This is a genomic window from Filifactor villosus, from assembly GCF_042652965.1.
Lineage (GTDB): Bacteria > Bacillota > Clostridia > Peptostreptococcales > Filifactoraceae > Filifactor > Filifactor villosus.
In genome coordinates this window covers 1-57,671 of the sequence record NZ_JBHSHL010000052.1, presented here as the reverse complement: position 1 = coordinate 57,671, position 57,671 = coordinate 1, and the positions used below count along the sequence as shown (strand labels likewise).

Sequence of the window (57,671 nt, the reverse complement as noted above, 5' to 3'; positions counted from 1 at the left end):
AGGTTATTGAGCTCGTTGAGGACCATAAACTCGCTGTACAGGAGGGAGTCTTTTGGAAGAACGTCCTCGTCGATAAGATAGGTACATTTGTTGGTCATCCTGCGAATAAATGTTTCGGCGCTCTGTTGGATATCGATCTTTTCTTCGAAGTTCCACGGATAAATCCTTCCTTGCACCTTACGTTCTACCCATACATTTGCACCGGAATTTTTGTGAGCCTCGTTCAAAGGTCCTACATAGTAAGGAATCCGGAAGGTCATAATCTGAAGGATTTTTTCTGAGTTGGTAAGACCGTTTTCGTCCTTTGCAGACAAGAAGGGAAGGTAGACTTCCGCCTTGGAGAGAATTTTCTTGAGTTCATACAGATGGATCTGATAGGGAACTACCGAATTGCTCTTTTCTCTTTGTTTCGGCAGGAAGGCATTGTTCTCCAGTTTGGAACCTATCTTTTGATAGTCCTTCTCCGCTTTTTTGTCCTTTAGTTTATTGAGGAGGAATTTGCAGAAATCCTCCTGACTTGCTTTGGAGTATTTGTCAGTAGAAACATAGGTTCCTTTGCTTAGTTTTCTTCCTTTTCCGAAGATATAGGCGTGGTAATTGGAATCGATGTAGTCGTATTTGAAGATCTCGTCATATACTTCCTTTTCGAAGTCCCGTTTTATCAATTGTTTAAGTTCTGCAAGATCCTCCTGATGCTCCATGTATTGATGAACCTTCGCTATGGAAATACTTTCTTCTCCGCCAAGGATCTCTTCTAAGGTCGCCCAGTCATGGAGCGCCTTTGCAGGATGGAGGATAGAGATGTATTCGGGGAGTACAATCTCGAGTTGATCGAGTTTTTCTTCAAAGGAGGAGTCCGAAAACGAAAAGTCTATCTTCTTGTCATCGTCAACATCGCTACCTAAAAAAGCCTTGGTATTCACCTTGGAACCTACTATGGCTTCTAACAAGGACTTTAGAACGGGAAAGTTCTTGGAAGTTTTTGACAGTTCAAAGAGTGCTACAATCTCTTTTTTCTTCTCCGTCTTATTTTTGGATTTGTCGAGAAGAAGGTTCTTGAGATTTTCGAGGGACGAAGCTTCGAAGGTGTAGGGAATTTCGTCATCTTCTTCGTTGTAAGAAAAATAGTCATTTACACCGAAGATAAAGTCGTTGTAGGCATTCTCGAAGGAGGTCGCCTTCTCAAGGCTCTGTCCCTCGAAGATAAAATGTCCCCTGTGTTTCAAGGTGTTGGCGATTGCGAGATAAACCAGCCTTACATCAAAGGCCTCATCCGACTTCATCAGCTCGACCTTAAGGTGGTTGATGGTGGGAAACCTCTTGTGATACTCCTTATCCGAAAAACCTTCATCGTTAAACAAGGAGTTTTTCTGATGTTCCTGTTTATCTTCCACGTAATACTTACTGTCTTTCAATCTCTGAAAAAACTTGGGATCGACCTTTTGGATTTCCTCAAAGAAGATCTCCTGTAACCATTGGATCCGTTGGTTTCTTCGAGCGAGTCGTCTTCGTGCCGAACGGTTTGTGCGACGTTCTGCAGCGGTGTTTCCCTCGTTAAACAAACGAACTCCCCACATCGCCTTTTGGTTAAACTTTAAAACATTGTAATTCAAATCTGTAAGAGCCCAGCCTACGGAAGAAGTTCCGATATCCAGACCTATGTAGTAGTCCCCAAAGATTGCTTGCTTTCCCATAACATTAATCTCCTTTCTTGAAATAAGGGGTTGCCTGTGAGCATAGAAATTGATTTTTGCAGGAAAAGTTTGAGCTCATAGGGGAGAGAAGAGACTTGCTCGCACTATTCTCCATTTCGATTTCAGGAATGTCCGATGTACAAATTGTTATCTATGAAAGTTTAGATGGGTATTGATAAGCGTACTCTATAAATACTTCCATCGACATTGTATAATTCTGTAATATCCGCCTCGTCCGTTTTCGGAAAGTGTGTCAAGAAGAGATCGAGTCAAATATATTGTAATAGACTTATTATATTTATAATATTATTATTAGAGAGAATGTCAACCAAAAAGGACAGGTTTGCAAAAAAAAACTTGCTTTCGCAAGTTAGCCACACAATGTGGAGTCCCGGAGGACGATTAGAATAAATTTTTATTTGAACTTATGATGTAATCTCATAGGTGATCAATTGAGATTAACTTTATTCTATAAGAAATTATAAATTTTGTCAACAATAAACTTTTGTAAAATAATATAAAAAAGAGATGTAGAAGTATTATACAGAAGGGGATCTACACAAATTAAATAAGACATCTTAACCATAGAACGGTAGATGCCAAATGAATTGCTCCAAAAAAGTAGAAAACGATGTTTGCATAATGTGTATAGACCCCTCGCAACTGTTCTAACTTCAAACAGGTATTCTCAACAAGATGGAGATACTCATAAAGAGCCTTATCCTACTTCCATTTGGTCGTTTGATTTCTCTTCGGAAGAATGACCGCGAGAACCGGTTCTTACGATTCATAGTCAGGGGTTGACAAACACTTTGTTATCGTTTTGGGTCTTCGGGTTTATTTAGGAAACACTGGAGGTAATACTATTTTCAATAGAACGATTGTCATATCCGTTCTGCAACGAAGAAAATTTGTTTTATCTCCTAACGAAGTACAAATCTTCCACATCAACATTTCCAATGAAGAGTTGTATCAAAGGGGTAATAGCGGTACTTGAAAAAAGGATGACATGAAATTCATGCCATCCTTTTTTGACGAGGGTTATCTGTTTGCCATAATTACTTTGATTTCATCTTCATTTAGACCTACCATCGCTTCACCCAATCCCTCTTGTGCTTCCGCAACTGCCTTGGGATCATTATAATGTTTGACAGCATGTACAATTCTCTCTGCTCGAAGCTTGGGATCTCCGCTTTTGAATATTCCGCTTCCGACGAAGACGCCTTCCGCTCCCAGATGCATCATAAGAGCCGCATCTGCGGGCGTTGCGACACCTCCCGCCGAGAAATTCAATACGGGAAGTTTTCCGTTTTTATGCACATACAGAAGCAAATCGTAGGGAACTTGAAGTTCTTTGGCTTTTGTAAAGATCTCATCGCTCTTTAAGCTGTGTACCATCCTGATTTGGCTTTGAATTGTCCTCATATGATAAACGGCTTGAACGACATCTCCCGTACCCGCCTCTCCTTTTGTACGGATCATCTTGGCACCTTCTTGGATTCGTCTCAAGGCTTCCGACAAATTTCTGGCACCACATACAAAGGGAGTTGAAAATTCTGTTTTGTCAATGTGGTGTTCCTTATCGGCGGGTGTGAGTACTTCGCTTTCGTCGATAAAGTCGATATCGATGGCTTCCAGAATACGGGCTTCTACAAAGTGACCGATTCGAACTTTTGCCATTACAGGGATATTTACACTGTCCATAATCTCCTTGATCATCTTGGGATCGCTCATCCGAGATACTCCTCCCGCAGCACGGATATCTGCGGGAATACGTTCCAATGCCATAACGGCAACAGCCCCTGCTTCCTCTGCGATTTTTGCCTGTTCGGGAGTCGTAACATCCATAATAACTCCTCCTTGCAATCTGTTGTAAATATCTTGAAATCTCATAGCAATTTCCTCCTTTTTGCTTTGTTTTAACTCAACATAGACATAATAGGAGATATTTGGTACCATGAAAAGCGACAAAAGAAATAAAAAATAAGGGTACAGAAATAAAGGAGGGGAAACACGTCTATGAGAGAGAAAAATCCTTTGTATGTGGATATTTATCAGGATATCAAACAAAAAATAGAACATGGTCACTACAATGAAGGGGAGAAGCTCAGTTCCATCAGAACTTTTTCAGACACTTACGGAGTGAGTAGAAATACAATTATAAAAGCGTTGCAAGAACTTGAGTTGGAAGGTTTTATCAAGGCGGTTGAAAAAAGCGGATTCTATGTTTTGGACATGGAACATCTGTATCCCCAAAAAAGAAAAACAGATAGGAGACACAAGAGCTGTTACCCGAATCGAAGTGATTATAAGTTGGATTGCTCTCATAATGCCATCGCTCATCAAAAGCTACCGATTTCGACGATGCAAAAGTTGTATCGTGAAGTTCTGGCACAGGGAGATTATAACTTTGTTTACCATTCTCATCCCCAAGGTAAACAGGAACTTCGATATGCCATTTCAAGGCATTTGAAACAGAGTAGGGATATGGAAGTGGATGAAAACTGTATCGTTGTAAGTGCAGGAATGGAGTATCTGTATCAAATCATCCTTCAACTGATCGAAAAAAACTCTATTTTCGGAATAGAAACTCCGGGCTACGATGTACTTCCTTCTATGTTGGAAATGAACGGTTTTGCTTATCTTGAAGTTCCCGTTGATGAAAACGGACTCAATGTAGAGGTGTTGCACCACACAAATGTCAATATTCAGGTTGTTACACCCTCTCACCAATTTCCTACCGGTTGTGTAATGAATATCGGTCGAAGAAAAAAACTCATTGAATGGGCGAAGGGAGAACGGTCAAGATATCTGATCGAGGACGATTACGATGGGGAGTTTAAATACAGCGGGAAACCGATACCGACTCTATTTTCGATGGATGAGTACGGTAGAACCATTTACATGGGTAGTTTTTCCAAGACCATTGCACCTGCGATGAGGATAAGTTACATGGTACTTCCCAAAAGTTTAATGAAGGTATATAGTAAGAAACTCCCTTTTATGAGTTGTCCCGTTTCAAGTATACAGCAGGAATTTCTTACAAGGTTTTTAAAAGAAAATTACTATCAAAGACATATCAATAGGATGAAATATTACTACAAAAAAATACATCAAAGCCTTAAGAGGGAGCTTATGAAGTATGAGATTGTAGAGAGCATTTCCACAACGGAAATAGGATTGCATATCGCGGTCAGTCTTTGTGTTTCGGAGGATGAGGAGGAGGTTGTGAAGAGATTAAGGGAACAAGGGATCCTTATTTCGGGAATGAAAAGCTTCGATAGACACGGATATTATCACAGACCGACTTTGCTTTTGGGCTTCGGGGGGATGGATCCGGAAACAATGGAAGAGGACATATCGCATATGATGCATATTATAGATCAAGGGAAAGAATGTAAATTTTAAGATCTGAGCAAACACCGCACAAAGGTAAAGTTCAAATTTTTCTTCGATTTAATAAAACACAAAGGGTTGTCATATCAATACTTTTAAGAATGTCATCCCTCATACAAAAGAGATTGTATGATGATTTTTCGAATTATGCGGTGTTTTCTTATCCTTTTGAACAGTTACGTTATATAGTCTTGTGCTGTGACCGGTCAGGAGTTTTCAATGTTCTTTTTGTGGTTTTTATGCTACCATAAATAAGTATCTGCAACCAAGGATGGGTGTCAGATCCATTGTTTCAACAGAAGAAAAAATGCCAAGAGAGGAGGAGATTGTGTTTGTTGGGGCAAAAGTGTGCAAACTGCGGTTATAAGATGAATTTTACGGAGTCTGTGGTTACAAATATTCTAAAGATCTTGGGAGATGTTTTTGAAAGCTCACCATCAAAAGCTGTAGGGATGAATACAGTATCCAATGCCAATAAGTTGAAATGTCCTAAATGCGGGGAGTACGGCAGATGGATAAGAGAAGATGAGGAATGATGAAAGAGGACTTTCTTTCCTGATAACCGAAAAACACCGATATTGCTTTTAAGGGCAAGGTCGGTGTTTTTCGTGTTCTTTGAGGAAAAAAAGAAGTTGTGTTTGCTTTCTTTTGTGGTTTGGCAATTTAAAATGTGAAACTTTGGATAAAACCTGTCTTCGTTGTGCAGGTTCTGCACAACGAAGATGTTTTATATTTGAAGGAGGAAGGTTTCCCGAATTTCAACGGAAGTTGAAGTTGCGGGAAACGATCATATGAAAATAAGCACTTGAAACATTTTTGTTTGAACTGTTTGTATCGGCACGTTTACTGAATCCAATTCTATCAATAAGGAAAGGGTGTTACGCATTTATGGAGCAGATATTCTCTTGGTTCGATCGGTTTTTGGTATGCTCTGATCACTGTTTTGTACTCTGTTGCAAGAGGACGGCTACAAAATCCGAGGACCGGATACAAACGGAGTTCTTCTTGAAGTTCAAAATAATTCTGCTCCTAATTAAAAGGAGGATCATCCTGCTTGATTATGTTTATCGAAATATCTAAATCCTCTGCTTATATCTTAACATATTACAGAAAATAGGTAAGTCATTTTTCAAAATTTCCACAAAAATGTAAGACAAGGGATATAAAGTATATAATTATGAAATAAAACATTAATATTAGGTGAAATTGAAGGAGAAGGGAGGTTTTTTTGAGGGAGGAATTTTGGAAACCGTGTTGTATAGGAGATATTACGCATTTGTTCTTATTCTATGGAGGATAAATTACCGATATACATAGGTACCGATCTTCGATAAGAGTAGGGGCATTCTCCTTGAGGCTCATAGCAAAGCGTTTCGGGTCTGAAGAGGATAAAAGCTTGAGATATCAAAGGTTCAAACGGATTGAGATAGACAACGAATGATACTGTAATCTATTAGAGCAGGCAGGTTGAAGGCTTTTTGGAGCATGTCATCCTTCAAACGGAGGATAGTAGTATCGTTCATGAAGTGCAACTCATAGATGTCTATTACTCGAGGAATAATAGTATCGCAGATACAAAAAAGGATGAGGTCTGTGACTTCATCCTTTTAAGAAAATCTCGATCTTAGATTTGTTTCAATTTTAAGAACTCTTCCTTCAATACGGGGATGACTTTGAAAAGGTCTCCTACGATGCCGTAGTGTGCCACCTGGAAGATGGGAGCATTCGGATCGTTGTTTACCGCTATGATAAGGTCGGAGTCCTTCATTCCTTCGGTGTGTTGAAGCTGGCCCGAGATTCCGAAGGCAAAATAGATCTTCGGAGAGACCTTTTTTCCTGTGGAGCCTACCTGGTAGTCGTAGTGCATCCAACCTGCATCGACCAAAGGTTTGGTGCAGGCCACCGCTCCGTTTACGGCTGCTGCAAACTCTTCAATGATTGCGAACTTGTCCTTGCTTCCGACACCCTTACCGCCGGCAACGATGATATCGGCAGTTTCCATATCAGGACCTATGGTTGCTTTTTGAGCTTCCTGAATAATCTCAAGAACCTTGGTACGGATGTCCTCTTCCGCCATTTCGATCTTTTCGTCAATGACAACTCCGGTTCTGGAGGAGTCGGGAGTGTTTCCGCGGAAGGTTTTGTTTCCTACGGTTCCGATCTTGGGGAAGGTGCTTGTAATAATGGTGGAGAACAACTTGCCGTCAAAGGTGGCTCTTTCCCAGAGGAGCTCGCTCTTCTCCTCGTTGAAATACACATCGGTACAACCTGCTACAAGGCCGAGTCTTCTTCTTGCACTGATCCTTCCACCCAGGTCCTTTCCGTTTGAGGTTGCGCCGATCATAATTCCGAATGGATGATACTTGTCGATCAGGCTGTTGAGTACGAAGGTAAAGGAGTCGCTTCTGTAGTGCTCGTATTCTTTGGCGTCGACGTTGATTACTTCATCCGCTCCGTATTCGATCAGGGTTTTGGTAATGTCGGCATTTTGGTATCCGATCAAAACCGCTACGAGTTTTTCACCTTTTTCATCTGCAAGAATCCGTCCTTTTCCCAAGAGTTCCAAGGATACGTTAAGAGGTTTTCCTTCGTGTTTTTCCACAATTACCCATATATTTTTATGCTCCATAACAGTCTCCTTTATCCAATCAATTTTTCAGAAATCAATATATTCATCAGTTTTTTTACGGAAGCTTCTTCCGACTCTTCTTCAATGATAACACCTTTGTCGAGCAAGGGAGGTGCAAACACGCTTGATACTACCGTGGGCGAACCTGCTTTTCCGATCTTCTCCGGGTCCGCTTTGATGACTTCTGCGGTCAGCATCAATTCTTCCGCCTTGAGTTCCGACATATTGATTCCCAAAGCGGGTTTTCTCGGCTCGGAGGAGTTTCTGGTTACGGATATGACGACAGGATAGCTGCTTTCCACCTTTTCGACGGTATTGTTGGTTTCGCGATAGCCGATGATTTTTTCGTCGGTCGCCTCGATTTGTTTTACGTAGCTGATTAGAGAGTAGCCCATCATTTCTGCGATCTCGGGTCCTACCTGACCGGTATCTCCATCGGTCGCATAGCTTCCTGTAAAGACCACATCAAAGTCTCCAAGGTATTTGATGGCGGAAGAAAGGGTATAAGAGGTTGCCAGTGTATCCGAGCCTGCAAACGCTCTGTCACTGACGAGATAAGCCTTGTCCGCGCCGAGGGCGAGGCATTTTTTCAAACTTTTCTCCGCATCGGGAGCACCCATGGTAATGACGGTAATGTGAGCACCGAACTGATCCTTGAGCTTTAGCGCCTCTTCCATAGCGTGCCTATCTGCGGGGTTGATGATGCTCGGAACGCCTTCGCGAATGATATTGTTTGTTTCTCTGTCAATCTTGACATGAGAAACGGATGGAACCTGTTTGATACATACTAAAATATCCATAAAATCCTCCTTGGTGGTGTGAATTTAAATTTTTTTCAAAAACTACTCTTATTATATCCATATTTATGAGTTTTATTCAAGAATAATCGAAATCAATCAAGAAAAATTTTCACAAGAAAAACGATTTTTTCAAAGAGGAGACGGGCTTATTTGAACGGCCTTATACTAACGGTTGGAAGAGAATGTTGATGTAACTATCTGTCGAAAAATGCCCTTTCATCATCGAGTTCGATGCAAATAAAAAGAACTTGAAATAAATGGGTGCTGCCTCATTGCATTGCTTCTTCTGCACACGAAGGCAGGTCTTATAGGATTCTTTCTTTGAGGTGTTGATGTAGATGATTTGCACTTCGTTAGGGGGTAAAATAAATAGTCTTCATTGTAGGATGATAGGACAGTAGTTCTGTCGAAGAACAGTATCATAAGATTCTCCGATAGAAGTGAGGTTATATCCGTTTGGAAACTACAAACATTCGTTTCCTCTTTCATGCAGTACAAATCGGCATAATCCGTAAGTCAAATAACGGGTCGAATCAGATATGCACAGGGGTTGTTGTTGGGGGATATAAGGCGGAATCCGGAAAAAACTCTGTCTGATAGGGATGATTTTGCCTATATGGAGTTGTAAAAAATTTAACAATGAAGTAATATATTCATATGATAACGGTTATCATTATAGAGAGAGGAGGGCTTTGTTTGATAGATGAGAAGGAAGTAGCGAGGATTATGGAGATCAAAGAGATGAACTTTTTTGGAAGGGAGCAGGGCTATCTTGTTTTTGACGGAGGAGAAGGGCGAATGAAGATCTATGTAGGCGAGCTGTTTAAGGGAGTCGTCCTTCTTATCACCGACTATTTCGGTGTCGATATCTATCATCGGGGCAAAAAGGATGTCGATTTGCAGAATTTAAACCTTTCCTACTGCTTGGAGGGAAGGATGGAATGGCTGTGGGGAAACAACAGGTACACTTATCTGGCAAAAAACTCTTTTATGCTGGACACCTCTCCCTTGAATGTGAATGAATTTTGTTTTCCGATGGGAAAACTACGATGCCTGACTTTCAGTATCGATGTCCCCGAACTTCCCGCACAAACAAGAAAACTCTTCTTGGAGTTCGGCATCGATATCGATGAAATCTATAAGAAGTATTATGAAAAGGAACCCTATGTGATTAGAGATGATGAGGAAGTAAACCGTATGTTCGATCCGTTTCGGTTTGAATTTTCGTTCGATCGAGAACTGTACAAGATAAAGCTTCTGGAAGTATTGCTCTTTATACAGAGATCGGCAGACAAGGCTCTGAAACAGATGAGTTATTATCGTAAGGCCCAGACCGATAAGATAAAGGAGGTCCGAGACTGCATGGTGAGCGATTTGTCCAAGCATTATACCATTGAAGAACTCTCACAGAGATTCAACCTGGCATCTACTTCCTTAAAGAAGATGTTCAAGGAAATTTATGGTACCTCTGTCAACAAGTATCTGATAGCCTACAAGATGGAGGAGGCGCAGAGACTTTTGATATCATCCGAGCTTTCAATTACGGAGATAGCCGGTCGCTTGGGATATGCGAATACAAGCAAGTTTTCCAAGACCTTTGGCGATCTGCAAGGAATGACTCCCAGCAAATTCAGGATGTTTCACAAAATGTGCGGAAAAGGGAAATAAGCGATAAAACAAACATAAGAACACCTCGTAGAACTCGAAAAAGCGTTCTAATGCTATTCTCCAACAGAAGTGCGGTTATATCTACTTTATGACTACGAATATCTGTGGTATCTTCTGTTGATACTATTACCCGTTGCATTGCCCGGTTATCTGTATGAGTATGTTTCAACACAGGACTCGGGTATGAAAGTGAAAAACAAAGAACGATAATTCTGCTCTCGAGAGCAGGCAAAGCTTGCGATCGATTGAAAAATAGGTGGAAAAATGGACACCTTACATTGGAAGAAAAGAAGGAGGTTGTATGAATACTTACAAAAAATTATTGAACTATACTCCGGAGATGATGGGTCATGCCTATTTGTCGATATTGTTTTCGGTAGTCTCCACCGTACTCACGGTCTTGCCCTATTGGTATCTGTGGAAGTTTTTGAATGAACTCATCGTGCAACAGAATTTTGAGGGCAGCTACCGGTATGCGACACTCATCGTCGGATTGATGTTGCTCAATGCCTTGGTTTACTTTATAGCTCTTTGGTTTTCGCATCTTCTGGGTTTTCGGTTGGAGACCAACCTACGCAAGAAGGGAATCAGGTATTTGATGAAGGCCTCGTTTTCATTTTTCGATGTCAATCCTTCGGGAAAGGTCAGAAAAATTATAGACGACAATGCAGCGGAGACCCATATGGTGGTGGCTCACTTGATACCGGATACGGTTGCGGCCTTACTTACCCCGATTTTGATGATTATCCTGATTTTTTTTGTCGATACGGTATTGGGCACCTTATTCGTTTTGGTAACCTTGACAGGTTTGTTTCAGATCAAGGGGATGATAGGCAACAAGGAGTTTATGAGCAAGTATATGGAAGCCTTGGAAAGAATGAATGCCGAAGCGGTCGAATATATCAGGGGAATGCAGGTACTCAAGATCTTTCGTACGACGGTTTATTCATTTAAGAGTTTTTATGAAGCGATCGTCGGTTACTCCAGCTATGCTCTTGATTATGCATTGAGTTGTAGGAGGCCTTATGTGTTGTTTCAGGCACTGTTCAACATCTTTATCATATTTATTCTCCCGTTTTCCTACCTGTTAAGTCTCGGTGGAGAAGAGCCGGAGGTCGTCTTGACTAAGATCATTTTCTATGCCTGCTTTGCCGGGATCATGTTTACCTGCCTGATGAGGGTCATGTATGTGGGGATGTATCATTTTCAGGCAAATCAGGTCGTAGATAAACTGGAAACTCTCTTCGAGGATATGTGCAGAGACAATATCGATCATGGGGATGTTTGTGAGTTTAAGAGTTTTGATATTGAATTTCGTAATGTTTCCTTTAGCTACGGCGAGGAAGATGTGCTTAAGGATCTGAGTTTTAAGCTGGAACAAAACAAGACCTACGCTCTGGTAGGCTCTTCGGGTTCGGGGAAGTCGACGATAGCCAAACTGATATCGGGATTTTACAAGATTCGGGAAGGCAGGATCCTGATAGGAGGAAAGGATATTGAGGACTACTGCGAAAGCACTCTGATGAGTCATATCGCCTTTGTCTTTCAAAATGCAAGGTTGTTTAAGAAGACGATCTATGAGAATGTCCTCATAGGCAAGGAAGGGGCGACATATGAGGAGGTAATGTCGGCGCTTAAAAAGGCGAGGTGTGAAGACATTCTCGACAAGTTCCCCGAGAGGGAGAATACCTTGATCGGTTCCAAGGGCGTGTACCTCTCGGGAGGAGAGATCCAAAGAATTGCGATTGCCAGAGCCATCCTCAAAGATGCCGATATCATCATTCTCGACGAGGCATCGGCTGCCGCAGATCCCGAGAATGAATATGAGATCCAGCAGGCCTTCTCCAACCTTATGGAGAAAAAAACCGTTATTATGATCGCACACAGATTGAGCTCGATCCGTAAGGTGGATGAAATCCTGCTCATCGATGGAGGTCTTGTTGCAGAACGCGGCTCTCATGAGGAGTTGATGAACAAGGGCGGACAATACAAGAGGTTACAGGGATTATTTTCTAAGGCGAACGATTGGAGGGTCCATGATTAAGAAGATAAAAAATATATATGCACTCACGGATAGCGGTGCTCGAGGGCTTGTGAGGGCAGCCTTTTCATGTTTTTTGATGTATGCTTCGTTTATCCTGCCTATGATGTTTTTGATGTACTTTGTGCAGAGGTTTATGGAAGGTTCGTTGCCTTCGCGCTCCTCGTTGATCATCGGGATTGTTCTTATCTTTGTATTGATGTATGCAGTGCTTCATTATAATTATAATATGTTGTTTACACAGACCTACCGAGAGAGTAGGGAGCTTAGGATAGAGATCGCACAGATCCTGAAAGATCTGCCCCTATCTTATTTTTCCAAACATGATCTCTCCGATCTCTCTCAAACCGTTATGAAAGACGTTGCGGACATTGAACATGCGATGTGCCATGCCATCCCGCAGGCGATCGGTTTTGCCTTATATATGTTTGTGCTATCGGTAATGATGCTTGTCGGGAATGTTAAGTTGGGGCTTTGTGTTCTGCTTCCCGTGGTGTTGAGTTTCGTCCTTCTCTTCCTGTCCAAAAAGGCACAAATCCACTATACGACCAAGTTCTATCACAAATTGAGGGAAAACTCGGAGAGTTTTCAGGAAGCGATCGAGTTGCAACAGGAGATAAAATCCTACGGACAGATCGATGCGGTGGGCGAGGAGTTGAAACGACGGATGGAAGACTCGGAGAAGGTCCATATCGTATCGGAGGTATTCCAGGCAGTGCCGGTGACGCTCTCAAGCTCGGTTGTACGTTTTTCTCTGGGACTTACAGTTTTTTTCGGAACCATCCTCTATATGAAAGGTGAGGCTCCCCTGCTCTATATTCTGGGATATATGATAGCGGCCGCCAAAATTGGTGACGGGGTGATGGGGCTGCATATGAATATTGCAGAACTTATGTACATCGATGCACGGATTCAAAGAATAAAAGAACTTAGAAATACTCCGGTCCAGAAGGGAGAGCCTGCGGAAATCTCCCGTTACGACATCGAATTCAAAGAGGTCGAGTTCTCCTATACGAAGGAAAAGAAGGTCATCGACAAGATCTCCTTCATAGCAAAGCAGGGAGAGGTAACCGCCCTGGTGGGACCTTCGGGCTGTGGAAAGACCTCGGTATTAAGGCTGATGTCGAGATTGTACGATTATGACGAAGGGCAGATCCTTATCGACAACAAGGAGCTTTCTACGATCGACACGGACAGTTTGTTTGAGAAGATTTCGATCGTCTTTCAGGATGTATCGCTGTTTAATACTTCCGTGATGGAGAATATTCGCATCGGTAAGAAGAATGCAAGCGATGAAGAGGTCGTTCGGGCGGCAAAGCTCGCAAATTGTCATGAATTTATTGAAAAACTTCCTGAAGGATATCAGACTTTGATCGGGGAGAACGGAAGTAAACTCTCCGGAGGAGAACGACAGAGGATATCGATTGCCAGAGCGATCTTAAAGGATGCGCCCATCATCCTTCTCGATGAGATCAGTGCCTCCTTGGACGTGGAAAACGAGATGAAGATTCAAGAGAGTCTCAACAAACTGATTGAGGGTAAGACCGTTGTCATCATCTCTCACAGACTCAAGTCAATCGAGAAAGCGGATAAGATCATCGTGATGAACGACGGACGTTTGGACTGCGAAGGGACACATCAACACCTTTTGCAACATTCAAACCTCTATCGTACAATGATAGACAAATCCGATATCACGGAAAACTACGTCTATTAGGTCGATACCACATAATTCAAAAATCAGTTTTATACAAAGGATGAAATTCTTGGAAACATTGATATAACAAACCTTTGTGTTTTATAAAACCGAAGAGAAATCAGAAGTTTGCCTTTGTACAGGGTTTTCCTTAGGAGCAATTGCGTATCATTCGAAGCAACGGTATAAGATCCACGGTATATCGGGGATGAAATTCTTGAATATGTTGGTTTGGCAAACTTTCACATTTTATAAATCCAAAGAAAACCTCGGGAACTTGCCTTTGTGCTCGCATTTTTTCAAGGAAATACTCCGCAAAGACACGCTGTATGCATCCATGTGTTATTAAGATACACAAACTATGTAATACTATTCTTCTTTTGAGTTGTGGATATAAACGATCTGCGACCATAGAAGATAAACCGATTTTTCGTAGGTTGAAAAACGGATATATCCATACTTCTATTGGAGAATAGTATAAAATCAAGGAATGCAACAAAGTTGTTCTTTGTACGGATTTGATTTTGTACAGATTGTTCAAATTGTGCGACAGCTTCCCGACGAAAGGAGAAGATTATGAATAACAAGTTTAAAGTCAGAGATTTGATCAATGCAGGACTGTTTTCCCTGCTTGTGGTCGTGTTTTTTTGGTGCGGAGGAATGGTGGGTTTTGTTCCGGTGCTTATGCCGGTAGTGCCTTTCTTCGGGGCATTGATCTCCGCCCCTGTGTTTATGCTTTACAGCACAAAGATCGACAAATTCGGTATGGTGCTCATACTCGGAATCGTCGTAGGGCTTGTGTTTTCGGTATCGGGACACGGACTCTATGTATTTCCCGGAACACTTGCAGTGGCTTTTGTAGCGGAGTTGATACTCAAGAAGGGGGACTACCGAAGTGTCAGTGCTTCGAGATGGGCCTACACCGTCTTTTGTGTCTTTGCGGCTTTCAACCTCATTCCTATCTACATGGGAAGAGAGCAGTATGCTCAAAAACTAATCGATATGGGTTACGGCAAAGAGTTTGCGGACAAGATGCTATCCGTTCTTCCTCCATGGAGTTTTCTTCCCATCGTCGTTTTGGGTTGTGTAGGCGGATACATCGGCTGCACTGTGGGAATCAAGATCCTCAACAAGCATTTTAGAAAGGCCGGTATGGTTTAAGAAATCGAGAGGCGAAGGCAGGGAAAAGTCTTTGTCTCCGCCTTTGTTTGGAGGTTAAACAGTGAAGTTGGATTTCAGAACCAAGTTTTTGATGACTCTTGTCATCAGTACGATCAGTATTTCGGGCAACTTACAGGTGAAGTACCCCGTCGTTTCTTTCATCACAAGTCTCCTGCCCTTTGTATTGCTTTTGTTTGAGAAACGATACAAGATCTTTTTCAAGGGTCTTGCAGCTCTGCTCCTGGCCTTTTTTATGATAACCTTTCTTCTGGACAGGTATGGAGGGATATTGAGTATTTTGACCGTCTTTATAGCGGGAGTTGTGATTCGCATGGTTCCCGGAGTTATGATGGGTTATTACGCTCTTGTTTCTACATCGATGTCGGATCTGGTGGAGGCCCTCCGGAGGTGGAAGCTCCCTGATGAAATTGTGATCCCTATCTCGGTCATGTTTCGCTTCTTCTATTCGACGAGGGAGGATTATGCCTCCATCAACGATGCGATGAAGATGCACGGTCTTGTATGGAAGAACCTCTTTCGAGATCCTATGAGGATTCTCGAATATAAGGCGGTACCTCTGCTTATGTGCTCATCCAAAGCGGCGGACGATGTTGCGGTATCGGCAATGACACGGGGGATGGTCGTAGGACGGAAAAGGAGCAGTATATCGGAGACTCGCCTTCGTATACAGGATTATGTGATGATGGCTCTGCTCGTCGTACTTAGTTATTTTTATATAAGGAGTATCTATGCTTAGGATTTCAGATGTGAGTGTCAGTTATGAGGGGGAGAGGGTTCTTGAACATATCGATCTCTCCTTTAAGAAGGGGGAAGTTTCGGTGATAACCGGAGGTTCCGGGAGCGGAAAAAGTACCCTGATCAAATTGATAAACGGGATCATTCCCGAGGTAATCAAGGCACGGGTGCAGGGCGACATCTCCTATGGGGAGGTTGATCTGATGAAGATGGACATCTCCGAGAGAAGCGATTATGTCTCCACCGTGTTCCAAAACCCGAAAACCCAGTTTTACTGCACGGGCACGACGGATGAGATCGCCTTCGGTATGGAGAACAGAGGGATCGACAGAGAAGAGATCAAACGCAGAATTGCAGTTTACTCCCAACTGCTAAAGACCTCTCACCTGCTCGGAAGGGATCTTTTCCGACTTTCGGGAGGAGAAAAACAAATGGTTGCAATCACCGCGGTAGCCTGTATGGAACAGGATATCTGTATCTTTGACGAGCCTTCCTCCTCCCTCGACAGAGAGTCGATCGGACAGCTCAAGTACGCGATCGAAAAACTGAAGGAGATGGGCAAGATCGTCATCATTGCCGAACATCGGCTCTATTACCTCAAGGACCTTGCAGATCATTTCTATGTTTTGAAGGACGGAAGGATCCTCGAGACAGATCGAAACGAAACCGCAGTGCAGACTTATGGACTGAGAAGGATCGAAGAGATACGAAAAGAGGAATTGAAGTCGGGACCTTATTTTGAGAAGGATGTGTTTTCGAAAGATTTTCGTGCAGAGGAAAGGCTTCTCTGCGCGGACTACCGTTACAGCTATACAAGGGGAAGGCCCGTCTTCGATATGAACTTCTCCCTCGAAGGGGAGGTCAACTTTATTATCGGAAACAACGGGGTGGGCAAGACCACCTTTATCCGCTCCCTCTGCGGCCTGCAAAGGAAGTTCAAGGGAAGGACCTGCTTCGATAAGGAGGAACTCAAACACCCGGAAGAACTGATCTCCCTCGTTATGCAGGATGTGAACTACCAGCTCTTTACCGACAGCGTCTGGCAGGAGATCTCGATTGTAACGGAGGAAGATGAGATCAAGGAGAGGGTGCTCGAAGAAGTCGGGCTTCTCAGCAAGAAGGATGTACATCCTCAGAAACTCTCGGGAGGAGAAAAACAGAGGTTGTCGATCGCCCTGTGCAAGGCCTCGAAAAAACCCATCGTCATCTTCGACGAGCCCACCAGCGGTCTGTGCAAAGAAACTATGATGAAGATCATCCGCTTCATTCACAGTATGAAGGAGGAGGGCAAACTCGTCCTTATCGTTACCCACGACTATGAATTCATCCGTAACTGCGGCGGTCGGATCATCGAATTTGTCAAGGACTAGAGAGGTCTGTGCGGTCGATGGAAGGGACTCTTGAGAAAGAGGCACACAAACATACGCGGTGTTCTTTCTTTTGCTCGATTAAAATTAAGGATAGTCGTGAGATAAACGTGTAAAAAAGACTCTTTTTTGTGAACCTGTTTTTTCGGATTATGTGGGACTGACCCGGGAAAGCTCTGATATGTGGGAAAAAAGGAATGTGATTATGTTTATCGTTGATTTGATCTGCCCTTTATACTATTTTTCAATAGAAGTGTGGATATATCTATTTTTCGATGACGAAAAACTATGTTGTCTTCTATAGCTCACAGATTGTTTATATCCACTATTCAAAAGAATAGTAGTATTAGGCACAAAAAGAAGTCCTTGTTCTAATTCGCGTCAAAACTTTTTGGTTATCTCTTAAATAAATATCAAAAAAATGATATAATAATAGACAGCAAAATAGTTCATTTGCTATCTATTGTGTTTTTGATAAGGAACAAAGGAGGGATGACTATGTCTTTGATCAAGATCCGAAATCTCACGTTTTCTTACTATGGGTATACCGAGGATATCTTCAAGGGGATATCGCTCAGTCTCGACACGAACTGGAAGACCGGCCTGATCGGAAGAAACGGGATAGGCAAGTCTACGCTGTTCAAGCTTCTTTCGGGAGAGTTGGAATATACGGGAGAGATCTTCAAGGATGTCGAGTGTATCCGATTTCCGCCTCGAATAGAGGAGGACGGGGAGACCATCGATATATGGAGGTCGTACGGTGACGACTTGGAGGAGTGGAGACTTCTCAAGGAGCTGAGTTTGCTGAAGGTCGATGAAGACATCCTCTACCGTCCTTTTTCGACCCTGTCGGAGGGAGAGAGGACGAAGTTCCTGCTGGCTATGATGTTTACGAAGGAAGGAGGCTTTCTTCTGATCGATGAGCCTACAAACCACTTGGACCTGCACGGGAGGGAACTCGTGAGTCGATATCTGAAAGGCAAGGACGGATTTCTGCTTATCTCCCATGACAGGGATTTTTTGGATTCGTGTATCGATCATGTCATCTCCATCAACCGTGCTTCCATCGATATACAGGCGGGGAATTTCACGACCTGGTATGAGAACAGGCAAAGGAAGGAACAGTTTGAAACAAAGGAAAATGAAAAACTGAAGAAGGATATCAAACGTCTGAAGGAAGCTGCGAAACAAACCGAAGTCTGGTCCGACAAGATAGAAAAGAGCAAGAAGGGGAGCAAGGTTTCCGGTTCAAAGCCGGACAGGGGTTATATCGGTCATCAGGCCGCCAGGATGATGAAGAAGTCCAAAAACTTGGAGAGAAGACAGGACAAGGCGATAGAGGATAAGGAAAAACTGCTCAGGGACGTGGAACGTAAAGAAGACCTCAAACTGCACTGTCTGCCCTATCGAAAAAAAGAACTGATGAGGGTGGAGGAACTTTCGTGTTTTTACAACGGGAAGAAGGTGGTCTCCGACATCGGTTTTGAAGTGAACGAGGGGGATCGCATCGCCATCAAAGGCGGAAACGGCAGCGGAAAATCCACCCTGTTAAAGCTGATCTTGGGCGAAGAGATCGAACACGGGGGAAGGGTGCAACTTCCCGACGACTTGAAGTTGTCCTACATCTCCCAGTCGGCCTTTCATCTGAGAGGGAGCTTGAGGGACTTTATCATGGCTGAAGAGGTCGATGAGACCCTGTGTAAGACGATATTGAGAAAGCTGGATTTTTCGAGGGAACTTTTCGATGTGAAGCTTGAGAACTACAGCGACGGACAAAAAAAGAAGGTCCTAATCGCTGCGAGTTTGTCCAAAGAGGCGCACATCTTTGTTTGGGACGAACCCTTGAACTATATCGACGTGATCTCGCGGATACAGATCGAGGACATCCTTTTGAAGCAAAGGCCGACCCTTCTCTTTGTCGAACACGACAGAAGGTTTATGGAGAAGATCGCGACCAAGAGGGTGGATTTGGATCGCTATTGATATTGTGGAACGATATGCAGAGAAAAACTGCCGCGGTACCGCGGTAGGGCAAGCAGCCTGCGATGACAAATAAAATTCAGGAAATTGTTCGGTAGCTGTTGACAAGCGAAATATCAAATGATATTATAGGAAAGTAATCCGATCACACTTGAATGTGGGCTTATAGCTCAGGTGGTTAGAGCGCACGCCTGATAAGCGTGAGGTCGCAAGTTCGAGTCTTGCTAAGCCCACCATTTAGTCAAAAAGCAAGCGAAAGCTGCTTTTTTGCATTTTTAGTGCCTGGATAGCTCAGTAGGTAGAGCAGAGGACTGAAAATCCTCGTGTCGGTGGTTCGATTCCGCCTCCCGGCACCACAAGCGAGACGATCTTTCGAAGTTTATTCGAGGGGTCGTTTTTTAATATAAGCAAGGTTTGTTCCATTATCTTGTCGCGATTCAAATCGATGTGTCTAATACTATGATTCATTTGAGTTGCGGATATCAGAAACCTGTACTCAACAGAAGATAACAAGGATGTTCGTAGTCATAAGGTAGATATAATCACACTTCTATTGAAAAATAGCATAAATGGAAGAAAAACACTCGGATATCCATGCCCTGTAAAAAAGTTTTGAGTTTTTGATAATTTATCGAGTAGATGTGGCAGAAATGTGGTATCATATAATTTATACTTAGTACAAATTGATAGTTAGAAATGGAGTGATGAGATTGGACTTGAAGAATCTGATTAAGAGACAGAAGATGATGACGACGGTTTTGACGGCACTCTGTCCCCTTGTAATAGCTTCGGTCTTTTTTTATGGCTGGAGGACTATAGCGGTTCAGCTTGTTGTTATGTTGTCGGCGATCTTGGCGGAGTATGCCTTTCTCTACAAGGAGAAGAAGCCGGTTACGGAGGCCGTGCTGGTAACATCGGTGCTCTACACCCTCACCCTTCCGCCATCGATCCCTTTTTGGATCGCAGTGGTCGGGATCGTCTTCGGAGTCGTTTTTGCGAAGATGGCCTTCGGAGGTTTCTCCAAGAATGTGTTCAACCCTGCGCTTGTGGCAAGAGCCTTCGTCTATGTCTGTTTTCCGAACTATATGACAATTCGTTGGACACAGGCTTCCGCCGGTTTTCCGGGTGGTTTGACCAAGTGGCTCAATCCGATGGTGGAGGCGATTACGACAGCGACACCTCTGATCCGTTACCGAAGTGAGGGAACTCTGACGGAGCTGAGCAGCCTTCTGCTCGGAAACATCGGAGGAGTAATGGGAGAGACGAGTAAGGTACTTATTTTGCTTGGGGGGGGCTATCTGATCTACAAGAAGGTGGCTGCATGGCAGATTATGGTAGCCTGTCTTATCGGCTTTGTGGGGACGGGATCCCTGTTGAGCCTGGTGACGGGAAGTATAGCTATGGAGTCTGTCCTGTACGGGGTAGTGAGTGGAGGATTTTTGTTCGGAGCGGCCTTTATGGCGACCGACCCGATATCGGCCTCGTCCACGAAGGAAGGCAAGTGGATCTACGGCATCATCGTGGGAATGGTGACCTTTATCATCCGAGGCTTCTCGCTGTTTGCTGAAGGAATGATGTTTGCCATCCTCATAGGCAACACCTTTGTACCTTTGATCGATGAGTTGGTCAAGATGAAGAACAACAAGAAGAAAGCACAGAAGAAGGGGGCGGTTGCAAATGGCTAAGGTCTCCAGAAACGATACCCTGTGGTATCCTACGGTATTTATGATCATTTTGGCCTTTGTTATGACCTTGATCCTGGCCCTGCTCGACTATGGGACCAAGGATAAGATCGAGTTGCAACAGAAGGCGATCTTTGAGCAGAAACTCCTGTATGCGATGAACATCGACTTTGCAAATGCAGAGGAAGCGGAGAAAATCTTCGATGAGAAGGTGGAAGTGCTTCCCATAGACTTTATGGACACCTCCGGACTTTTGATCGAACCCAACTATTACGTCTATCGGGAGAACGGAGAGGTACAAAGTTACGCTTTTCCGGTCAGCGGCAAGGGTCTGTGGGGGACCATCGATGCCTTTGTGGCGATGGACAAGGATATGGAACATATGATAGGCATGGACATCCTTTCTCACAGCGAAACTCCGGGTCTCGGCGGGCGTATCGAGGAGGGTTGGTTCAAGGAGCAGTTCAGAGGCTTGAGCCTTGCTTTGCAGGACGGAAGGTATTTTTCCTATCCTCCCGAAGCGGGATCGAACATTGAGGCGATTACGGGTGCGACTTTGACCTCGGGTTCGATGCGGGATCTGCTCAACGAAAATGTAATAAAGATCAAAGAAAACTTCAAGGGGGTGAAGTAGGATGAAAATAAAAGAAACGTTGAAGAAGGGTTTTATTACGGACAACCCCGTTCTCGTTCAGATCTTGGGGATCTGTTCCTCTCTTGCCGTGACCAACCTGATGATGAACTCGCTGGTTATGGGGCTGGGACTTATGCTTACTACAGCCTGTTCCGAGTTTATGGTAGCCCTGCTTCGTTCGTATACACCCAAGCACATCCGTATGATCATCCAGACCTTCATCATCTCCTTCTTCGTTATTATGATGGATGTCTTCTTAAAGGCTTACTGGCCGGATATGAGCAAGGCGCTCGGTCCCTATGTAGGTCTTATCATCACGAACTGTATTATTATGGGACGTTGTGAAGCCTATGCGCAGAACAATTCTCCGACCGATTCCTTTGTCGACGGAATCTCCTATGGAGGAGGTTATACCATCGTCCTTCTTATGATAGCGTTTGTTCGTGAGATCCTCGGTTTCGGTACCGTCTTCGGTCTCAGAGTGATGCCGGAAGGCTTTGTCAACTGGACTCTGATGGTAATGCCGCCGTCCGCCTTCTTTGTGTTGGCAGTGATCATTTGGATCTCACAAAATAGGGTAGCGAAAAAAGCACAGGCGAAAGGAGGGAAGGCCTAATGTCGATTCATCCGATTGTAATCTTATTTGCGGCGATATTTACCAACAACATGATATTGTCGAACTTTCTGGGGATGTGCTCCTTTATCGCCGTCTCCAAAGAGATCAAAACCGCGTACAGTCTTGGAATCGCGGTAACCTTCGTCATTACGTTTACGACGATCATCAATTACTTTATTTACTATAAGCTGTTGGTGCCCTTCCACTTGGAGAACTTCCGCTTTATCGTGTTCATCATTTCGATCGCGGCATTTGTTCAGTTGGTGGAAATGCTCATTGACCGTTACTTTCCGACTCTTTACTATGCTCTTGGGATTTTTCTCCCGCTGATTACGGTAAACTGTGCCGTGTTGGGAGTGAGTTTGTTTATGATCATCCGGGATTACAACTTTATGCAGTCGCTTGCCTTCGGTTTCGGCTCGGGTATCGGCTGGACACTTGCGATCTCGGCGATGGCGGGTATCCGTCAGAAGATCAAGAAGAACAAGCTGCCGACAGGGCTTGAAGATGCGGGTATTACATTGATTGTCACGGGGATCATGGCATTGGCATTTATCGGATTTTCCGGAATCGTGCAGATCCAGTAAGGAGGGAAAGTACATGAATCATGTAATAGTAACCGTTGCGGTAATCACCTCCATCTCTGCGATACTGGCACTTTTGATTACCGTTGCGAACAAGACGGTCAACGACTACGGAGAAGTCAAGCTGACCATCAACAACGATAAGGTAATCGAGGCGAGGGGAGGCTCCTCCCTGCTGTCTCTTCTTGTGGATAACGAGGTCTTTATTCCTTCCGCCTGTGGAGGGAAGGGAAGTTGCGGCTTCTGTAAGGTCAAGGTACTTGAAGGGGCGGGTCCCCTGCTTCCGACGGAGGAAGGTTTTATTTCCAAGGAGGAAGAGGCCGACCATATGAGATTGTCCTGTCAGGTCAAGGTCAAAAATGATCTCAAGATCGAAATAGACGAGGCCCTCTTCAATGTAAAACAATATGATTACACCGTTATCTCCAATGATAATGTGACCGATACCATCAAGAATCTGATTATGGAACTACCTGAAGGCAAGGAGATCAACTTCAAGCCGGGTCAGTATATCCAGCTGATGAGCAGGAAGTACAAGGGGTCATCCGAGGAAGTCTACCGTGCATATTCGATTGCCTCCTCACCCAACGACAAACACCATGTAGGCCTCCTGATCGGCCATGTGCCTGAAGGCATCGTGTCCTCCTATGTTCACTACCACCTATCTCCACAACAGAAGGTGACGGTGGTCGGACCTTACGGGGACTTCTACTACCGTGAGACTGACAAGGAGATGGTCATGGTGGCGATCGGAACGGGTATGGCACCGATTCTGTCCATCTTGCGTTATATGAGGGAGGAAAAACTCACTCACAGGAAGGCGACCTTCTTTTTCGGTGCAAAGGTGGAAGACGAGTTGTTCTTCGATGAAGAGTTCGAACAGTTGCAGAAGGAACTGCCCAACTTCAAGTATGTACCCTGTCTTTCCAGAGTGCCCGAAGGTTCGAAGTGGGAAGGAGAGAGGGGGCGTGTTACCGCTGCGATTGACAAATACATCAATAACGGACCCGACTGCGAGGCCTACCTCTGCGGAAGCGGTGTGATGATAGACTCGGTCGTTGAAGTCCTCAAGAAAAAAGGACTGGCGGAAGAAGATATTCTTTACGATAAGTTTTAACCGAGATAAGCTGATCGACTTTAGAATGATAAACTAAAGCGATCAGCTTTTTTTGAGCAAAATTGACAAGAAAACTTTGCAAAAAGTATTGACAAGAAAACTTGGCGAAGCTAGAATAGGCGTAAGAGGTCCGAACGGTTTTGCAACGGATCCGCTGTTTCGGTAGTGATATCGCTTGTGCATAGGAGAATGCTTTAAAGAGATCCTGTGAGGAAGGGGAGGTAGTTATGAATAGGGAACAAATTTTGAAAAAGAGCAGAGAAGAGGCCTGTGACGAAGGGAGAGAATATATGGAGTTACTGGGGATCCGAAGAGGTTTCTATTACTCGAGTGCGATCTATGCGTGTATCTCCGTTTTAAATCTTTTCTCAGCCTTCCGCTATGGAAAGCAGATGGAGGCTTTTTATGCCTCTTCGTCGATCTATTTTTGCTTTTTAGCTTCAATCTCTTCACAAAAGTATAAGTTTTCTCAAGAGAAACATGATAAGCTGCAATGGATAGCTTCGACGGTCGCCTCTATGGTTTTTTTACTTCGTTTTATTTTGGAGGCGGTATGGGCGTAGATGAAACATTGATTTTAAGAAATCGTCTGAAAGAAGCCCGAGCACAGAGGAATCTTTCGCAGAGAGAGCTGGCTGAAATGGTCGGAGTTTCACGAAATACGATCAGTTCGATCGAAACGGGACAATTTAATCCGACGGCAAAGTTGGCATTGATCCTCTGTATTGCATTGAATAAGAAGTTTGAAGAACTGTTTTACTTCGACGAATAGGAGTTTGGTACTTAAGTTATCTGTTAAAACTGACGGGTGGAATGCTTGGAAGTACATCGTCCTCCGAATGGTTTTTCGGTAAGGGGATATGTTTTATACCCGGCATTTCAAACGAAGAATGGTAATAAGAAGCAACTTATCCCATCGGATGGAGGCGGAAAAGCAAAGTCCGAATAAGGAAAAAGCTTTTTTGGTGGGAATTGACAGGAGGCCTCCCTTCCTGCTATGATTTTCTTATCAAAATCCATGGGGAGGGGAAATTATGTATTGCAGAAAATGTGGGAGTCCCGTATCCGAAACGGCGAAGTTTTGTACTGCCTGCGGAGCTTCCGTGCAGGACAGTGAAACATCGAGCGGGCAAAGAGAGGGTGAGGCAAAGAGTTCAAAGGGATCCAAACTTGTTTTGATCCTCTTGCTGTCCCTGCTTGTGCTCGGTCTTGCGGGAGGGGCGATATTTGTAGGTCTGAGGATGTCAGGTTCTTCCGGGGGTGCGAACGAGAAGCAGAGCGTTCGGAGCGAAGAAGAAAAAAATGCTTGGAAGGAAGAGGGACAAGACAGGGAAGAAACGGAGGACAAGGTCAATGACGCAGAGATCGACAAGAGAGTGGAGGAACTGCGTGTCTTTCATCGACAGTTCTCTATGGATATTGTGGACGGAAAATATGAAAAGGTCGTTCCGACGGAAGATATCTCGATTTATCATGATAAGGGAGAGATCAAAGCGGTTTTTGCGGATGAAGGGACCAATTCAAAGGACTATAATAGGGAGTATTATTTTGACAAGGGTGAACTTGTGCTCTCCGTCTTCGAAAACGAGGATAGGGATCTCTTCTTCTTCGAAGGCGGGAAGCTGATTCTTTGGAGGCATTTCAAAGATCGTGATGAGGAAAACCTCATCTCCTATGACCGCAATGAACCGACAGCTGAGTTTGAAGATTGGGAGGAGTTGTTGCAGGAGGAAAGTAAGTTTTTTATATCCGAGCTCAACAGGCTGAAAAGTTCTTCGACTGCAACTCCAAAGGAAACGAGCGAAAAACTGAAGGAGGTCACCGTGCAGAAGAAGGAGGGCTTCAGTATGGAGAAGGTCATAGGAGTCTCATCCACTTCCCACCTCGTGGAGAAGAACTTTGTGCATAAGGAAGACAGAGTGATCGACAAAGACATCTCAACCGCATGGGTGGAGGGTGTCGAAGGTCAGGGAGAAGGAGAGGAGGTAAAGCTGGTCTTCGATAAGAGCTATCTTATCAACGGTTTTGTGATCCATGCAGGCTATCATAAGAATGAAAAGGTCTATGAGAAGAACTCGCGTCCTTCACAGATCGAAGTTTTTTTCTCCGACGGTTCGAGTGAGACCTTCAATCTGAAAGATGTCAGAGAAGCTCAGGAGGTCAAATTCTCGGAGCCGGTGGAGACCGACAGTGTTTCGTTTGTGGTCAGATCGGTCTATCCGGGAAGTAAGTATAAGGACACGGTGATCAGCGAGATCGTACTCTACTAGTATAACGGCACGTTGAAATTCATAGTAATTCCGACTTTGATATGAACTCTTTCAGTTTATATCAAAGGCAGGAAATAAAGATAAATATCAATATGTCAAGACGCCGGGAAAACGCCGCATAATTCGAATAAGTAGCAGAAAATCAGTTTTTCTTAAACAAAGTCATTCCTAAAAGTGTTTATTTGAGCGGGCTTGAAACAAAGAAAACATTATTTTGTGTCTGTGTATGGGACATATTGAAGGGGAGAACCGCAAAACAATAGGGTAATACCGCACCGCTTGGAAAATAAGCACAGGATTGATGTTATACGGAAGATGAAATTATGGAACATCTTGATATAGCAAACTTTTGTAGTTTACAAATCGAAAGGAAAATCAATGGTTTGCCTTTGTACGCTTCTTCCATCTTGTCATTCCTCTTGTTTTGTAAAAAAAAGCCTTGTGAAATAAAAACATCACGGAGAGATAAAAGTTCCTTCTTTTAATGAGGAATGAGATGCAAAAAGATTGTGGAGGGATGGAGGCGAGAGCACTTCGGTCCTCTTGTTTCGGTCCGACAAAAGACGGGAAAAACTTTTTGAGAATAAGAGGCTCGCCTTATTTCAAATAAAAGTCGATAAATTCCATAAAGGGCTTGGTTGTAACTTCTTCGGGGAACTTCAAATACCGATCGAAGGAAGCTTCCAAGCCTTTTTTCATCGGGGTTTCGTAATTGAACAGCTCCTTCTGCGCACTTACATTGAGGAAGTATTCATAAGGATGGAAGCTGAAGTAGTTACGACAGTCGACCGTCTCGGATACACAGATGGTATGAAGAGGCCTTTGAGCGGTCTGATAGCAGAGCTTGACCCAGTCCGCAACGGAGACGGGGGTTCTGTTTCCCACATTGAAGATACGCTGTGAAGGTCTTTGTTCAAGAAGAACATCCATAAAGAGGCAGAGGTCGTCGATGTAGAAGAATTGGAGCTTCATCTCGCCGTTTGAAGGAAGGTAGAAGGTTCTTCCTTTTAAAGCGCAATCGAAGACAAAGGCTTCGCGATACACGTTGTTCATAGGACCGTAGAGATAGGGGGGACGCAGGATGTAGGCCTTGGGATTACGTTTTGTCAACGCTTGTTCCGCCTCGATCTTGTTTGTGCCGTAAGACTTCCAAAAAGAGTTGGGGCCGACGGGAGAGTTTTCACTGAAAGGTTGGGGAGCGGTATCGGGATAGACGGCACTGGAGCTGATGAAGATATAGTCTCCATAGCTTTCCAAAGCATCTAGGAGGAGATGGATATCATCTTTGTTGTAGGAATTGATATCGAAGACAACATCGAAGTGAAGACCTTTGAGAGCATTGCCGAGATGACTCCGATCGGCATGGATCAGCCTCGCTCCGGGGAGCTGGCTTCGCGTGTTTCGGTTGAGAACAAATACTTCATACCCCTTGTTGAGATAGTATTGTGCGGTATACTTGCTTACAAACACAGTGCCTCCCGTAATCAAAATTCTTTTCATAGGTACCTCCCGTATAATAGTTTGTATTGATCTCCATTATACTATATTTTACAGTTCTTGTCTTATACTGTTCCGTGGAAGAATTGTCCTCTTGTGTGGTTAAAAAAAATTGTGATCACACAATTTTGACAACCGGATACTTTGTTCCCCTGACAGTTTGATCGGAGAATAGTATTACATGATATTAAAGAGGGGAGGCGATAGAATCTTCTCTAAAAGAAGAAGTTCCGTTATCATTGAATAACCGGGAGGCTATTTGGTATAATAAAAATAGAATACAAGGTCTTTGTTTGACTTTTATACTGTTATCTGTTTAAACTCTTCAACAGTTAAGCTACAAGAGGCGGGGATGATTTTTTTGATAACGAAGTCGGACAGTTCTATGTTTTGATCGGATCATAGCGCGGATTGCGATCATATCACAGGTATTATATGATGAGTAGGCTCTATTCGGATTTTTTGATACATAAGGTGCAGCAGGTGTCGTCGATCGTATCTTCAGATCCTTATGAGGCTATACATAAAGGGGGAAGGATCAAATGGCAGAGACAAAAAACAGTTTTTCGTACTTTTGTAACAGGGAATGTGAGTATTTTCCCTGCCACGGAGATAAGGACAGGGAGGTGGAGTACTTCAACTGTCTCTTCTGTTATTGTCCTCTCTATATGCTGGGCAGTGAGTGCGGTGGCAATGTTCACTATATGGAAAACGGGATTAAGGATTGTTCCAAGTGCATGTTGCCTCATTCCAAGGGAGGATACGAGTACATCAATAAGAAGTTTATGCAGATCGTGGAGACCATGAGCAAGCAGAAACTCGCCGAGGATAGAAAGAAAGAATAGTGATGGGTTTGCCTTTTGATGCGAAGGCAGTAAAATTAAGTGTAATAACTTGTGTTCGGTATCGTTGCAGGTCAAATCCGAACACGCTTTGATAACGGAAGTTACAGTTTTGTAAGGAAGGAGAAACATCTATGAAAAAAACAGTTGCACTATTGATGTGTCTTGCGGTATTGGTGCCTCAACAGGTATTTGGGATGCAGCTTTTTGTAGGAAACAAGGAGGTTCTCTCCGACGCAGGTCCTGTCAAGGTCAATGGAAGCGTGTTGGTTCCCATATCGATCGTTTCGGACGAGTTGGGAGCCAAGACGGATTGGAATCCTCAGATGAGGAAGGTGACCGTCAAGAAGGGCGAAACGGTGATACAGTTGCAACTTGGCAACAAGGTCGCGCTTGTCAACGGGAAGAAGTCGGTGTTGGAGGTCGAGCCTCAGCTTATCAACAAGAGAACGATGGTTCCGCTTCGTTTTGTGGCTACCGCTTTGGGAGAGAAGGTCGAGTATGTGGCACAGACCGGCAGTGTACTGATAGGTTCGGACAAGGGGCAGGTAAAATTACAAAAGAAGTTGACAAAGGCGGATGTATCCAAGGCTAAGATCGCCAAACTTCTCTCTCTTCCGGAGAAAGACCTTGTTGAGATCGGATTTATGGATCTGACGGGAGATAAGAAGGAAGAAATCATAGTGAAGGTCCTCTCTCACTATGAGATCTGGCCGACGGACGTGGCGGTCTTCACCCAGGACTACAAACTTTTGCTTAAGGAGGCCTATGGGGACAATGCCAATGGGTACTATATGGGTTTCGGGATCAATAAGGAAACGGGCAACTTTGTCACCAAAACGATTTTGCATGGAAGTGTCTACTACACCGAAAAGGCAAGTATTGAATCGGATGAGGATATCGAGTATATTGAGAATATGATGGGAGAAGAGAGCGAAAAGATGATCCGCCGCCTCTCCACATTTATCGAGATCCCGTTTGAGAAGTTTTAAATCCATCATCTCTTTGATACTGTTTTCCGTTTGAAATTCCGGGTATACGGAATGTACAATTGTCGAAAAACAATTTTGAGTAATCGTGGAATTTAAACTTCATGACCGGACCATTTTAATGGATCATAGTACTAAAGTCAACGCGGTGTTTTCTTTGGGGAGGCGCCGCGTTATTCTTCGCGCCGAATGATGTACCCATATGTTTTGTCCTTGTATCTCTTTCTATCAGGTCTCCTATCAAAAAACAGAGTATTGCGAATATATGTTCTGATATTGATGGAAGGTTCCACCTATGCGATAATAAATAGGAGGGAGTTTTTGCTGTTATCCGATCGTAATGTCATAAAACACTATAACTTCGCGAAATACTATGAAAATACCGCATAATTACAAAAATCAGCATAAAATCAATTCTATATGAAATATAACATTCTTAAAGGTGTTGGTTTGGCAAATTTTCGTCTTTTGCAAACTCAAAGGAGAATCAGGAATTTGCCTTTGTGAGGTGCTTTCCTATGTTTCGGGATGTGTCTGTATAAGGTGGCGGTTTCACGGGAGAACAGCAGGAGGCTCTACGAAAATACTTATTGTTTGGAGGCACATTATGAAAAAAAGAATGTCTGTACTTATGTTGGCGGCGATGATGACCTTTTCAACGGTTACATCCTCCTTTGCCTGCACGGGTTTTGTTGCGGGAAAGAACGCCACCGTTGATGGAAGTCGTATTATTGCGAGAACCGAGGATCTGAGCGGAGCTCACAACAAGACCTTCAAGGTCTACCCGAGAAAGGACAATCCCGCTCCCGTGATGTTCGAGGATTCGATCGGGTTTAAGATGGAACTTCCCAAGACGAGTTTCAAATATACGGCTATCTGCGATGCGGAGCAGTCGGAGGGGATCTATGACGAGGTGGGTTTCAATGAATATGGGGTTGCCATCAGTGCTACGGTGTCGGCGGATCCGGGAGCTGCGGCACAGAAATACGATCCTCTTGTGGAAAACGGTCTGTCCGAGGCGTCGATGACAACGGTCGTCCTTCCCTATGTCAAAACAGCGAGAGAAGCGGTCCAAAGAACGGCGGATATCATCGACAAACACGGTTCGGCGGAAGGTAACATCGTCTTTTTTGCCGATGACGAAGAAACTTGGTATATGGAGATCCTCTCGGGACATCAGTATGCGGCTGTAAAAGTACCCGACGATGTCTATGCGGTCATTCCCAATCACTATTTTATGGGCGAGATCGATGTGAAGAGCCCCGATGTCATCGTATCGAAGGACTTGATGAACCTGCCGAAGGAGAAGGGATTTTACAAGGAGCACAATGGCAAGTTCCACGTTGCACTGACCTACTCCGATGCAGTGGAAGACTATGATAGGGTCCGCATTTGGGGAGGACAAAACAAACTTTCTCCTTCGAATAAGGTCTCTTATGACACCGAGGTATTCTCTTTGTGGAGAAAGCCCGACAAAAAGTTGAGTGTCAAAGACATCATGGAACTGCAACGATATCGATATGAAGATACGGACAAGAATGCAAACTTGGAGAAAAACAAAGGGGTAAGAGCGATCGGAACACCGACCTCTATGGAGTGCCACATCATCCAAATGAAAGACAGTCTGCCTAAGGATGTGGGCGGCGTCATGTGGATGGCGATGGCCAATGCCGAACATTCGGTTTATCTACCCTTCTATGGAAACATCCATGACACCATAGCTCCCTATAAGGTGGCGGATGAACTTTATACACCCGAATCCTTCTATTGGACGATGAGAAACATCAATGTGATGTCGGCATTGAACAGAGAGATGTTCGGAAAGAACGTAAGGGCATATTGGAGTGAGTATGAAGACAAGCTGATTGCGGAGCAGGAGAAAAAGGATGCCGAACTGGCGGCGATCTACAAGAAGGATGGAAAAAATGCCGCTGCAGACTATGCAACTAAGACATCCAACAGCGTTGCAACCGATGCCTTCCAAAAAGCGAGCCGGATCAACAGAGAATTGAGCACCTATGTAGCATCCAACGAGGGAAGAGCAAAGAAGGAAGCCTTTGTACCTTCGTTTATGAAAAAGTAAAAACCGGAAGAACGACTGAAAAAGTTAAGAGAAATACTGCATGATTCCAAAAATCAGTATGAAATCAACTTTGTAGGAAGGATGAAACTTACGAAAACGTTGACAGGACAAACTTTTGCGCGTTATAAACTCGAAGAAAAATCGGAAGTTTGCTTTTGTGTGGTGCTTCCTTTACTTTTGAGCCACGCAAGTTTGTCTTGTCTCTTACGACGTACAAATCGGCGATATCTCCAGTTCGAATGAATAATAGTATTATCTTACATCCTTATTACAACGGCGAAAGATTGGCAGCATAGTTGAAATTGATAGGGATGTGTCGGTACACCGGTTGAAATTTCTAATTGGTCATACTATTTTTCAATAGAAGTGTGGATATATCTATTTTTCGATGACGAAAAACTATGTTGTCTTCTATGGGGCACAGATTGTTTATATCCACTATTCAAAAGAATAGGAGTATCATATATAAGGTGTCCAAGAAATAGATAAGAATACTGTATGAAATATAAAAGAGCATTTGCTAAAGTCATAATTGACATAGCAAATGCTCTTTGAATATATGGGGTGATATGTTTGTTGTACAAAGTATTGATTGATATGATTCTCCAATAAAAGTGTGGATATATTTATTTTTTGACAACGAAAAGTTAATTTATCTTCTATGCGTCATAGATTTATTATATCAACAATTCAAAGGAATAATAGTATGAAATGTCGATTATAGAATATACAGCATGGAGAGAGCATGTATATGCGAGAGCAATACCGAACAATTTGAAAAATCTGTATACCATCCATTTTTTATCAAGGAAGAAATTTTTGAGCCTGTTGATCCGAGGAACTTTTGTATTTTATCCAATTCAAAGGAAAATGAGCAGTGTACCTTTGTGTGGTGTTTTTATAGTATTTATACTATTTTTCAATAGAAGTGTGGATATATCTATTTTTCGATGACAAAAAACTATGTTGTCTTCTATGGGGCACAGATTGTTTATATCCACTATTCAAAAGAATAGTAGTATTAGAGGTGTTGAATGAATGTATATAAACAGCAAGCGATGAATCTTCGTACCAGAGAGCGTTTTGTCAAGTACTTTTTTGATTTATTGATAATTTTTTGGGTTCATTTCGACTAACGTATCTTTTGTGTTTTTAGATTCATCTATTCGCCGATTGTATTATTGGACGACATACCTCTATAAATTAAACTTTTTTTCATTAGCAGAAGATATAGTTTTTACAATCTATTTTCTCATCGATAAAAAATACTTTTATATGCCTTTTTAATAGTCAATTTATAGAACATATACTCTATACAAGAGAATATAAATATTATCGCCCCTATAATAACCAGTAAAACACCCTCTATTTGTCTTACTGAAAAAAGGGTATACACCACCGACAATATTGTTCCCGTTGTCAAAGGAATGACAAACAATGTAAAGATCTCTCTCTTTAATTCAAAACAAATCTGCTGATTTGTATAACCAAGATAGAGCAATCGTTTATATTTAAACTTGTTTTTTCTGTGGTTTTGTCCTATCCTCAATGTAATTAAACCGGATAATGCAATAAAAATCAAAACAGTTGGAATAAATAGCAGTATAGAAACCATGTATTTCTGATCTTTCCTTGAATTTAACACATTTGATTTGACTATTATATGATCTCCAAGTTTTTCGATTTCTGAATAAATAAGTTTTAATTGTTGTTCTTGAATTTCTTCTTTAATTTCAACAAAGTATTTGACTTGCTTTTTTCCTCCATCATGTAGCACTTTTTCATAATACTGATCAGAAATTATATAGGTTCTCTTGTCTTGTTTTTCTATATTGTATACTTCCTCCCATATCTCCTTTACAATTTTAAATTGATATATTGTTTCATTTATATCTGCTTGAGTATTTCCAATAGGTTGAAATCCCCATTCTACTCCATTCGTTTCTGAAATACCGATAGAGTAAGTCTCCTTATTCATTTGTGTTAATACTACAACCTCATCATTGGAAATATCTAATGTTTTCCCTGTCAACTCACGATAGCTTTTTTCCGGCATAATATTTATGGGATAATCGTAGATATTATTTTCCCACTTAATTTTTGCTTCTTGAAGGTCTATTAATCGAGATTTTTGAATCAAATCCAAAAAATTTTGTTCAAATTTTTGTATGTTTGCTATATCATGATTTGTAATATCTCCTATAGTTACAATAAAATCATAAGGATTTTCAACATCGTAATTTTCAGGCGCTATTACCATAAAGAGATTCATAAACAAAATATATAGACCTAAAATAATACTTATTGCACACAAAATCAACAGCTTGGAATATTTCTTGTAATCCACTCTTAGCTGAGAAAGAAAGAATAGTCTTTTCAGGTATTTTTTTGTAAAAAAAGATATGATTTGTTCATACCATGTTGAAAAACTAATAATCAGTAGGTATGCTGAAAAAACAAAACAAACTATAGGTACTAATGCATTCAGTAGCCCATATGAATTCGTTTGATAAACCCTTAGAAAATAGATCCCTATAGAAATAAACATTATCCCCAACAAAGCACATATTTGGGGATATTTTGTTTTTTTCTCTTTTCTTTCATAACAAAGTAATCTATAGATATTAGCTAATCGGACAAATCGAATTCTAAGAAATATATTAATAATATATGTTATAAAAACAATAACAAAGGTTAAGATATATCCCCCAATGGACATATCTTTTATAGGGCTATCGTTATTTATCTCAAGTAGGTTAAAAACAAGTACATACATAATTGTTCCCAATATAATTCCGCCAATTACAGAGATAAAGAAAAAATAGCACCATTTTTTATATAAAAATTTACAAAAAGTTTTTCTGTCGACACCCATTCCAAATAAAATCCCATAGCTTTTTACCTGTTCATCAAAAATATATGCACTAAGATAATATTGATATATAAACAAAAACAGTACCATAATTATATTTAACGATGTAAACCATACAGGTATTGTATATTCTACTTCACTCATAATATTCATGACACCGCTATTAAAATTAAGCTGTATGAACATATGAAATACGGCAACCAAAACACTGAACAGCAAGAACGAATTATAGTGTTTTCTAAAGTCAAATATTTTATTTAGCTCGGTATTCATTCAGATCACCTCTCTTCTGTGTCTGTAAATATTTTTATAATTTCTTCATGGAAATTTTTCGGAAAATCAGTTTTACATAAAACGTTCTTAATTTTTCCCTCTTCGAGAAACGCTACTTTATCGCAGTTACTGGCTACAAATGTATCATGAGTAACCAATATTACAGAGGTATTAAAATCAGCATTTACGGCTTTAATCATTTTTAAAAATAATTTTGTGTTCACACGATCAAGACTTCCTGTTGGCTCATCTGCCAGAACAACTTTAGGATATTTTATAACAGCACGAGCAATCGCAGCCCTTTGCTGTTCACCGCCTGACACCGTATCCGGCATATTATTTTGAAATCTTTCTATATCTAAGTAATTTGAGATTTTTTTATACCTTTCCTCTATTAATTCCAATTTATAATTTTGATTTAGAGTCAATGGCAGAATGATGTTTTCTTTAATTGTCAAACCTTCTAATAGATTAAAATCTTGAAAAATATAGCCCACATCTTCCCTACGATGATTTTCATAGTCGCCCTCCCTAAAACAAGACATCTTTCTCCCAAAAAATTCAACCTCTCCTCCACTTATGTTGTCCATTCCCCCCAGTATGCGAAGCAATGTACTTTTTCCGCTCCCAGATGATCCCATGATACAAAAAATTTCACCTTCTAAAATAGTTAAAGTGATGTCGGATAAGATATTTTTGGAAGAGTTTCTCTCTCCCACTGATTTCTTTAAATTACAAATTTCTATTTTATTCATTTTCATCAGCCCTCCTAATATCTACACTACATAGATTCTATATCACTTAACTTATGATTCCTTAAGCTTGTCTTAGTATTCTTCTAATTTTTACGATTTTTAAATGATTCGCAACAACGTTCATTCCCATATTTACATATGTCTATCAGATAACATGGAATTATTTATATAATTACCATCAGAATATCACTGAATAAAATGGAATCAGTATATGAAGTAGAATTATCCATAATCCATACTTAACATCCAGGGAGTGTTTTGTCAAGTACTATCTTAATATATTTATGGACGCTTTTTCTTTTGGAATTTGAACAACAAAGAAACAGTAAACCTATTCGATCTACTGTTTCTAAATGTTATTGGTTAAATCATTTACTTATAAGTCTTTGATATTCATTTTATCAATTTCAGAGCGTATTTTCATTCTCTCTCTAATTCCAAAATATAAAGTTAGCAAAACTATTGTCGGTATATTACTTACCAAAAATGTTGACAATACATTCATTAAAATTTGATCTTTTCCCATTGTTTCAAATTGTAGCCGTGCAATATTCTTGGCAAAATTTTGCATTTTAGTTGGCAATGCGATTTTCACAAAAAAAGCGCTCTTTTCTTCTTTATATTATAGTCGATTTTGAGTATAAATAAAGCGAATTTTAGGGCGCTTTTTTTGTGAAAGATTATGAAAGATTTTTTGAAAGATGATCTTTCATAATTAATAGTTGGTTATGATCAGCTCCTTCACTTTTTTATTGGAAGTTTTTGAAGCGGAATACATCGTTTCTACTTCTTTTATTCTGTAATTATGATATAATTGACGCGAGAGAGGATGGTCATTGATGGTTAGTAGAAACTTGCCTTTTGCACGGTGTAAAGTTTCAGCTAACCGGACGTGATCATCTTTTTTAAACTCAACTTCATATCCGGTTACGTCGATATAGGGCGGATCGCAGAAGAATACTGTATATTCTCGATCATATTTCTCTATAACAGTCTCAAAATCTAAGTTTTCTACATAGGTGTTCTTTAAACGCTCGTGAACCTCTTTGAAAGATTCTTGAAATATCTTCTGTGAAGGAATTTTTGACGGAGCATATCCGTAGGTATTTCCTCGGCTGGCAAAAGATTGAGATATCAAATAGAGGAAACGGACAGCTCTCTGGATATCTGTCATATTCTCTTTAAATCGCTTATCTTGCTTGTATCTTTCAAAACTATCCCTTGCACTGAACTCATAGTTCAAAAGCCTTTCAAGCTCCTTTTCGTGATATTTCAAGACTTTAAAGAGATTGATTAGCTCCTCATCTTTGTCATTTACTACTTCCACTGCAGAAGGGTCCTTCGAAAAATAGACCCATGCAGCACCCGCGGACACTTCTACATAACAATCGTGCTCCGGCAACATCGAAATAATTGTCTCCTTTAACCTTGATTTCCCTCCCAGGCGGGAGATTGGTGGTTTTATTATCATTGTGTCTCCTTTCTTTGAACATATGTTCTTTTTGAGGTTAAAAAAAGAGCAATAAAGAATTCATTACTCTTTACTGCTCTTTTTTTGCTATTTTTTTATGGATTTTCCGGTAGTGGATTTCCGAAGCCATCACACCGATAGGTGTGCTCACACTCCTCAAGAACATACTCTCTATATACGGCATGATTGACCGTATCATCGATAGTTATCGCTTTTAAAGCAATCTCGAGCGCATCCTGGTTGATTAGTAACTGAAGTCTTCCAGATAGTTCACTTTTAGGTTTTTTTGCCATTTGAATTACCTCCATCATTATTTTAAAAAATCGAATTAGCATTTATATCAAACCCCTTTCAAAGCAGTTTAATATCTTTTTATAGACCCCCGAGTTCTTCGCTGATAATATCCTCTTTTTTGTCTTTAAGTGCCTCTGCGAGTGCTTTTTCAAGAACTTTGATTCTTTCTTCTTGTTCTTGATCAGAAGTTTTCGGGATCTCCTTGTACTCAAACTTATATTTTTTCATCTTATTGTCATATACAAGCTCCTTAAAGTAGCCTTCTTTTTCTTCAATTTCAGCGACTTCAATCACTTCATGCAGAATATTTTCGGTTTCCTTCGGTAAGATTTGAGATTGAACTACACTCTTCCCTTTTTCAGATGTCATGCTTGTAATTAAAATCTTCATAGTTTTGTCTCCCTCCGTTTTATAATTTCAACACTTTCGCCGGCACAGGAATTGTCGTCCAGCTTGTTACAATTCCCGTTTTATACAGGAAGTACAGAGTCGAACTGAACGAGTCAGTGTCAATGTACACGCTGAAAACATTTTGCCCGACAACCACTTCTGTTGCGGCAGAGATCCCCTCACCCGTGATAATCGGAATTACTTTCTTGTCAATAATCACGGCATACATTTTCGACAACGGAGTGCTCCAACTCTTTTGAGAGGAACTGCACTGCACGTTAAATATATGGCCCTTCCATGTTGCTCCATCTGCTGTTGTTTGGGAAATCGAAACGACTTCTTTGTGTGGTAGCACTTTGTTTTCCCACCACCAGTTGATGTCGCCCCAAGAGTTATTTGTTGTAAGCCCGCTGTTGTAGCCTAATAAAGAATTAATTCGACTAATGTGGGCTTGTTTACCATTAGCCGACAATTGAAAAAGCTGTTCCACCCTTGTGGCCGTAGCGAAATATGTGCTGTCGTGTCCGTCCAACAACTCGCTGTCTGCCGCCTTTGCCGTCCGACCCAAGTAGTCGTGGGTATGAGTCGTGGGCGGAAACGAGGACGGTTTTTCTGTCACTCCGGTCCATCTGACTGACGCCGCTTCTAATCCTGACCCTGGGCCGTGTACTTTCTTCAATTTCTGAAGGATCTGTTGAGCGGTAATAAGCTGAGCCACCTGCTCCGCCGTAATGCCCTGCGCTTTGAGTTCTCTAAGCATGCGATCGATATCACTTTTAGAATAAATGGATGCGGCTGCGGCTTTTTTGTCAATCAACGCTTCGAGCGTTTCAAGTTCTTGAGTTCGCGCCGTTTTTTGCAAATATTCGGTATGAGCGTGATCTGCGGGCGCCTTTTCGTTGAGCTTAAGCTCAACCTCTGAGTTGCTCGCCTTTTTGCTCACCTCTCGATCTAAAATGTCCATGTTTTCATTGAGCTGTTCGATATCCGCAATATCCTCGTAATCCGGTTTTTTCAATTTTAAGCTCTGTGTTAGCTTCATCTTCTCACCTCGCTTTTAAAGAAATCCGTCTGTTTCAAAAATTAGGAGTTTTCCCTCTGTCTTTGTCCAGGAGACCTGTCCTTTAAGTGTCACGGGTGTTGTCTCCGGAAAAATATAAAGGAACTGTTTTGCCGAAACTCTCATACTTAAGTTGTTGTATTCTCCAATTTCATTCATGTGTTCAGTAATTAATCTTGTTTTGTTCGGTTTGTTGAAATCGACCTCATAGTCTCCAATCGCAAGTTTTGCGATTTGGAACTTTTCTCCACCTCCCGTTTGCAACCTTTCAAGAGAAACTCCTTGAGAAGAGGTGTATCCGTCGGTTTGTTTAAAGATAAGCAGGATCATTTTTGATGTTGTGCTTATGTTCAACGTTTCAATTCCACTGCGTATCGGAATCTCTTGTAACCTCACGTTTTTAAGCTTCAAACTCAATTCCGACACCGTCAACTTTGAAGGTTGAAACCCTGCGTTCCAGAACGATTTTTCGAATGTAACCATTTTGAAAAATAGCGATGCAAAATTAAGTCCTCCGGATCCGGATCCACCCGATACGACATTATTCCAAAAATACAAAATGTCCCGCCACGAGCTGGACGTTGTCAACCCGGAAGTCTGCCCGTTTTTTTCTTCAATCGCTTGAATATGGGCAGTCTTAGACTCAAGCGATGATTGCTTTAAACGGTTGAATTCCTCGCTCGTAACAAAGGCGGATGTATCGACAGAAACCATATCCCTCTCCAATTTCATAACTGCCTTTTGGAGTTCATTAATATCGTCAGCTTCGATAACATCACCGATTGTCTCGTAAGACAAATACAATTTTTCATGTGCAGATGAAACTCGGATAAATGTCCTCCATGGATAGTTCTCGTCGATGGACAACACGAAGTTCTCGATCTTCTCTCCCGTCAGTTTTTTGCCCGTGTATAGAGCAATCGAGGACTCGATTGCATTGTCGTGCTGAAGAAAACCCTCGTATCTTCCCGACTGCATAGTAATCTCTTCCTCGATTTGATACAGTTCCTTGTTTTCCTTGACATTTAACTTTTCATAAAATACAGTCACTCGTCCACCTCCTACAGATCGTTGTTTTTAATATCGGCCCAAACTTTTCGGGTGTTGAACAATTCGCTCCAGGTTTTCCTCTTGACTTCCTTCCATACGGTGTAAGTGTAGGAATATTCGACAGCGAGGTGTGCCGGTTTGATCTCCTCAATAGCCCCCTTGAAAGAATTCATATTCCGCGGGATTCCTTTTACTCCTACAAATTTTATCTCAAAAGTATAGCGATCGTTATGTTCGACAACTTCGACCTCTCCACCCGAAAACGAGCGAGCAACAATTCGGATCATCTCGCTCGTAGTGGTCGCAGCACCCCGAAGTTTCGCTTTGATCAACTCCCGCCTTGCTTCATAATTCCGGTTAGGATTCACATCAAGACCGAGCTCCTCTTCCCATAGGGATAGCCCCCAAGTTGCCTTATCAACAAAGAACTGGTCAAACAAGTCTTTTAAATGACAGTGCAGGGCTCCAACCTCCGCCCCCAGTTCTCTCTGTAGAATAATCATCTCTTTGATGATGTGCCAGTATCCCGGCAAATATCGCAGCAGATCGGTAAAACATTGTTGCTGCTCTATTTCCTTCTTTTTGTTTTCTGCATAAAAAGATACTCCATAGGCTATTTTTGAGTAGTTCGGTCTCATTACTTCATCACCTCGACACTTACAGAGGAGAGAATGGGAATCTCTTCAGCAGAGAGCACAACGTTCTCTGTTGAAGAATTTAACTTTAATTCTTGATAGTCAAGCACTCCTGGAACATTGAGCAATACATTCCCCACCTTCGCGATCGACACATAATCCGCCTTGAAGGAAATGCTCTTGAAATACTCTTTCAAAGCACTTGAAAATTCATTTTGAATTTTTGACAACGTGGTTCCTTGTAACGTTTTTACCTTTACGGATACAGAGATGGAATTGCTTGTTGCTCCCACCACTTCGACCGTTGCCCCGATCGGCCTGTTGGCATCAACATGAGCCCTTACCGTCTCAATTAACTCCTTTCCAGGTGTTTGAAACTTGTCATTTACAAACACAAGTTTTACCGTTCCGGGTCCGGAGTTTAAAGGAAACACCTTGACTGCTCCGACGCCCGGCACTTCAAAAGCCCATTTTTTGTAATGGTATACGTTTCCACTCGTCGCAGGCTCTCTCACGCGGGAAAGGTATCGTTCCCTCAAGTGCTCAAGTTCCTCTTCTTCCTGACCTCGTTCGATGACCGCCACAATCAGAGCGCTCTGTAATCCTTCAATTGTTTGAGAAGGTAGGAGTTTCCCTGAAGGAATATTCCCGGCTGTTCCTTCTCGATCACAAACAAGTTCATAATAAAATTTACTTTGACTCTCTTCAAGAAAAGATCTCGCAGTAAATTCTACTTGTTCAATATAAAACTTGCTTCCTAGAGGGATTTGAAGATTAAACTCCGCCTTCACGACCGCCGGAGTTGCCGGATAGATGCTCATTCCAACTGCCGCCGCGATCCGTTCGAGTCCAAGCCGATCCGCAGTAGTCGCAAAGGCATTTTTCAGCACGAACGCAAGTTCTTGATATAAAATGTCCATCTCCACCGCAGAAGGGGAGAGCGCATCATAAATAACGCTTCCTTCTCGCTTGTCAATGCTGTCCGAAACTCTCGAAAGCATTCTCTCAAGAAGAAAATCAGCCTTGTATTGTTCAAATACATCATTCATTGATATCCCCCCAATCGTAGTCAAAGTTCCATGTGTTTGATATATCCAAATGTCCGAAGATAGAGTTTACAGTAAAGGATATTTTGAGTTCATTCCCTCGTGTGTCCTCATTCGAAAAAAAGAACTCCGTTACGGATAAAACGCGATCATCTTTTAGTAAACACTCCTCGATTCGGCGCGTCAGCTCCACATAGGCGAGTTCTTTCGGCTGTCCGAAAAGGTCCGAGATGTCGATACCGTAGTTCGGATAAATCAGGTGATTGTTTTTTTTCGTGCTCAGTTCTTTGAAAATCGCCTGTTTCAAAGCTTCTTTTTTGTCGATCGTTTCATATACTCGATTGCTCGCAAGATGCAAGCGATAAGTCGAAGACGGTGCGATTTCAACCGAAATTCCTTCGCGCATCATCAAATTAAGCTCATCGCCCTCCGGGATCATCGAACCCCCTCCTTTCTATATCAAAGAATCTACTTTTACATCTGCGAATTCGCCGCCAGTGACCTCAACGGTTCCGGTTTCGCCTCCGACGGTGCAAGTTCCTGTTAATCTCCCATTCACAAGTTCGCCTTTAAGGTGAAACTCTTCTCCATTTTCTCCTGGCATCGCTGCTTCATACAGGTAATAAAACACTTGTCCTTCGTGATTGCTCATAAAGACAAATGATTTGTCGAGGTCCGCTTCGGTAAATCTTCGACGTTTCGGTACGATAAGAGCCGATCCGGAGAGCTCAATAGAGTCACTTCTCATAAAAGTAAGTGGCGACAAAGCGGTCAATGTCGCTTGAAAAACCGTACTAAACGACAGGCTCTCTACGTATTTTTTTGTTACCTGAGTCATAAGACTCTTCAGTTTGTGTGCATTCATTTACTTCTCCTTTGTTTTTACTCTGAAGAATCTCGTAAACGGTTTGGAACGCTTCAATGTCGAATATCCGAGCGGAACAGAATTGCTGTGTGCCCCGATCGTCTTATCTCCTCCAGCATAAAGCTCCATATGTCCCTTCCTCCAGCAGATGTCCCCCGGTTGTAATTGGTTGCGGTTGATCTCATAGAAGTGCTTGTCATTCAAGATTGACGCCGTCGTTAAGTTGTAGTTTTTTCTCGGAAGAACTCCGGCATCCTGGTAAGCTCTCATAACTGCGGACGAGCAGTCAAAATGTGTTGTCCTGCGAAGGGTTCCGTTCTGTGAGTAGGGTGCTCCGATGTGTTTCTTCATGTATTGAAGAGCTACCGAAGCAGCCGTACCCGCTTTAGCCACCGCTTGGGATCCGGATCTATTCGAGCCTCCTAGAGTTTTAGGTGTAATACTCGGTTGAATATCCGCATTCACGACCTCGAGGTCCATGCTATGATGATTTTCTTCAAAAGTATGAACGACCGCATTTACCATCATAAGGGTTTGCACGGAGATCTCTCCGATCTCCGGGAAGTGCACCGGTACGAGAGATCCTGCGCGGACCTTGAGGTTTCCGATCGCATTTTTAATCTTGAGTTCCCGATGTTTTCGATTTAAGACCCTTAAAAGTTCCTTGGCTGTTGCATCGAGATTCAAGTCTTTATTTGTCGTAATATCGCTGTAGTTTAATAATCCCCACTCTGCAATGTTTTTCTTATCTTCTGCCATTGAGGACTTGATTTCTTTTTTGTGTTCATCAATCAGTCGAAGATGGACACGGTTATATACTCCTTTTTCAATCGAGGACTTATAATCGAAGTCCTCGGCGTTGTTATAGGTAATTGACTCGGAGACCTTCAACTGTTTGATATTCTTCAACGTTATTTTCCCCGCATCGTCAAACAACACATAGATCTCGTCTGTCTTTGCAGTCGTGATATCGCTCGCATATTGCAGCATCACATGATATTCTTTGTTGTCTTCAATTCTTCCGGGAATCTTAAACTTCGTATCTTCAATTTCTCCTGTTGTAAGGTGATTTTTTGCACATATCTTTTTAAGAAGCTCCGAGTAGGCAAGATCTTTGTACTGCAGGATGTCTTTGTTTTTAAAATAAAAGAGCTGATCATAACAAAGTATCCTGATGATCTGCTCCGAGGTTCTGCTCTTTGAAATTACATATCCATAAAAAAATAGCGTTTCTTCCACATAAAAAGCAAGGGCATTTCCTTCTTGGAAGTTTAGACCCTCCGTTCGCACAAGATCGCATTCAAGTTTTGTAGGCGTTCCTTGGCGATTCATTGCGACCTTTACGCTTCCCATTACAAGAGGAAACTGAACCTCTCCCCTCGCCTTATTTTCGAGCACAACTTTATAGTTCATGCTTGTCACCTCATCCGCCTCTCCATCTCCTGTGTTGACATTCGCGACACTTGCAGTTTCTTTTGATTTTCTTTTACTGCGACAATCCCGTTTTCGCCGAGTTTCGCCATCACGACCTCGGTCTTGAGTGGCAGATATTGCTTCAGCTTGATCTCGATAATCAGATCCGTGCCGTTTTTGAAGTCTTCGTTGATCACGTAGGACTCAAGCGTCACACTCTTATTCATTGAATTGTTGAGATTTTCCGCATACGGCGTTCGGATAATAATGAACTGAAATATTTTGTTTTCTTTCTTGAGCCTTTCAAGATGATTCAAGACTTCCTGCGGGCGGACAAATGCTTTTACTCCCGGAAACGGCTCCGAAGGCAGACGGAACTCAAATTCAAATTCGGTCAACTTCGGCTTCTTCAAAAGGCTCATTTCTTCGCCGTTAATGAGTGTAATCGTCTTATTTTTACTACCGATCTTTGTCTCAATCTTCCCCGGAGTAATCGGTAACAGGAATTTATCGATATAAAAATCATATCCCTTAAACATAGGTTGCCGCACCTCCCGTCGCGGAATAAATCGCCTCTTCCAAGCCCGCTGTTAAACTGTCATACCACCCGTCGAGGTCAGCGGTTTCGTGAACATCTCCGAACTTGTTGGATACATCGACCTGGATTTTGTCAAAGCTGAAATTTTGAATTGCTCTCATCTCGGCAAGCTCTTTCAGATAAGAAATATCATCCTCTTTTACTTTGATCCCATCCGAGAGCTTATCGGTATTTTTTCGAGTTCCTTCTGCGGCCTTCTTGATGTCTTTTGCAGTATCGGCTACTCCTTGAAGTTCGGAAAAAGAAGGAATGTCTCCCAAGCCGCTTTGTTCTTTCGCCTCTTCCTTCTTTTTGTTCTTCAGATCGTGAATAGCAAAAGCTCTTTGCGCCGCTTCTGTATAATAGTTGTCTTTCAGGCGTTGCAGAGAAGACTCTCTTTGTTTTGCATCTTCAACAAACTCTTGTTTCATCGTTTCCAGCTCGTTGTCTCTCTGTTTCTTCTCCGCTTCCGCCTGGGTTTTCGCCTCCGTAGCGAAGGTTACCATTTCCAGAGTTTCAATCGATACCCCGGGAATTTTGTTCACGGTTTCAATCAGTGTATTAATCGCTGAAATCGCTCCGTTGATAAAGTCCTGAATGATCGTCAAACCTCCGACTTTCATGTTCGAAAGCGTAGTAATGACACCGTTCATGACTTGTTTGATCCCAAAACGAAACTCCTGATACTTTCGTATCATTGCATTTACTGCCGTGACCGTCATCACGTGAGTGTTTGCAAGAGAGCGTTGGATCTTATCCGTCACAATTTGATATGCAACACCAAGACCTCCTACGCTTTGAGCCCATCTCATAAACAGAAAAACCGCCACTCCCACAAGAGTTGCGATCGCACCGATCGGAGAGATGGACAGTTGCATATTCATCATAGCGAGGGCCGTGCTTTGTGCAACCGTCGCCGACTTCCACACGAGCAAAGCGGCAGCCACTGCGACGATGGAGGAAGAAGCAAGATCCCAGTGCTCTGCGACTACATTTGCGAAACGAACGGAGTACTCTACCGCAACAACGACAGCGTTGGCAAACATCTCCACCCCTGTGATCGCATAATCGACAAAAGTTCTAAACTCGTCACTGTTCGCAAATTGATTCAGCCGTTGCAGCGCAGGGTCGAGAGCGTGAATAAACCGGTTTTTTATCTCTATAGCCACCTGTCCGAAGGTAAGTGGCATATTTGCAAATTGTTCATTAATCTCCCCCGTGGCTCCAAGCAAAGCATTCTTGATCACATCTGCAGAGAGTTTTCCTTCTTCCGCCATCTTTCGGATCTGACCGATCGGGACACCCATATAATCGGAAACGATCTGCATCAGCTGAGGAGTATTTGCCATAACCGAGTTCAAGTCTTGGCCGCGCAACACACCTGAACCCATGGCCTGAGTCAAGTTGTACATGACTGACTCAATCCCCGAGGCGGAAGTTCCGGAAATCTTAAACAGTTTGTTCAAGTTTTCCGCAAAGGCTATGGTCTCCTGATTGTTCTTAAACGCGGCCTTCGCTTGCATCCCAAGTTTCCCGACAATATCCAAGGTCATTTGATATTCTCCTCTTGACCGCAAAGCAGACTGATAGATCTGCTCTTGGAGCTCCGCGGTCGTCTGTTGGCCGTCGTTGATAAAGTTGATCCTCGTGCGGATATCCGTCATCTCGTCGGATAAATCAAAAAGCCCTTTGATAGACCGGAAGGAGAGATAGGCGGCAACGGCCCCCTTGATCATCGTTCCGAGTTTTCCCGCCGAAGATGATCCGCGATCCATTTCTTGATTCAGTTCTTCCTGCTCTCGTGCTGCTTCGTTGAGTGCGGTTTCGACCTGCGCAAGCTCTTCGCGTGCGGCTTGGAGTGACGCAAGATTAAATGCGTTGCCGGTAGCGCTGTTCATGTTGTGCGCGGCGCTGATCACGAAGTTCATACTCCGCACTACATTTTGCAAAATCGGCGTCATTTCGTTCCTGAGTCGGATCGTGCTGTCAATATAGCCCATCTCTTCCTCCTTCCTTTTCTACTTCGTCATGTCCTGGGAATATCGTTCAAGCATTGCTACATACATCGCCTGTTCCGCCTCATTCATCTTGATGAACTCGGTGGGTCTGATGTTAAATTTTGAGCAGACGAACACATAATAGGCCAGGGAGGTCTCCTTATCCTCCCTTATGAGTTTTTTACGACTTCTTTCTTCTCTTCAAAAGACTTATCAAGACCGTTGATCTCTTGGCACTTCTTCAATAGCTGATTGAACTCTTTCGAAGAGAGCATCGCATCAAGAAGCGCCTCGGGAGAAAGCACCCCGTAGCTGTCCTGGAGCTCTTTATCGTACAAATTCGGGTACACGACGCTTCCGATCACAACACTTTTGTAATACGCTGAAATTTTAAAATCGCTTTTACCGTCCGCAGAAACGACAAGAGCCTTATCGGTGCCGGCAAGACCCTTGTCCGGACTCATCGCCCGAAGCTTCCAAGGAATGGGTTTTCCACCTTCTTGAAAGCGTTCGGAAACAACAAACTCCACCTCTTCAAACGGGTTCTTTACATTTTCTTTAAAAAATGCGGTTAAACTCATTATTGCATCCCCTCCAACAACTTAAATTTCTCTGGCATATCGACTCCGTCAAATGTTCCGGAAATGTCTTCTTCTAGGAATTCTTTGTTTACATCGAGCTTGGCAAGAACGATACTATCGAGGTTGCAGTCTCTGAAAATAACGGTATGTCTTCCTGCTCGACTGTTCGGATCATCATTTGTAATCTGAATATCGAAATAAATATCCTTGTGTTCTTTGATGTATTTCATCATCACATCGCGCAGAATATCAGTGTTGTAATATACTTTCGCTTTCCATTTGCCAACCCCGTACCCGGAGCGGTTTCCTGCCATTCGAGAACCAAGGCGACCGATTTCTGTTTTTTTCTTGTCAAATGTAGCTTCGAAGTCAATCAGTTGAAAAAACAGATATCGACTTCCTTCGATCGTAACATATGCACTCCCTTCGGAGCCGTGGAGTGGCTCCTGTGCATGCATGATTGCTTGACTCATACTGTCCTCCTATCTTACCCAAATCGTCTGATACAATTTTCCCATCGCTTGAACCGGCGCGATATAGTCATGAACGATAACACTGTCCTTCGTATCGCCCTTTTCGACCGCGGTATCTTTCGAGTCGTAATTTTCGATTGCTCGGACTTTCTCAAGTGTTTGGGCATGCTTTACAAGCTCGTTCCAAAACGAAATTCTTCCGTCCGCATCGTTCTGTACTTTTCCCAGATGGCGTTTGTTAAAAATAATTGCGACATCGATCGCTCTTTGATCCAGAACGCGCGCGATCTGATTTTTCGAAAAATCTTCATTTTTTTGAGCTGTGAACTCTGTGAACGAATTGATGTCGTCAAGCACGCGGACCTCATTGTCTTTTTCGTAGAGAAAGAAAAATCCTTCCTTGAGCGCCTGTTTTGCGTCACGGGACTTATACTTTGTATTGATCTGATACTCCCCGTTATACTTCTTATTCGTCAAAGATCGATTGACCGGACATCCCGCAAGTTGTCCGAGCGCCCAATAGACGACGGCGCCCACATCGTCTCCTTCCGCCTTGTTTTTAACGTTGATCAGAGCCTCGTGATTCGCCTTCTCTTTATCCATGGATAATACAACGCATTGAAACTTTACGCCTTCCTCTTCCCTTAATCTCACCATAAATGCCTTGTACAAGGCCTTTATCGATGCATCGTCACCGGAGTATCCGATCACGTTGAAATTATATCTCTCGATCAATTCGAGATAATTCGAGTGTGAAGAGCCGTTTGCCGTGCCGTTTGTCCCGGACTCCAGCTTCACGCCCGCCACCACAGTCAAGGCGTTCTCTGAGGATGTACTAAACGATACAACAGAGTTTTCCTTAAGCTCAACGATCGACGCTACTGACTGCTTGTCGATGACCTTCCCCCTCATTATCGTTGTCACAATAAATGCTCCGGATTTGTCCGGATCATTTTCTACCGTGATTGTGATCTCATTTCCTGCAACACCTGCATGCTTTGCGGTTGCGACAAGATTGTCACCCACATTTGCGGTTGCCTTTGCGCCTCCGGTATCGTTGATTCGATACAAATACAACACCTTGGCACCGAGCATAATCTCACGGATCGGCTTTAATTTCTCACTTGTATATTCATGTCCCAGAAGTTCGAGGCTGCGCATTTGGAGATCTGCAGCTTCGATCGTGATCACTTCACCGGTCGCTCCCCAGTCAAGTGGTAAGGCGATCGTTGCATATCCCCGCTCACTGAATTCTCCACTTGCCCTTTCTACCGATGCATAATTGATGTATGCACCGGGAAGAGTCTTGTTTTGCGTGAGGAATACTCCTCCACCCAATGCTCCGTAGCCCATTTAATTCAGCTCCTTCCCGTTAAATTGTGCAAGAAGTTTTTTTACTTCTTCCATCGTATATTCCTTATCATCCTCAAGTACGACAGAGAGCACATCTCTGTTTCCTTCTACACTCGACGACGATAAAAGCGCCTGCTTCGAATACTTCAAAACGTCCGCCTTTCCCTCTTTTTTTATTTTCATTTCTTTCGCTCCTTTTCCTGTATCAGTGTATGATTCTGCATAAACGCCTCTGCCTCTTTTTTCTTTTCAACGAAGTAGTGATACGTCAAAGACATACTTATGCTGTCGTCTTTGATGTCGGAATCCGCCATTTCCGCATAGCAGCCCACATCGATGAGTAAAATCGATAGAGCGCTTGCCATTGCGTGCAAGTCGTGAGCGGCGATGTTGTCGTTTAAGTACACGACATTACACAGTACACTCACTTTGTATCGGCGAGAAAAAGCCTTGTCGATTTGGCAGTGGATGAACTTCACAAAAAAACAAGGCTCCTCTACCCCTTGTTCCATATCGTTTACATAAATATTTATATCCGGATAATGCTTCGCGAGCTTATCCACGATTGCCTGAAGAAGATTCATAGATTGCGAAACACCTCCTGTATTTTTCGCTCAATAATTTTATCCATAACGCTACGAACCTTATTCTCCGCAATCGTCAACATGAAGTATCCTTGTTTCCATTTTCGTCCATCCCGGGTTCTGTGACCGAATTCAAGATAAGGTGCATATTCAACGTTATTAAAGACCTCGATCTGATATCCGCCTTCTGTCCTTTGAATTTCAGAAATATGCCAACCTCGCCGAAGGGTTCCTCCAACTTTTCCGCTTCTTGGAGGATACTTCCCCACAGGAGTATCTTTTTTAGCTAATCTCAGTTCCCTTGCAGCAATCTCATAGATTGCCTCAATAAAAATGTTATCCAGCCTCTCGATCGTCCGGAGAAGGTCGTTTTGATACTGCTCAAACGGCGTGATGTCGATCATTGCCATTTCTCCCATTCTTCCACTTTGTACTCCCGATGCGTCTGATAGATCGAAGGAATTTCCGAAAGTTTCAGTTCGTGCGTAACATTATCTTGAACGACGACGATCTTGGATCCCTCGGCAATTTCAATCAATGGAGGCGTAAATAACAGCAGCTCTTTCTTTGAACTCATTGCCCCGAGATCCGAGACCGTAGACGACTCTTTAAAGCTTAAACGGCAGCGGAACGAAGAGGTCTCAACTTCACGAAGACTTGAGATCTTCGTTGCCGGATCCCGTGTAGATCTTCGGATATAAAGAGTCGCTTGTCCCGTGAAAAAAAACTTGTCATTTACCACTTTAACTTTCGATAGCACAAATAATCCTCTCCCTTCCCAAGAGCAGAGATATAGGATTGGAATATATCCTTTGCAGATGCGACATCTGCGAAATCGTACGATGTGTCTCCCATCTTGATCGATTTGACCGCTTCCTCAAACGAAAATCCTTCTCCCAAACCGCCTGTTGCGAGTTTAAGAGAATAGAAGGCGGCAACCACCCGTTCGACGAGGAAGTATTCAAGTTCCGAAGGGATTTCGTCGTCATTGAGTTCATTCTTCAGTCGCTGCGTTTCTGTATCAATCATATATCGAAGCAGTTCGTCCTCGTTTGTTTGAAAAATATAGCCGAAACGCTCGATGGCAAGCTTGACCCTATCGATCATCTTACTCACCTGCCAATGCCGCTATAAGCTCCGTTTTTTTCATTTCCTGAAATCTTTCGACTCCTTGTTTCTCTGCCAGATCTCTGAGTTCTTGGACTGTTCTCTTTGACAGTTCCTGATTTTCTTCAGCCGAGGAGCTGCCGATTTCGACAGCCCCCAGGTCTCTGAGTTGTTCTATTCTATTCGGATTTTCTGTGGTATAGCGCAAAGCGCCTAGTTCGAGTATCATAAGAACCTCCTACTGTGTAATACATACAAAGATTTGGTTTTGTTTTTGCTTCTTGATCCACAAATCGTGATACTTACGGTAATCTACTTTCCACGCATCAGCTTGTTGATACTGATCCGGGGTAAACACGCGAAGCTTGTCCGTTTTGGAGATCGCGATCGGAACCGTTCTCGGCGTGATGATCCAGTTGATGTCCTTCGCATCCGAGGCGGGTTTTAACCCCCCTTTTTCTTGAGAGGACGTTGTTCCGTCGAGGATGTCATACTTTGTCTTTAGTCGAGCCGAAGGAACGACACGAATCGGATCCTCGTCGATCGCCTTGACTTTGAAATTCAAAGAGCCTTGTTTGAACTCTGCCAGGTTGATTGACTTCCCGATTTTCGGACTGTCTTCAATCAGTGCCAAAGTCTTGGACGACATGGTAATAACAAGCGGAACGTCATCTCCTACGACGTCTGCGACTGCTCGGAGGTGCTCTCGAAGTTTGGAAAGCGCATTGTCCGCCGTTAGGTTAATCGCCTCTTCTACATTTGCCGTTTTCGCGATAGCGGCGATCGTTGCATAGCGATAGGAGTCGATCTCGGGAATGACCTGCTCCTCCTGGAAGGTCTTAATGACATTCGCCGAGGTTGCAACAAATCCGGATTCATCGACATCCATGGAGTCGAGCAAGAATGCGCGTCCACGGTCCTGGGTCATTTTGTAGGTATCGTATCTCAGACTTACCGAGCCCTGAACAAACCCTTTGTCTCTGTCATAGTTTGCAAGCCCGCTCGTCCCCATCGTTGGGATCTTCACCTCATTGCCCCCGGTATAGATTACCTGTCCCGCATTATCCTCCATCCAGCCTGAAGTTAGCAAATGTACCGCGTGTTGGTCGAGTGATTTCATCATCACTTTCGAATATTCAATCGTATTGATAGCCATGGATTTTCCCTCCTCATATAATCAAGTGTTTTTTTTATTGAAAAATACTTGCAATCTGCGATTCTATCGCGCTTACGTTGCCACCCTCGTTTGCAGGCGGTTCATGCGTTTGAAATTTCGAGTTTTCCTCCCGTTCCGCTTGAAACAGATAGGGTTTGTCTTGCTTGAGCGCAGAAAGCTGCTCCTCTAGCCCGATAATGTTGTCTTCCTGAAATTTCAGATCCTCGCGCTTGAGGATCTTCATCAAGAGATCCGGATCGACCGTTCCCGATTTTTCAAGCACTGTCTTGAGAGAATACTCATTTTTTAAATCCGCCTTCTCTTTTTCAAGCTCCTTGGCCTTCTTCTCCCAGTCGGTCGCGGATTGCTGAATTTTTTCGATGTCCATGTCCTTGTAAGACTTGATCGTCTTGTTCGCTTCTTTCAACCTCGTAGTTACAAGCTCAATCTCTCTGTCTTTTTGCTCGGCTTTGTCCTGCTCCGCTTGCACATCCTTCGCGTTTTCCGCGAGGATTTTTTCGATCACCTCATCAGACAAATGAAGCTCTTTTAAAAATTCCTTCTTCATTGTTTTCTCCTCCTTGAAATTTTTTGAAACACGAAAAAAAGACCTGTTTAACGACTGTGTCCAAGTCAAAAAAATTGCACGAAAAAAGCACCTCGCTATATATCGTATAGCTACTGTGCTTTTGCGTAGTCTCTGATCGCATTGTAAAAATAAGTCGCTTTTTCTTCTTTTTCGTCCTCTGTGAGATCAACCCACTTTTCATCGATGTCACTAAACTCTTCTCGCAACTCTTCGTATGCAATATCTGCATCTTCCGACAAGTCGTCATCCCAAAATATCCAAGCCGCCAACTTATGCATAAGTTCGTCACTGGATTCTTCGCGGATTTTTGACAGCTCCGGAAGAACCTCAGAGAGGAACTGTTTTATTTTAGTCTTTGCCATTTTCCTGACACCTTCTTTCGTTTTATTATTGTTACATACTTATCGTCTTCTGCGATGAGCGCTATTTCATCATAATATTTTACAAGTCTTCCAGTCGAAGTATCTACATAGTTGGCAGGCTTTTTCGCGATTTCAAGAATATCTTCAAATTCGAAGTTTTTGACCCCGCTTTTTTTGAATTCTCTACGGATGTACTGTTCCACAAAGTGATCGCTCGCATACACTCCATTTTCTTTAAATTGATAATACAACGAAATCGCTCTCTCTTGGTTTTCTTCGAGTATAGAAGTATTTTTATGAATCGCTTTAATCACACTATGATCCTTCATCAAAGACTCATACTCTATAAGATTATTATACTTCATATCTTTGAAAACATCAAATGCAGGAGTCTTTTCTTGTAAAGTTTTTAAGATGTTTTCATATTCTTGCTTGTCTTCATAGTTTGTCACATACTTCTCGCGCCACTGTTTATAACTCAGATTTTCGATTCGTTCATTTTTCCCCGTCTCCGGATTTCTCGCAATCCGCGAATTTTCAAGTTTTTTCTGTATGTCATCATCAAAAAACGGAACCGTTGTGCTTCGGCAGTTCGGATGAAAAGGTGGAGCAGTTACCCCGACAGCGTAATGCTCGGTATCGAATACTTTGGAATCAAGCCCCTGGCAAATCTCCGATGTACTTAAATCCAGCGTTGCGACAATTTCGTACTTTTTGATCTTCATCCGTATATAGGTTTCCTGTGTCGCTTTGGAGTTGATAGCAGCACTCTCGGTCATAACCAAGCGACCCGCGGCCGCTCTTGACACGTTCATCGTTTTTGAAATGTCGGCGATCGCCTCATCCGGGGATCGCCCTCTCATAATATTCTGTGTCAAATTCCGCCTTAGCGAATCAACAAGTTTATCACCCCGTCCCCAGATCCTCTGCGAAAAATCGGACCCGTCCGGAGCCCATGGATGTAAGATGATGTTACGCAGTTCATCCCGATTGATTCCAAACATATGCTCATAACCGGTAACCCGTCCGAGATTATAAAGCTCATGATAATATTTCTTCTCAAATGTATTCGAAAGATGGGCAAACAGCCCCTTTTCTTCCGTATCCATCAAAGAGGACACAGCCGCCTTAATTTCAAGTTCCATCGCTTGTATCCTTGAGATCCGGGCGTGACGAGAGGCAAAAGATAACTCTTTTTCAATCTCCGGCGTGAAGGTACCTTTTGCCTTTTGGACAAAACTTTTTAACCCCTCCACTTCGTACTCCTTGATCGCCTTTCTCGCTTCTTCTATGCTCATCCCCTGCTCTTTCATAATCGCATTCATATGCTTGGAAAGTTCGTTATTCAAAACATTCATGGATGTTTGATACTCTTTGTGGAGAAACTTGACATAATCTTCGCTGTCTTGAAAAATCTCTTTTGTCAGCTCAAAGCTTCGTTCTTCCCAGTAAGACATTACGCATCACCTTGCAGTCCTTGATAGTCATCAAAGAGTTTCATCTTCTCCTCTTCCTGTTTCCGAATCCGATCCTCCTCAAGCGCAGGATCGGTCACAAACGGATGGTTCGCTCGCAGAGTTTCCTCTGATACGATGCCGATTGAATTCTTGATGATGTCGACGGTCGACTCATCGTTGACCATGATGTTTCGCTTAAATGAAACTTCGCATCCGTCAAAATTCAAGCCGGTAACAACCGATGCGAACCGGAAGAGGTATTCAAAACTGGCGGAGAACTCAAGTTCAAGAGCATTCGCATCAAGTTCCATATCGGAATACATCGCTTTGATGTTGAGCGAGTTCGGCGCTTGTGTTGTCCTGTCGTTGTCTAAATAGAGCGCTCTCGCATTTTGAGCGATCGCCTTTTTCAGAACCTCGATAATCACCTTGTAGTTCTCCGCATTGACCTTGATCTCCAGCGTTTCCACCCCACCTTGCATTCCATCCGCCGTCTTGACTTTCACCGCCCCGTAAGTCGCAAGGTTTCGGCGAAACTCCCCGAGCTCCTCCCCGTCATAGTTCTTGATCACCATGATCGTGTTCCCCGGATTTTCGAGCATCCCATCGGTGTAGTTGCTCAAAAGGACGTTCAACGCATCCTGCAGACACTTTACCCTTTGAATCAAAGCAAGTTCGGAAGGAAGACGAAAGTATACAAAAGGCACGCTCTGATATCCGTAACTCTTTCCGGATTTTTTCAAATACGCCTCGTCTTTCACATATTCAAGCCGGCCGTTCTCATACTCATATATCTTAACCCCGGACGATGTATAGAGATGAACAAACTCTTTGATCTTGATTTGAAGATGTTCAAACTCTTCTTTTCTCACTCTTAAAATCACTGCTTCCAAGCTATCGTGATTGTCATCCTTCCAGATCGGAATAACCCGGAGCGGATCGATCTGCTTAAATTTGACACTTTCGCCGTCGGTATAAAGATACATCCACGCTATTCCATAATTGTGGGCGTCGACGGCAATTTTGTTCAACGTTCTCATAAACGTCTTATCAAACAAAGAGTTTACATAGTCAAGCGTTTGCTCGTTGTCACAGTCAAGGTTCGGTTTTTCGGAAAACAAGTAGTTTACTTTCTGATCCACCGCTCTGGCATACTGATTGTCTTTGATCTTCCAGTTCGGAAGATTATGCACGCTTTGAAGTCGTCCGCCTTTGCCGATTGCAAGTCGTTTTTTGTTGTCGATATCCTGATTTGATTCATAGTATTCCCGCCCCGTCTTCATTTCTTCATGGCACAGCGAGTAGTTTGCCATGCAGTACTCGATATACTTGACGAGTTGTCCGTCATTCAAATTCTTCAGTTCCAAGCTTCCGCCTCCCTCTTAATCAAACTCATACAAGTTGATACCGATGTTTTCCGCAATTCCGGTCAGCGCATCGGCCGCGTCATCGTGTGCGTTCTTACCTTCCTTCTGATAGCTGTTCAGGTCTTCGTATAACGCTTCCCACTTTTCTCTCCAGTTCCAAGGAAAATATACATGTTCCATGACCCAAGTCGAGTTGGAGAGGATCCGGGCGACCTTGTTCTTTGAGTTGTGGAACCAGGTGATGACGGTTTTACTTTCCGGATACTTTTCTTTGAGTTCTCTTTGTACGGCACGAGCAAAGCCTTTTCCTCCGTTGTTGCTCTCGATCTTCGCGTGATTGACCTTGTTCTCAAACAACTTCTTCGCGGTAAGCGGCTCCGTTGTCTCCATGGACTCTTTCGTATAGATCACATCAAGTACATAGGCATCCTTTCCAAACGTTTCTCCGACGATAAAGAGTGCATAGTAATCGGATCCTTCGTCCGCAGTGTCTCCATATGCGAAAATTCGCTTGAAATGGAGATTTCCGTCCTCGTCGAGAGGCAGAGTCGTATAGGTCTTAAACTTGGAATAGAGCTTGCCTTTGAGATCGATCGGTTGTTGTTGATAGTTCGCGCTTGCAATGTCCTGCCCCATCGTCTTCGTCTTTCGCTCGTATTCCTTTCGCGATAGAACTTCCTCACACAACATAGTACCGTCATCCTGTAAGGCTTTCATCGATACATGACGCACCTTATATCCGAGGCGTTTAAGTTCCTTGAGCGCACGACCCGCAAGATCTCTTGAGTGCCACCTCGTCATAATAATGATAATCTTCCCGCCCGACTCCAGACGCGAAAGCATCGTATTCGTAAACCACTCCCAGTGCTTGTCTAGCACCGCCGAGTTGTTTGCTTCCTCCGCGTTTTTGATCAAGTCGTCGATAATAAGGCGATCCGCTCCGAATCCCGTCGCGGTTCCGGTCGGGGATGTCGCCAGATAGTTAGCATACGCTCCGGATAAACTCCACAGATTGGCCGCTCCGTCTCCGTCTTTGATTGCAACCCCGGGGAAGATGTCGGAATATACGATCCGCTTCTCATCCGCCTTCTTCTCCGAAATGGTATTTCGTACCCCTTTGGAGAATTGTGTCGCTACCGTCTCGTTGTACGATCCGGTCATCACTTTAAGGGTTTTATTTCTTCCAAAAGACCACTCGACATACTTTTGCGCCGTTCTGGACTTCCCGTGCCGAGGCGGTTCATTGATGATCAGCACATCATCATCGGAAGAGTCGAACTCTTGCAGTTCCTTACAGAGATCAACAAGGTATTTCCGGTCGAACTTATAGAAATCGGGTGCGGTAAGATGGCAATAAAAAAACAAGTCTTCCCTTGCTTTTTCAAACATCCGCTCTCTCTTGAGCTCCTCTTTCGTCTTATTGATTTTTCGTCCCGCGATTTCGCTCAAGATCGACACATTTTCACCCCGCTTGATAGTTTCATCTTTCACAGAAAGAAAAAACCCCTTTCATTTTCTTTCATCGCCTTTCATTTATCTTTCAAAATGTTTCTCTTATATTTTTACATCCGATTTTAAAGACGCTATAAACCGCATTTTTTTGCATTTTATAGCTATATTCGATTTACCCTTTGCCTTCTTTGTCAATTTTTATCTTTCAAACCCATCTTTCAAGATTTCAAATTTTCCTCTTTTGTTTGAATTTCAACCCTTTCAAGGATTTCCAAAATCTTTCCGAGGAGTTCCGGTTCGGTTTTTAACACTTCCTGCAGTTCAAGCTTGATTTTTTCTGCAGCGGCATCGACTCCCTTGTTGAATTGATATCGAAGTTTTTCGCGACTGACGGCAGAGCGTTCCAACGACGCCAGAGCTTGCATTCCTGCAATCGCGTTCTTGTCGACCTTGCCATCCTCTGTGTTCACCAGCATGTTCATCAACAGTTGAAATGCCATTGTGGAGCTCGCTTCTGCCATATCAAGCTTTGAACCCGCCGAGCTCTCAATAATCGCCTTCGCCTGCTCTTTTGCTCTTGTAATGCTCTCTAATTTTTCGCTAAACTTCTTGCCGTAGCGCGCCACCGACTTCGAGGAGATATCTTTATGCCCCGCTTCGTGAATCATTGCTGTTATCTGCTCATAAGTCATGCGTTTGTTCACAATCGCGTCATGGATCGCCTCACGGAGGGCGTCAGGCAGCTTGTCGATTTTGCTGTGTGCTCGATTCATTACAGGCACACCCCTTTGTCTTCAACCGTCCCTTCTGCCAAGTCAACGCCCTCGGTCGTCAATTTATAAAACTTGTTATTCAAAGTTTCAAAAAAGCTCGCTTCTCCGAATTTCTGGAGCTCGACAAAATGATCGTCGACCAAATAGGAGATATTCGCCTCGAACTCCTTCTTCGTAATCTCATAGCCCAGTTCGTGAAGCTGCTTGAATAGCACAT

General features: G+C 42.9%; 57 protein-coding genes and 2 tRNA genes (1 of these 59 running past the window's edge). 22 read left to right on the top strand and 37 right to left on the bottom strand.

Annotated elements, in window-relative coordinates; translation table 11 throughout:
- On the bottom strand, positions 1 to 1,694 hold the beginning of the coding sequence (gene cas9 / locus ACFO4R_RS11025; RefSeq protein WP_379789197.1) for a type II CRISPR RNA-guided endonuclease Cas9. The gene continues 2,401 nt to the left of window position 1, outside the view; 1,694 of the gene's 4,095 nt are visible here — the first part of the coding sequence; its start codon is at positions 1,692 to 1,694; its stop codon lies beyond the left edge, outside the window.
- A 1,041-nt stretch (positions 1,695 to 2,735) separates the two neighbouring features.
- The gene (gene pdxS, locus ACFO4R_RS11020; protein ID WP_379789196.1) at positions 2,736 to 3,587 is read right to left on the bottom strand and encodes a pyridoxal 5'-phosphate synthase lyase subunit PdxS; all 852 of its coding nucleotides are present in this window, start codon (positions 3,585 to 3,587) and stop codon (positions 2,736 to 2,738) included.
- 126 nt (positions 3,588 to 3,713) lie between these two features.
- Between pdxS and pdxR the strand changes: the two genes are divergently transcribed.
- The gene (gene pdxR, locus ACFO4R_RS11015) at positions 3,714 to 5,102 is read left to right on the top strand and encodes a MocR-like pyridoxine biosynthesis transcription factor PdxR (protein WP_379789195.1); all 1,389 of its coding nucleotides are present in this window, start codon (positions 3,714 to 3,716) and stop codon (positions 5,100 to 5,102) included.
- Between the two features lie 320 nt (positions 5,103 to 5,422).
- Positions 5,423 to 5,626 carry a hypothetical protein gene (locus tag ACFO4R_RS11010; RefSeq protein WP_379789194.1) on the top strand — a complete coding sequence of 68 codons (204 nt, stop codon included), beginning with the start codon at positions 5,423 to 5,425 and terminating at the stop codon, positions 5,624 to 5,626.
- Positions 5,627 to 6,714: 1,088 nt separating this feature from the next.
- Here ACFO4R_RS11010 and ACFO4R_RS11005 read toward each other — a convergent pair.
- Positions 6,715 to 7,719, bottom strand: coding sequence for an electron transfer flavoprotein subunit alpha/FixB family protein (locus ACFO4R_RS11005; RefSeq protein ID WP_379789192.1), 1,005 nt, complete (start codon positions 7,717 to 7,719; stop codon positions 6,715 to 6,717).
- Between the two features lie 11 nt (positions 7,720 to 7,730).
- Complete coding sequence (locus ACFO4R_RS11000; protein ID WP_379789191.1) at positions 7,731 to 8,519, bottom strand: electron transfer flavoprotein subunit beta/FixA family protein; 789 nt, start codon at positions 8,517 to 8,519, stop codon at positions 7,731 to 7,733.
- Between the two features lie 696 nt (positions 8,520 to 9,215).
- Between ACFO4R_RS11000 and ACFO4R_RS10995 the strand changes: the two genes are divergently transcribed.
- The 17 genes from ACFO4R_RS10995 to ACFO4R_RS10915 all read left to right on the top strand — a co-directional run bounded on the left by ACFO4R_RS10995 (position 9,216) and on the right by ACFO4R_RS10915 (position 26,091).
- On the top strand, positions 9,216 to 10,187 hold the full coding sequence (locus ACFO4R_RS10995; RefSeq protein WP_379789190.1) for a helix-turn-helix domain-containing protein: 972 nt from the start codon (positions 9,216 to 9,218) through the stop codon (positions 10,185 to 10,187).
- 301 nt (positions 10,188 to 10,488) lie between these two features.
- Positions 10,489 to 12,231, top strand: a complete 1,743-nt coding sequence (locus ACFO4R_RS10990) for an ABC transporter ATP-binding protein (RefSeq protein ID WP_379789189.1) — start codon at positions 10,489 to 10,491, stop codon at positions 12,229 to 12,231.
- The gene (locus ACFO4R_RS10985; protein ID WP_379789188.1) at positions 12,224 to 13,945 is read left to right on the top strand and encodes an ABC transporter ATP-binding protein; all 1,722 of its coding nucleotides are present in this window, start codon (positions 12,224 to 12,226) and stop codon (positions 13,943 to 13,945) included. Before ACFO4R_RS10990 ends, ACFO4R_RS10985 begins: the two co-directional genes overlap by 8 nt.
- Before the next feature lie 555 nt (positions 13,946 to 14,500).
- Positions 14,501 to 15,085, top strand: coding sequence for an MptD family putative ECF transporter S component (locus ACFO4R_RS10980; protein WP_379789187.1), 585 nt, complete (start codon positions 14,501 to 14,503; stop codon positions 15,083 to 15,085).
- A 61-nt stretch (positions 15,086 to 15,146) separates the two neighbouring features.
- Complete coding sequence (locus ACFO4R_RS10975) at positions 15,147 to 15,842, top strand: energy-coupling factor transporter transmembrane component T (RefSeq protein ID WP_379789186.1); 696 nt, start codon at positions 15,147 to 15,149, stop codon at positions 15,840 to 15,842.
- Positions 15,835 to 17,211 carry an ABC transporter ATP-binding protein gene (locus ACFO4R_RS10970; protein ID WP_379789185.1) on the top strand — a complete coding sequence of 459 codons (1,377 nt, stop codon included), beginning with the start codon at positions 15,835 to 15,837 and terminating at the stop codon, positions 17,209 to 17,211. Before ACFO4R_RS10975 ends, ACFO4R_RS10970 begins: the two co-directional genes overlap by 8 nt.
- A 495-nt stretch (positions 17,212 to 17,706) precedes the next feature.
- Entirely contained in the window at positions 17,707 to 19,191 is a 1,485-nt protein-coding gene (abc-f, locus tag ACFO4R_RS10965) for a ribosomal protection-like ABC-F family protein (protein WP_379789184.1), read from the top strand.
- Positions 19,192 to 19,347: 156 nt separating this feature from the next.
- Positions 19,348 to 19,424: transfer RNA gene (locus ACFO4R_RS10960), tRNA-Ile, on the top strand.
- Between the two features lie 44 nt (positions 19,425 to 19,468).
- Positions 19,469 to 19,544: transfer RNA gene (locus ACFO4R_RS10955), tRNA-Phe, on the top strand.
- A 354-nt stretch (positions 19,545 to 19,898) separates the two neighbouring features.
- Positions 19,899 to 20,873, top strand: a complete 975-nt coding sequence (locus ACFO4R_RS10950; RefSeq protein ID WP_379789183.1) for an RnfABCDGE type electron transport complex subunit D — start codon at positions 19,899 to 19,901, stop codon at positions 20,871 to 20,873.
- Positions 20,866 to 21,504 (top strand): FMN-binding protein, encoded by a 639-nt coding sequence (locus tag ACFO4R_RS10945; protein ID WP_379789182.1) that lies wholly within the window; start codon positions 20,866 to 20,868, stop codon positions 21,502 to 21,504. The genes ACFO4R_RS10950 and ACFO4R_RS10945 overlap by 8 nt, the downstream gene beginning before the upstream one ends.
- Position 21,505: 1 nt before the next feature.
- Complete coding sequence (locus ACFO4R_RS10940) at positions 21,506 to 22,120, top strand: NADH:ubiquinone reductase (Na(+)-transporting) subunit D (protein WP_379789181.1); 615 nt, start codon at positions 21,506 to 21,508, stop codon at positions 22,118 to 22,120.
- Positions 22,120 to 22,707, top strand: a complete 588-nt coding sequence (locus ACFO4R_RS10935) for an NADH:ubiquinone reductase (Na(+)-transporting) subunit E (RefSeq protein WP_379789180.1) — start codon at positions 22,120 to 22,122, stop codon at positions 22,705 to 22,707. The genes ACFO4R_RS10940 and ACFO4R_RS10935 overlap by 1 nt, the downstream gene beginning before the upstream one ends.
- Before the next feature lie 13 nt (positions 22,708 to 22,720).
- Positions 22,721 to 23,821 carry an NADH:ubiquinone reductase (Na(+)-transporting) subunit F gene (locus tag ACFO4R_RS10930; RefSeq protein ID WP_379789179.1) on the top strand — a complete coding sequence of 367 codons (1,101 nt, stop codon included), beginning with the start codon at positions 22,721 to 22,723 and terminating at the stop codon, positions 23,819 to 23,821.
- Positions 23,822 to 24,048: 227 nt separating this feature from the next.
- The gene (locus ACFO4R_RS10925) at positions 24,049 to 24,384 is read left to right on the top strand and encodes a DUF6442 family protein (RefSeq protein ID WP_379789177.1); all 336 of its coding nucleotides are present in this window, start codon (positions 24,049 to 24,051) and stop codon (positions 24,382 to 24,384) included.
- Positions 24,375 to 24,593, top strand: coding sequence for a helix-turn-helix transcriptional regulator (locus ACFO4R_RS10920; RefSeq protein WP_379789176.1), 219 nt, complete (start codon positions 24,375 to 24,377; stop codon positions 24,591 to 24,593). Before ACFO4R_RS10925 ends, ACFO4R_RS10920 begins: the two co-directional genes overlap by 10 nt.
- Positions 24,594 to 24,855: 262 nt before the next feature.
- Complete coding sequence (locus tag ACFO4R_RS10915) at positions 24,856 to 26,091, top strand: zinc ribbon domain-containing protein (RefSeq protein WP_379789174.1); 1,236 nt, start codon at positions 24,856 to 24,858, stop codon at positions 26,089 to 26,091.
- A gap of 597 nt (positions 26,092 to 26,688) precedes the next feature.
- Here the strand turns inward: ACFO4R_RS10915 and ACFO4R_RS10910 are convergent.
- On the bottom strand, positions 26,689 to 27,591 hold the full coding sequence (locus ACFO4R_RS10910) for an NAD-dependent epimerase/dehydratase family protein (RefSeq protein ID WP_379789172.1): 903 nt from the start codon (positions 27,589 to 27,591) through the stop codon (positions 26,689 to 26,691).
- Between the two features lie 539 nt (positions 27,592 to 28,130).
- On the opposite strand from ACFO4R_RS10910, the gene ACFO4R_RS10905 reads away from it, so the two are divergent.
- From ACFO4R_RS10905 to ACFO4R_RS10895, 3 genes are all read left to right on the top strand, one after another.
- Positions 28,131 to 28,433, top strand: coding sequence for a cysteine-rich small domain-containing protein (locus tag ACFO4R_RS10905; protein WP_379789170.1), 303 nt, complete (start codon positions 28,131 to 28,133; stop codon positions 28,431 to 28,433).
- A gap of 131 nt (positions 28,434 to 28,564) precedes the next feature.
- The gene (locus ACFO4R_RS10900) at positions 28,565 to 29,422 is read left to right on the top strand and encodes a copper amine oxidase N-terminal domain-containing protein (protein WP_379789169.1); all 858 of its coding nucleotides are present in this window, start codon (positions 28,565 to 28,567) and stop codon (positions 29,420 to 29,422) included.
- Between the two features lie 604 nt (positions 29,423 to 30,026).
- Complete coding sequence (locus tag ACFO4R_RS10895; RefSeq protein ID WP_379789168.1) at positions 30,027 to 31,502, top strand: C69 family dipeptidase; 1,476 nt, start codon at positions 30,027 to 30,029, stop codon at positions 31,500 to 31,502.
- 1,252 nt (positions 31,503 to 32,754) lie between these two features.
- Here ACFO4R_RS10895 and ACFO4R_RS10890 read toward each other — a convergent pair.
- The 32 genes from ACFO4R_RS10890 to ACFO4R_RS10735 all read right to left on the bottom strand — a co-directional run.
- Positions 32,755 to 34,647 (bottom strand): hypothetical protein, encoded by a 1,893-nt coding sequence (locus ACFO4R_RS10890; protein WP_379789166.1) that lies wholly within the window; start codon positions 34,645 to 34,647, stop codon positions 32,755 to 32,757.
- A gap of 5 nt (positions 34,648 to 34,652) precedes the next feature.
- Complete coding sequence (locus ACFO4R_RS10885) at positions 34,653 to 35,402, bottom strand: ABC transporter ATP-binding protein (protein ID WP_379789165.1); 750 nt, start codon at positions 35,400 to 35,402, stop codon at positions 34,653 to 34,655.
- Positions 35,403 to 35,778: 376 nt separating this feature from the next.
- On the bottom strand, positions 35,779 to 35,997 hold the full coding sequence (locus tag ACFO4R_RS10880) for a hypothetical protein (protein WP_379789163.1): 219 nt from the start codon (positions 35,995 to 35,997) through the stop codon (positions 35,779 to 35,781).
- 120 nt (positions 35,998 to 36,117) lie between these two features.
- Positions 36,118 to 36,873, bottom strand: coding sequence for a DNA adenine methylase (locus ACFO4R_RS10875; RefSeq protein ID WP_379789161.1), 756 nt, complete (start codon positions 36,871 to 36,873; stop codon positions 36,118 to 36,120).
- A 95-nt stretch (positions 36,874 to 36,968) separates the two neighbouring features.
- Positions 36,969 to 37,166, bottom strand: coding sequence for a hypothetical protein (locus tag ACFO4R_RS10870; protein WP_379789160.1), 198 nt, complete (start codon positions 37,164 to 37,166; stop codon positions 36,969 to 36,971).
- 79 nt (positions 37,167 to 37,245) lie between these two features.
- The gene (locus ACFO4R_RS10865; RefSeq protein ID WP_379789158.1) at positions 37,246 to 37,557 is read right to left on the bottom strand and encodes a hypothetical protein; all 312 of its coding nucleotides are present in this window, start codon (positions 37,555 to 37,557) and stop codon (positions 37,246 to 37,248) included.
- 19 nt (positions 37,558 to 37,576) lie between these two features.
- Positions 37,577 to 38,599 carry a hypothetical protein gene (locus ACFO4R_RS10860; protein WP_379789156.1) on the bottom strand — a complete coding sequence of 341 codons (1,023 nt, stop codon included), beginning with the start codon at positions 38,597 to 38,599 and terminating at the stop codon, positions 37,577 to 37,579.
- A 15-nt stretch (positions 38,600 to 38,614) separates the two neighbouring features.
- A complete protein-coding gene (locus tag ACFO4R_RS10855; protein ID WP_379789154.1) occupies positions 38,615 to 39,667 on the bottom strand; it encodes a hypothetical protein in 1,053 nt (350 codons plus the stop codon).
- 11 nt (positions 39,668 to 39,678) lie between these two features.
- A complete protein-coding gene (locus ACFO4R_RS10850; RefSeq protein WP_379789153.1) occupies positions 39,679 to 40,305 on the bottom strand; it encodes a putative phage tail protein in 627 nt (208 codons plus the stop codon).
- The gene (locus ACFO4R_RS10845; RefSeq protein WP_379789151.1) at positions 40,305 to 41,351 is read right to left on the bottom strand and encodes a baseplate J/gp47 family protein; all 1,047 of its coding nucleotides are present in this window, start codon (positions 41,349 to 41,351) and stop codon (positions 40,305 to 40,307) included. The genes ACFO4R_RS10850 and ACFO4R_RS10845 overlap by 1 nt, the downstream gene beginning before the upstream one ends.
- The gene (locus tag ACFO4R_RS10840) at positions 41,344 to 41,787 is read right to left on the bottom strand and encodes a DUF2634 domain-containing protein (RefSeq protein ID WP_379789148.1); all 444 of its coding nucleotides are present in this window, start codon (positions 41,785 to 41,787) and stop codon (positions 41,344 to 41,346) included. The genes ACFO4R_RS10845 and ACFO4R_RS10840 overlap by 8 nt, the downstream gene beginning before the upstream one ends.
- A 15-nt stretch (positions 41,788 to 41,802) precedes the next feature.
- Positions 41,803 to 42,213 (bottom strand): hypothetical protein, encoded by a 411-nt coding sequence (locus ACFO4R_RS10835; protein ID WP_379789146.1) that lies wholly within the window; start codon positions 42,211 to 42,213, stop codon positions 41,803 to 41,805.
- Positions 42,214 to 43,626, bottom strand: coding sequence for a C40 family peptidase (locus ACFO4R_RS10830; protein ID WP_379789144.1), 1,413 nt, complete (start codon positions 43,624 to 43,626; stop codon positions 42,214 to 42,216).
- 5 nt (positions 43,627 to 43,631) lie between these two features.
- Entirely contained in the window at positions 43,632 to 44,165 is a 534-nt protein-coding gene (locus ACFO4R_RS10825) for a hypothetical protein (protein WP_379789142.1), read from the bottom strand.
- Entirely contained in the window at positions 44,158 to 46,203 is a 2,046-nt protein-coding gene (locus ACFO4R_RS10820; RefSeq protein WP_379789141.1) for a tape measure protein, read from the bottom strand. The genes ACFO4R_RS10825 and ACFO4R_RS10820 overlap by 8 nt, the downstream gene beginning before the upstream one ends.
- A 167-nt stretch (positions 46,204 to 46,370) precedes the next feature.
- Complete coding sequence (locus ACFO4R_RS10815) at positions 46,371 to 46,781, bottom strand: phage tail assembly chaperone (RefSeq protein WP_379789139.1); 411 nt, start codon at positions 46,779 to 46,781, stop codon at positions 46,371 to 46,373.
- Positions 46,781 to 47,254, bottom strand: a complete 474-nt coding sequence (locus ACFO4R_RS10810) for a phage tail tube protein (protein WP_379789138.1) — start codon at positions 47,252 to 47,254, stop codon at positions 46,781 to 46,783. The genes ACFO4R_RS10815 and ACFO4R_RS10810 overlap by 1 nt, the downstream gene beginning before the upstream one ends.
- A gap of 9 nt (positions 47,255 to 47,263) precedes the next feature.
- The gene (locus ACFO4R_RS10805) at positions 47,264 to 48,607 is read right to left on the bottom strand and encodes a phage tail sheath subtilisin-like domain-containing protein (protein WP_379789135.1); all 1,344 of its coding nucleotides are present in this window, start codon (positions 48,605 to 48,607) and stop codon (positions 47,264 to 47,266) included.
- Complete coding sequence (locus ACFO4R_RS10800; RefSeq protein WP_379789134.1) at positions 48,608 to 48,790, bottom strand: hypothetical protein; 183 nt, start codon at positions 48,788 to 48,790, stop codon at positions 48,608 to 48,610.
- A complete protein-coding gene (locus ACFO4R_RS10795) occupies positions 48,787 to 49,191 on the bottom strand; it encodes a phage tail terminator family protein (RefSeq protein WP_379789133.1) in 405 nt (134 codons plus the stop codon). Before ACFO4R_RS10795 ends, ACFO4R_RS10800 begins: the two co-directional genes overlap by 4 nt.
- Complete coding sequence (locus tag ACFO4R_RS10790) at positions 49,188 to 49,610, bottom strand: HK97 gp10 family phage protein (protein WP_379789131.1); 423 nt, start codon at positions 49,608 to 49,610, stop codon at positions 49,188 to 49,190. The genes ACFO4R_RS10795 and ACFO4R_RS10790 overlap by 4 nt, the downstream gene beginning before the upstream one ends.
- A complete protein-coding gene (locus ACFO4R_RS10785) occupies positions 49,592 to 49,951 on the bottom strand; it encodes a hypothetical protein (protein WP_379789129.1) in 360 nt (119 codons plus the stop codon). The genes ACFO4R_RS10790 and ACFO4R_RS10785 overlap by 19 nt, the downstream gene beginning before the upstream one ends.
- On the bottom strand, positions 49,927 to 50,298 hold the full coding sequence (locus tag ACFO4R_RS10780) for a head-tail connector protein (protein ID WP_379789127.1): 372 nt from the start codon (positions 50,296 to 50,298) through the stop codon (positions 49,927 to 49,929). Before ACFO4R_RS10780 ends, ACFO4R_RS10785 begins: the two co-directional genes overlap by 25 nt.
- A gap of 1 nt (position 50,299) precedes the next feature.
- Positions 50,300 to 50,527, bottom strand: coding sequence for a Rho termination factor N-terminal domain-containing protein (locus ACFO4R_RS10775; protein WP_379789125.1), 228 nt, complete (start codon positions 50,525 to 50,527; stop codon positions 50,300 to 50,302).
- Between the two features lie 9 nt (positions 50,528 to 50,536).
- Complete coding sequence (locus ACFO4R_RS10770; RefSeq protein ID WP_379789123.1) at positions 50,537 to 51,454, bottom strand: hypothetical protein; 918 nt, start codon at positions 51,452 to 51,454, stop codon at positions 50,537 to 50,539.
- 34 nt (positions 51,455 to 51,488) lie between these two features.
- On the bottom strand, positions 51,489 to 52,022 hold the full coding sequence (locus tag ACFO4R_RS10765; RefSeq protein WP_379789122.1) for a phage scaffolding protein: 534 nt from the start codon (positions 52,020 to 52,022) through the stop codon (positions 51,489 to 51,491).
- A 110-nt stretch (positions 52,023 to 52,132) separates the two neighbouring features.
- Positions 52,133 to 52,405, bottom strand: a complete 273-nt coding sequence (locus ACFO4R_RS10760; protein WP_379789120.1) for a hypothetical protein — start codon at positions 52,403 to 52,405, stop codon at positions 52,133 to 52,135.
- Positions 52,387 to 53,862 carry a minor capsid protein gene (locus tag ACFO4R_RS10755; RefSeq protein ID WP_379789119.1) on the bottom strand — a complete coding sequence of 492 codons (1,476 nt, stop codon included), beginning with the start codon at positions 53,860 to 53,862 and terminating at the stop codon, positions 52,387 to 52,389. Before ACFO4R_RS10755 ends, ACFO4R_RS10760 begins: the two co-directional genes overlap by 19 nt.
- Complete coding sequence (locus tag ACFO4R_RS10750; RefSeq protein ID WP_379789118.1) at positions 53,862 to 55,229, bottom strand: phage portal protein; 1,368 nt, start codon at positions 55,227 to 55,229, stop codon at positions 53,862 to 53,864. Before ACFO4R_RS10750 ends, ACFO4R_RS10755 begins: the two co-directional genes overlap by 1 nt.
- Before the next feature lie 15 nt (positions 55,230 to 55,244).
- On the bottom strand, positions 55,245 to 56,720 hold the full coding sequence (terL, locus tag ACFO4R_RS10745; protein WP_379789117.1) for a phage terminase large subunit: 1,476 nt from the start codon (positions 56,718 to 56,720) through the stop codon (positions 55,245 to 55,247).
- 179 nt (positions 56,721 to 56,899) lie between these two features.
- Entirely contained in the window at positions 56,900 to 57,454 is a 555-nt protein-coding gene (locus ACFO4R_RS10740; protein ID WP_379789116.1) for a phage protein Gp27 family protein, read from the bottom strand.
- A partial coding sequence (locus ACFO4R_RS10735) for a hypothetical protein (RefSeq protein WP_465254264.1) occupies positions 57,454 to 57,671 on the bottom strand: 218 nt, incomplete at its 5' end. The genes ACFO4R_RS10740 and ACFO4R_RS10735, both read right to left, overlap by 1 nt.

What these genes read in the sequence shown, in the direction of transcription:
- ACFO4R_RS10765 (WP_379789122.1), bottom strand. Translation starts at nt 52,022, where the DNA reads ATGAAGAAGGAATTTTTAAAAGAGCTTCATTTGTCTGATGAGGTGATC.
- ACFO4R_RS10980 (WP_379789187.1), top strand. Translation starts at nt 14,501, where the DNA reads ATGAATAACAAGTTTAAAGTCAGAGATTTGATCAATGCAGGACTGTTT.
- ACFO4R_RS10990 (WP_379789189.1), top strand. Translation starts at nt 10,489, where the DNA reads ATGAATACTTACAAAAAATTATTGAACTATACTCCGGAGATGATGGGT.
- ACFO4R_RS10770 (WP_379789123.1), bottom strand. Translation starts at nt 51,454, where the DNA reads ATGGCTATCAATACGATTGAATATTCGAAAGTGATGATGAAATCACTC.
- ACFO4R_RS10875 (WP_379789161.1), bottom strand. Translation starts at nt 36,873, where the DNA reads ATGATAATAAAACCACCAATCTCCCGCCTGGGAGGGAAATCAAGGTTA.
- ACFO4R_RS10810 (WP_379789138.1), bottom strand. Translation starts at nt 47,254, where the DNA reads ATGAGTCAAGCAATCATGCATGCACAGGAGCCACTCCACGGCTCCGAA.
- ACFO4R_RS10790 (WP_379789131.1), bottom strand. Translation starts at nt 49,610, where the DNA reads ATGGGAGAAATGGCAATGATCGACATCACGCCGTTTGAGCAGTATCAA.
- ACFO4R_RS10795 (WP_379789133.1), bottom strand. Translation starts at nt 49,191, where the DNA reads ATGAATCTTCTTCAGGCAATCGTGGATAAGCTCGCGAAGCATTATCCG.
- ACFO4R_RS10835 (WP_379789146.1), bottom strand. Translation starts at nt 42,213, where the DNA reads ATGAATGCACACAAACTGAAGAGTCTTATGACTCAGGTAACAAAAAAA.
- ACFO4R_RS10945 (WP_379789182.1), top strand. Translation starts at nt 20,866, where the DNA reads ATGGCTAAGGTCTCCAGAAACGATACCCTGTGGTATCCTACGGTATTT.
- ACFO4R_RS10890 (WP_379789166.1), bottom strand. Translation starts at nt 34,647, where the DNA reads ATGAATACCGAGCTAAATAAAATATTTGACTTTAGAAAACACTATAAT.
- ACFO4R_RS10925 (WP_379789177.1), top strand. Translation starts at nt 24,049, where the DNA reads ATGAATAGGGAACAAATTTTGAAAAAGAGCAGAGAAGAGGCCTGTGAC.
- ACFO4R_RS10920 (WP_379789176.1), top strand. Translation starts at nt 24,375, where the DNA reads ATGGGCGTAGATGAAACATTGATTTTAAGAAATCGTCTGAAAGAAGCC.
- ACFO4R_RS10910 (WP_379789172.1), bottom strand. Translation starts at nt 27,591, where the DNA reads ATGAAAAGAATTTTGATTACGGGAGGCACTGTGTTTGTAAGCAAGTAT.
- ACFO4R_RS10870 (WP_379789160.1), bottom strand. Translation starts at nt 37,166, where the DNA reads ATGGCAAAAAAACCTAAAAGTGAACTATCTGGAAGACTTCAGTTACTA.
- ACFO4R_RS10845 (WP_379789151.1), bottom strand. Translation starts at nt 41,351, where the DNA reads ATGAATGATGTATTTGAACAATACAAGGCTGATTTTCTTCTTGAGAGA.
- abc-f (WP_379789184.1), top strand. Translation starts at nt 17,707, where the DNA reads ATGTCTTTGATCAAGATCCGAAATCTCACGTTTTCTTACTATGGGTAT.
- ACFO4R_RS10780 (WP_379789127.1), bottom strand. Translation starts at nt 50,298, where the DNA reads ATGATCGATAGGGTCAAGCTTGCCATCGAGCGTTTCGGCTATATTTTT.
- ACFO4R_RS10930 (WP_379789179.1), top strand. Translation starts at nt 22,721, where the DNA reads ATGAATCATGTAATAGTAACCGTTGCGGTAATCACCTCCATCTCTGCG.
- ACFO4R_RS10850 (WP_379789153.1), bottom strand. Translation starts at nt 40,305, where the DNA reads ATGAGACCGAACTACTCAAAAATAGCCTATGGAGTATCTTTTTATGCA.
- ACFO4R_RS10830 (WP_379789144.1), bottom strand. Translation starts at nt 43,626, where the DNA reads ATGAACTATAAAGTTGTGCTCGAAAATAAGGCGAGGGGAGAGGTTCAG.
- pdxR (WP_379789195.1), top strand. Translation starts at nt 3,714, where the DNA reads ATGAGAGAGAAAAATCCTTTGTATGTGGATATTTATCAGGATATCAAA.
- ACFO4R_RS11005 (WP_379789192.1), bottom strand. Translation starts at nt 7,719, where the DNA reads ATGGAGCATAAAAATATATGGGTAATTGTGGAAAAACACGAAGGAAAA.
- pdxS (WP_379789196.1), bottom strand. Translation starts at nt 3,587, where the DNA reads ATGAGATTTCAAGATATTTACAACAGATTGCAAGGAGGAGTTATTATG.
- ACFO4R_RS10865 (WP_379789158.1), bottom strand. Translation starts at nt 37,557, where the DNA reads ATGAAGATTTTAATTACAAGCATGACATCTGAAAAAGGGAAGAGTGTA.
- ACFO4R_RS10935 (WP_379789180.1), top strand. Translation starts at nt 22,120, where the DNA reads ATGTCGATTCATCCGATTGTAATCTTATTTGCGGCGATATTTACCAAC.
- ACFO4R_RS10900 (WP_379789169.1), top strand. Translation starts at nt 28,565, where the DNA reads ATGAAAAAAACAGTTGCACTATTGATGTGTCTTGCGGTATTGGTGCCT.
- ACFO4R_RS11000 (WP_379789191.1), bottom strand. Translation starts at nt 8,519, where the DNA reads ATGGATATTTTAGTATGTATCAAACAGGTTCCATCCGTTTCTCATGTC.
- ACFO4R_RS10940 (WP_379789181.1), top strand. Translation starts at nt 21,506, where the DNA reads ATGAAAATAAAAGAAACGTTGAAGAAGGGTTTTATTACGGACAACCCC.
- ACFO4R_RS10815 (WP_379789139.1), bottom strand. Translation starts at nt 46,781, where the DNA reads ATGAGTTTAACCGCATTTTTTAAAGAAAATGTAAAGAACCCGTTTGAA.
- ACFO4R_RS10740 (WP_379789116.1), bottom strand. Translation starts at nt 57,454, where the DNA reads ATGAATCGAGCACACAGCAAAATCGACAAGCTGCCTGACGCCCTCCGT.
- ACFO4R_RS10825 (WP_379789142.1), bottom strand. Translation starts at nt 44,165, where the DNA reads ATGTTTAAGGGATATGATTTTTATATCGATAAATTCCTGTTACCGATT.
- ACFO4R_RS10800 (WP_379789134.1), bottom strand. Translation starts at nt 48,790, where the DNA reads ATGAAAATAAAAAAAGAGGGAAAGGCGGACGTTTTGAAGTATTCGAAG.
- ACFO4R_RS10905 (WP_379789170.1), top strand. Translation starts at nt 28,131, where the DNA reads ATGGCAGAGACAAAAAACAGTTTTTCGTACTTTTGTAACAGGGAATGT.
- ACFO4R_RS10970 (WP_379789185.1), top strand. Translation starts at nt 15,835, where the DNA reads ATGCTTAGGATTTCAGATGTGAGTGTCAGTTATGAGGGGGAGAGGGTT.
- ACFO4R_RS10860 (WP_379789156.1), bottom strand. Translation starts at nt 38,599, where the DNA reads ATGAAGCTAACACAGAGCTTAAAATTGAAAAAACCGGATTACGAGGAT.
- ACFO4R_RS10915 (WP_379789174.1), top strand. Translation starts at nt 24,856, where the DNA reads ATGTATTGCAGAAAATGTGGGAGTCCCGTATCCGAAACGGCGAAGTTT.
- ACFO4R_RS10760 (WP_379789120.1), bottom strand. Translation starts at nt 52,405, where the DNA reads ATGGCAAAGACTAAAATAAAACAGTTCCTCTCTGAGGTTCTTCCGGAG.
- ACFO4R_RS10775 (WP_379789125.1), bottom strand. Translation starts at nt 50,527, where the DNA reads ATGATACTCGAACTAGGCGCTTTGCGCTATACCACAGAAAATCCGAAT.
- ACFO4R_RS10805 (WP_379789135.1), bottom strand. Translation starts at nt 48,607, where the DNA reads ATGGGCTACGGAGCATTGGGTGGAGGAGTATTCCTCACGCAAAACAAG.
- ACFO4R_RS10840 (WP_379789148.1), bottom strand. Translation starts at nt 41,787, where the DNA reads ATGATCCCGGAGGGCGATGAGCTTAATTTGATGATGCGCGAAGGAATT.
- ACFO4R_RS10820 (WP_379789141.1), bottom strand. Translation starts at nt 46,203, where the DNA reads ATGGGCTATATTGACAGCACGATCCGACTCAGGAACGAAATGACGCCG.
- ACFO4R_RS10885 (WP_379789165.1), bottom strand. Translation starts at nt 35,402, where the DNA reads ATGAATAAAATAGAAATTTGTAATTTAAAGAAATCAGTGGGAGAGAGA.
- ACFO4R_RS10895 (WP_379789168.1), top strand. Translation starts at nt 30,027, where the DNA reads ATGAAAAAAAGAATGTCTGTACTTATGTTGGCGGCGATGATGACCTTT.
- ACFO4R_RS10755 (WP_379789119.1), bottom strand. Translation starts at nt 53,862, where the DNA reads ATGTCTTACTGGGAAGAACGAAGCTTTGAGCTGACAAAAGAGATTTTT.
- ACFO4R_RS10985 (WP_379789188.1), top strand. Translation starts at nt 12,224, where the DNA reads ATGATTAAGAAGATAAAAAATATATATGCACTCACGGATAGCGGTGCT.